The organism is Rheinheimera maricola, assembly GCF_016918075.2.
Taxonomy (GTDB): domain Bacteria; phylum Pseudomonadota; class Gammaproteobacteria; order Enterobacterales; family Alteromonadaceae; genus Alishewanella; species Alishewanella maricola_A.
On record NZ_JAERPS020000010.1, the window covers coordinates 1 to 57,671 of the forward strand.

The window sequence follows — 57,671 nt, forward strand, 5'->3', positions numbered from 1 at the left end:
AACGCTATAAACTGCTGGCGCAGTTGATGTACGGCAGTGGCTTAAGGCTGATGGAAGCAGTTAGATTGCGGGTGCATGCAATAGATTATGACTATTTGTCGGTAATGGTATGGCAAGGTAAAGGCAATAAAAACCACAGGGTAACCCTGGCAGCTGAATTATTAGTATTGCTGCGCGCTCAATCTGATTTGGTGCAGCAACACTGGCAGCGGGATCGGCAACATCACGGGTATAATGGTGTTTGGCTGCCCAATGCACTTGCGGTTAAATACCCATCTGCACCTCTTGAACTGGGTTGGCAATACTTATTCCCTTCTGCAGTGCTTAGCATTGATCCAGAATCTAAAGCAGTTCGGCGTCATCACATTGATGAAACCACCGTCAGAAAAGCCATTAAACACGCAGCTAAACTGGCCAGAATTTCAAAACTCGTGACTTGCCACACGCTAAGACACAGCTTCGCTACCCATTTGTTAGAGGCCGGCGCGGATATCCGCACCGTGCAAGAGCAATTAGGCCATACCGATGTGCGCACTACGCAAATATACACTCACGTGCTAAACCGTGGAGCGGCGGGCGTTAAAAGCCCATTGTCACATCTGCTATAAAAAAGGGCGCCGCAGCGCCCTGTTTAGCTTAACCAGCTTAGTTAGAAGCAATCGCCCGGCACGCGCACGTCCCCTTCCATCAATACCCGCGCGCTGCGGCTCATTATGGCTTTGGTTACTGTCCATTGGCCGTTAACCTGCGTAGCGGCTGCCCCTACCCGTAAGGTGCCGGATGGATGACCAAAGCGCACGGCTTCGCGCGCGACGCCACCGGCAGCCAGGTTCACTAGAGTACCGGGAATGGCTGCAGCGGTACCAATGGCGACCGCAGCGGTGCCCATCATGGCGTGGTGCAATTTGCCCATCGACAATGCCCGAACTAGCAGGTCGATATCACTGGCATTGACCTGCTTGCCACTGGATGACACATAGCTTTGCGGTGGTGCGACAAAGGCGATTTTAGGTGTATGCGCCCGTGCGGCGGCTTCGCTGATATCGCTAATCAGGCCCATTTTTAGCGCACCATAGGCGCGAATGGTTTCAAAGCGGCTAAGTGCCGTGGTATCGCCATTTATGGCCTCTTGCAGCTCAGTACCGCTATAACCGATATCGGCGGCGTTAACAAAAATGGTTGGAATGCCGGCGTTTATCAGCGTCGCGCTAAAGCTGCCAATACCGGGTACGTCGAGCACATCAACCTGGTTGCCGGTGGGGAACATTGCGCCACCGCCGTCCCCTTCATCGGCGGCCGGGTCTAAAAACTCAATCTGCACTTCTGCCGCCGGAAACGTGACGCCATCCAGTTCAAAGTCGCCGGTTTCCTGCACTTCGCCGTTGGCCATCGGTACATGGGCAATAATGGTTTTGTTGATATTGGCCTGCCAGATGCGCACGGTACAAATGCCATTTTGCGGGATACGCTCTTTAGCCACCAAGCCATTGCTGATGGCAAAAGAGCCGACAGCGGCGGTTAGGTTGCCGCAGTTGCCGCTCCAGTCGATAAACGGCTTATCTATTGCCACCTGACCAAACAGGTAGTCGACATCGTGATCTGCCTTACTGCTTTTGCTTAACATCACCGTTTTGCTGGTACTAGAGGTGGCGCCGCCCATGCCGTCGGTGTGCTTGCCGTATGGGTCCGGGCTGCCAATAACCCTAAGCAGCAGGTTGTCGCGCGCTTTACCCGGCGTTTGTGCGGCTTGGGGTAAGTCATCCAGTTTAAAAAATACGCCTTTACTGGTACCACCACGCATGTAGGTGGCGGGGATTTTTATTTGAGGAGCCGCCATTACACTGCTCCTTGCAAAAAGTCCTGCGCAAAACGCTGCAGTACGCCGCCGGCTTCGTAGATAGACACCTCTTCAGCGGTATCTAAGCGACAGGTTACCGGCACGTTTAACACTTCGCCGTTAGTGCGGTGAATCACCAGCGTTAACGTCGCCCGCGGTGTGCGCTCGCCTACTACATCGTAAGTTTCAGTGCCATCCAGGCCCAGCGTAATACGGGTGGTACCGGCGTTAAACTCCAGCGGCAGCACACCCATACCAATTAAGTTGGTACGGTGAATACGCTCAAAACCTTCGGCGGCAATAGCCTCGACCCCGGCTAAACGTACGCCTTTGGCGGCCCAGTCACGCGATGAACCCTGGCCGTAATCAGCGCCGGCAACAATAATCAACGGCTGCTTGCGCTGCATATAGGTTTCTATTGCTTCCCACATGCGCATCACTTTGCCTTCCGGTTCAACCCGCGCCAGTGAACCTGGCTTAACTTTACCGTCTACCACGGCCATTTCATTAACCAGTTTAGGGTTGGCAAAAGTGGCGCGCTGCGCGGTTAAATGGTCGCCGCGGTGCGTAGCGTAAGAGTTGAAATCTTCCTCTGGCAGGCCCATTTTGTGCAGGTACTCACCGGCGGCGCTGTCCAGCATAATGGCGTTAGACGGCGACAAATGGTCGGTAGTAATGTTATCTGGCAACAACGCCAGCGGGCGCATACCTTTTAAGCTGCGCTCGCCTGCCAACGCGCCTTCCCAATAGGGCGGGCGGCGGATGTAAGTACTTTGCGGCCGCCAGTCATACAGCGGCGCCACCTTATCACCGTAGTCAACTTCAACCGCAAACATCGGCTCGTACACTTTACGGAACTGCTCTGGCTTCACGCTGGCTTTTACTACCGCATCAATTTCAGCGTCACTTGGCCAGATATCTTTTAGCGTTATCGCTTTGCCGTCACAGTAACCCAGCACGTCTTTTTCAATATCAAAGCGGATAGTTCCGGCAATGGCATAGGCCACCACTAAGGCAGGAGAGGCCAAAAACGCCTGCTTGGCGTAAGGGTGAATACGCCCATCAAAGTTACGGTTACCGGATAACACTGCTGTGGCGTATAAATCCCGTTCTACCACTTCTTTTTGAATAATCGGGTCCAGTGCGCCGCTCATGCCGTTACAGGTGGTACAGGCAAAACCGACAATACCAAAACCTAATTGCTCTAATTCCGGCAGTAACGCGCCCTCTTCTAAATACAGTTGTACCGCTTTAGACCCAGGTGCCAGTGAGGTTTTCACCCAAGGCTTACGACTTAAACCCAGTTTATTGGCATTACGCGCCAACAAGCCGGCAGCAATTACGTTACGCGGGTTACTGGTATTGGTGCAGCTGGTAATGGCGGCAATGATTACTGCGCCATCGGGCATTTTGCCCTCTTCAATTTCATACTTACCCGCAATGCCTTTGGCGGTTAAGTCACTGGTAGACAAACGCGCATGCGGGTTAGACGGCCCAGCCATGGTGCGGCCAACACTGGATAAATCAAACTTCAATACACGCTCGTACTCAGCGGTTTTTAAGCTTTCGCTCCAAAGGCCCGCCGTTTTAGCGTAGGTTTCAACCAGTTTTACCTGCTCGGGTTCGCGGCCGGTCAGCGTTAAATAGTCCAGCGTTTGCTGATCGATGCTAAACATTGCGGCGGTAGCACCGTATTCCGGCGTCATATTCGATATCGTTGCCCTATCACCCAAACTTAAGCTGTCGGCGCCTTCACCATAAAACTCTAAATAACTTGATACCACTTTTTGTTTGCGTAAAAACTCGGTTAACGCCAGCACAATATCGGTGGCCATAATGCCTGGCTGTGCTTTGCCGCTAAGCTCTACGCCAATGATATCCGGCAGGCGCATCCAGCTGGCACGGCCCAGCATCACGCTTTCGGCCTCTAAGCCACCGACACCAATGGCAATAACGCCCAACGCATCAACGTGCGGTGTGTGACTGTCGGTGCCTACTAAGGTATCAGGAAAGGCCACACCGTCTTTGGCGTGAATAACTGGTGACATCCGCTCCAAATTAATTTGATGCATAATGCCGTTGCCGGGCGGGATCACATCGACATTTTTAAAGGCTTTTTTCGTCCAGTTAATAAAGTGGAAGCGATCGTCATTGCGCCTATCTTCAATGGCGCGGTTTTTATCAAATGCATCGGCTTCAAAGCCGGCGTGTTCTACCGCTAATGAATGGTCAACAATCAGCTGAGTGGGTACCACCGGGTTTACTTTGGCAGGATCGCCGCCTTTTTCAGCAATGGCATCTCTAAGGCCTGCTAAGTCGACCAATGCGGTTTGGCCTAAAATGTCGTGGCATACCACACGGGCCGGAAACCAGGGAAAGTCTAAATCGCGCTTGCGATAAATAAACTGTTTTAGTGCCTCGGTTAGCATGGCCGGATCGCAGCGGCGCACTAAGTTTTCAGCATGCACGCGCGAGGTATACGGCAGTTTGGCATAAGCGCCGGGTTCTACGGCATCTACCGCGGCCTGGGTGTCAAAATAATCCAGGTTGGTGCCGGGCAGTTTTTTACGGTATTGGCTGTTCATTGTAATTACCTGTTTGTCTTGGTTATAACCAGACTGAGGTTTAACGCACAAACCGGCTTGACCACGCCAACACGCCGTAAACCCATCCTTGGGGGCTCGTCTCAGCCCGTCCGGGGCTTCAACGGTTGGCTTAGATCAAGCCGATTTGGCTTTATCACCTTAAGCTGAACTGTCTATTTTCCTGCAGCAATGTGAGGTTGGAACCCCGCTAGCGCAGCCACAGAGTGTCTGAGTCCTGCCGCAGGCATAAGGACGAGTTGCTGTGGCGAGCATGGCGGGTGTTGCAACCGAACAGTTGCTATTCCCCTCAACGCTGCTGTTCTGTTAACCGCGAGCGGCAATCGGCTTCACACTACGTGGCTCTACGCCAACGTAGTCCGCACTTGGCCGGATAATACGGTTATCGGCGCGTTGCTCCATCACATGTGCGGCCCAGCCGGTTAAGCGGCTGCAGACAAAAATAGGCGTAAACAGCTTGGTCGGAATGCCCATGTAGTTGTAAGCCGACGCGTGGAAGAAATCGGCGTTACAAAACAGCTTCTTCTCACGCCACATTACCGCTTCACAGCGCACAGACACGTCATACAGCTTAGTATCGCCATTGGCGTTGGCCAGCTTCTCAGACCACTCTTTGATCACCGCATTACGTGGGTCAGAATCTGAATACACCGCATGGCCAAAGCCCATAATTTTTTCTTTACGTGCCAGCATACCCAGCAGTTTTTGCTCGGCATCATCGGCGTTATGCATGTTTTCAATCAGCTCCATTGCCGCTTCATTGGCACCACCGTGCAGCGGGCCGCGCAGTGAACCAATAGCACCGGTAATGCAAGAATGCATATCGCTTAGGGTTGAGGCACACACGCGGGCGGTAAAAGTAGAAGCATTGAACTCATGCTCTGCATACAAAATTAGCGACGCTTGCATCACATCAACATGCAATGGCGTGGGTTTCTCACCGTGTAAGGTCCACAAAAATTGCTCGGCAACAGAGTCGGCATCAGTTTCTACGGTAATTCGTTTGCCATGGTGGCTAAAGTTGTACCAGTAGTTTACTAAGCCAGGGAAAATCGCCAGCATGCGATCAGTCGCGTGTTGTTGCTGATCAAAGCTAGCTTCAGTTTCCAGGTTACCCAGCATAGAGCATCCGGTGCGCATCACGTCCATCGGATGGGCTGATGCCGGAATACGCTCTAATACATCTTTTAAGGCCTGTGGCAGGCTGCGCAGGCTTTTTAACTTAACTTTATAAGCCGCAAGCTCTGCTGCAGTTGGCAGCTCACCTTTTAAAATTAAGTAAGCGACTTCTTCAAAGCTGCAATTAGCGGCTAAATCTTTAACATCATAACCACGGTAGGTTAAGCCAGAGCCCGTTTTACCGACGGTAGACAGTGCCGTTTTACCTGCCACCTGACCGCGCAAGCCCGCGCCTGAAAGTACTTTACCTGTTGACATGGTGTTCTCCCCGTTGTCTTTAAATTAAAAGCGCAATATTCAAAACTAACAATTAAGATTTTTTGCTGCTAAACAGCTGATCGAGCTTTTCTTCAAAGCTGTGGTAGTTTAAAAAGTCATACAGCTCAGCACGGGTTTGCATGCTGTCTACCACGGCTTTCTGATCGCCATTGGCTAAAATAGATTGGTATACATTCAACGCCGCTTTGTTCATGGCCCGAAATGCGCTAAGTGGATACAACACCATCGCCACGCCTACGCTGGCTAACTCCGCTTTGTTAAATAGCGGTGTCTGACCAAATTCAGTAATGTTCGCCAGCACCGGCACTTTTAATACCTTGGTAAAAGCGGTGTATTGCTCAAGTGTGTGCACGGCTTCTGCAAAAATAGCATCAGCACCGGCCGCTTCACAGGCTAACGCCCGTTCAATGGCTGCGTCTAAACCTTGCTGCGCAAGCGCATCAGTGCGCGCCATAATAAAAAAGCTCTCGTCTGTGCGGGCATCTACCGAAGCTTTCACGCGGTCGACCATTTCATCCAAGCTGACAATTTCTTTATTCGGCCTATGACCACAGCGCTTTTGCGCTACCTGATCTTCAATATGAAAACCCGCAGCACCGGCACGGCTCATTTCTTTTACCGTGCGGGCAATATTAAAGGCGCCGCCCCACCCCGTGTCGGCATCGACCAACAACGGCAAGCTAGTGGCCGCGGTAATGCGACGAATGTCTTCACAGACATCATTTAACGAGGTCATGCCTAAATCAGGCAAGCCAAAAGAGGCGTTAGCTACACCGGCGCCAGATAAATACAGCGCCTGGTGGCCAGTACGCTCGGCCATCATCGCCGTGTACGCATTGATAGTGCCGACAATTTGCAGCGGTGCATTTGCGTTTATCGCTGCGCGAAATTTTTGACCGGCAGTCAGTGTGCTCATATTAGTTCCCCGTTTGTTCAAGTTGTTTTTCAATATTGCGCCGTGACGCCGCGATATGGCGGCGCATCAGCAAATCGGCCAGTTCGCCATCACGGTTGGCAATGGCATTAAGAATAGCTTTATGTTCGTCAAATGCCCGTGATACCCGCGGCCCGTTCATACCCAATTGCACACGGTACATGCGCACCAGGTAATACAGCTCGTCACATAAAATATTGATTAAATACTCGTTTTTACTGCCCAAAATCACCCGGTAATGAAAGTCCAGATCGCCCGCTTCCTGATAATAACTTTCACCTTCTCGCACCCGTTGGGTACTTAAGTGCTGATCCAACAAAGCGCGCAGCTCTGCTATTTCACTGTCGGCCATATGCTCGGCCGCCAAGCGGCAAGCCATACCCTCCAAAGTTTCCCGTAACTGATAAAGCGACAACAACCCTTGTGTCGACAATTTCACCACCCGGGCACCGGCATTAGGAATACGCTCGATTAAATGACAACGCTCAAGGCGGGCTAAGGCTTCGCGCAGTGGCGCTCGGCTTAAATCAAAGCGTTTAGCCAACTCAGGCTCACTGATCTTGCTGCCTGGCGCTATATTGCCTTCAACAATGGCGCGCTGAATTTCCAGCAACACCCGGTCTGCTGCCGTAATGGGAGAGCGTAGTGATGGATGCAAGATACTCATAATTGTCGACACAAAAATAATTTAACGTAGTTTTATAGCCTTTCTAATGCGTAGTCAAGCTTAAGAATACATGTATTGTCGACAATAAGACCAAAGTCTGCTGTTATTACTTTACAGAAGTGGCTGAAATTTGTTAACTAGCAGCCATAGTTATGCTGCACATTCCAGACTTTATTTAGATTATATATTCATTAAAGCTTTGTTTATTATTCTTTTTTTAACTAAAGCGAGCCAGGGTAACCGTTGCACCCAAAACAGGTTAAACGCAGTAAGCTTGCCTTATTCACGGAATAAGCTGGGGATAAGTTGAGGATAAACTGGGTGCAAAAAAGCAAAAATCTAATGCAATTATGAATATCAACCGATGATTTATGTTAAGCAAAATATGCTGCGTTAACTACACTATTTCTTACCTTCTATGGATCAGCAGTATGTAACGCTAGCGCACGGCTCATTCCCTATGAGCCATTCCCCTAGGCCCGGAACAATGCGGATTGGTTCCGGGCTTCTTTTATCTAAAACATTGTAACTAGACAGCTTTTTTAATTAACCGAAATAGATTATAGAAGTTTTCTGTGGTTATTTCTGCTAGTTGGCTAACGCTAACCTGTTTCACGGCAGCTACAGCCTCAGCCACTGCGGTAACGTAAGCTGGTTGATTGGTTTTACCACGATAGGGTACCGGTGCCAGATAAGGTGAATCAGTTTCTATTAACAAGCGGTCCAGTGGCAATTTCTGTACCACAGATCGCAGTTCATCGGCATTACGAAACGTCATAATACCGGAGATAGAAATATAAAACCCCAGATCCAGTGCCGCTTTGGCCATGTCATAATTTTCAGTAAAGCAATGCAGCACACCACCGGCTTTGTCCGCTTGATGGCTACGCATTAATGCTAAAGTATCAGCTCGGGCATCACGGGTATGGATAATAAGCGGCTTATTTACCTGGTTAGCCACCTGAATATGGCTGACAAAAGCGTCCTGTTGTGTTTGCTTGGTTTGCGCGGCATAAAAATAATCCAGTCCGGTCTCACCCACCGCCACCACCGCATCCTGACGGCATTTTTGCAGCAATAACTCGGTATCTATTTTATCTTGTTGGTGCAGCGGATGTTCGCCGCAAGATACCGATACCATGGGATATGCGGCAACCTGCGCTAACATTTGCTCAAACTCTGCCAAGCTGACACAAACACATAGCATATGCTCTACTTGCTGCGCCTGTGCTGCTGCAATAACTTCTGGCAGGGTTAAACCAAGCTTGTCTAGCTCAAGCCGGTCAAGGTGACAGTGAGAATCTATAAACAAAACAACTTCCTGCAATAATAGTCAGTACAAAACCAGCCTAAATAGTGTGGGTAGGATCCGATGAACCCAGCATACCGCCGAGTAATTTTTCAATCTGGGCGCCAAGCTGAGCTTTATCGTCAATAAAGGTAATACCAATACCAGCCGGGCTGGAGCTTTGTGAGCCTGGCGGTGTGATCCAAGCAATCTTACCTGAAACCATAAGCGGCTCGAGGGCATCGGGTAAAGTAACCGTTAACGCAATTGACTGGCCCATCTTATATTGTCGCGAAGTACGGATAAACAACCCACCGGTTTTTAAAAAAGGCATATAACTGCGATATAAATCTTTAACATCGCTAAATCCTATCGACAGCTCTTCCATCAGCGTGCTCCTTAACTATGTAAGCGTTTTAGTTCGCACAGAAATGCACTCAACGCTAATGCTTTATTCTGCCCTAAAATTTGTGATTCGTCACGACTGAAGCGGCCGTATAGCTGCTGCAGGGCCAACTGTTTTTCTGGCTGGCGCCCGATCATAGCGGGCAGTACGTGCTGGCGTAAAAACCAACCAAACAATCTTGCCAAAGACGATGTAAAATCCAGCTGCTTTATTGTCTGCTCTAAGCTCTGCTGACCGGCCACAAACTGCGCTAAGCCATATAACGCTGCCTGAATGTTATCCGCCTCGCCAGACTCCAGCATAGCCAGGGCTTGCAAAGGTCCACCACCACAATAGGGCAATAAGAATTCTGCTACTGGCCGGTTACTTTGCGCGGCTAGCCACTGCTGTGCTTCAGTACCAAACTGAGCAGCGAGTTGCCATTGCTGGCAACGACTAAGCAAGGTCGCCGGCAACGCGCTGCTGGCTTGTGTTAGTAGCAACAAAAAGCTGTTTTCAGGTGGCTCTTCCAGGGTTTTTAACAGCGCGTTGGCTGCAGCTTCGGTAAGTTTTTCTGCCTGGGTTAACAATACCACTTTGTGTTGCTGTTGCTGTGCACGCCCCTGCATAAACACACTAAGCTGGCGCACTGCATCAACACCAATGCTGCTACCACTGCTATCGATTACCAGAAAATCAGCGTGACTACCCGCCTGGCGCAGTAAGCAACTTTTACACCCCCCACAGGGCTTTTGCGTATTAGTACAAAGCAAAGCCGCGCTAAGCCAGTTTGCTAACTCCGTTTTGCCAATTCCGGCCGGGCCAATAAATAGTAACCCGTGTGCCAATCTGGCACTGTGTAATAATTGTTGCAGTTGCTGCTGATATTGCACAAGCCAGGGCTGCACTTAAAACCCCAGTGCCTGGTTTAATGCTGTTGTTAACTGTTGCTGTACCTGCAACAGTGGCTGGCTAGCGTCAATAACGGCAATGTTTGGTTCGGTTGCCGCTATTTGTAAGTACTTTTGTCGGGTACGCTGAAAAAAAGCCAATTGCTCTTGTTCAATGCGATCCAGCTCGCCGCGCTGGCGTGCCCGCTCCAGGCCAATGGCAGGGTCAATATCCAGATACAAGGTTAAATCAGGCTTCAACTCGCCTAACACTGCCTGTCGAAGCTGCTGAATAAACTGCTCGTCAAGCTGGCGCCCGCCCCCCTGATAAGCACGGGATGACATATCGTGGCGGTCAGCTAACACCCAACTGCCTGCTGTCAGCGCTGGCAAAATAACGTTTGTTAGCAACTGCATCCGGGCGGCATACATTAATAACAATTCGGTTTGTGGTGCCACCTGCTCATTGCTGTGCAGCTGCTTTACCAAATCACGTAGTGCCTCTGCCAGCGGTGTACCACCGGGCTCCCTTGTACACTTAGGCTCAATACCATGCTGGTGCAGGTAGTGTTTAATATGAGCTATAGCGGTACTTTTACCGGCTCCTTCCAGCCCCTCAACTACAATAAATTTACCTGAATGTGTCATGGCTTGGATCCCAGAATATATTTTTCAACCGCCGCATTGTGCTGTTGTAGTGTCGATGAAAACTGATGCGTACCATCACCCTTGCTGACGAAATAGTACAAATCTGTTTCTGCTGGCTGAGCCGCAGCCATTAGTGCCGCGCGACCTACCAGACTAATGGGGCCCGGTGGCAGGCCGTGATGACGATAGGTGTTATAGCGATGGGGGTTATTTAAATCGGCCCGGGTAATATCACCGTTAAAATTCTCTAAGCCATAAATGACGGTGGGGTCTGTTTGCAAGCGCATGTTTTTACGCAGTCGGTTAACAAATACCGATGCTACCAAGGTTTTTTCTGGTGCGTAACTGCTCTCTTTTTCGATAATTGATGCCAGTGTCAACAACTGATAGCGGTTTTGCAGTGGTAAATCGCCATGCCGTTGCTGCCAGGCATGGTCTAGCTCAGTCAGCAATGCTTGTTGAGCGCGTTTTATCAAGGCACTGGCCATACTATTTGCCGTGTAATAATAGGTGTCAGGAAATAGCAATGCTTCTGCATTGGATGGTGGCTCGGCCCACTCCTGCGGCCATAACATCAGCTGCAGCACCTGCTCAGCACTGCTGATATCCTGCTGCAAATGCGTAGCCTGCGAGATGCGCTGCAGGCTTTGCTGTAATGTTTCACCTTCAATCAAAGTTAAAGCAAACTGTGCTTCACGACCACTGCGAAACAGCGCTAAAACGTCCAGCAATGTCTGCTCGTCATTCACGCGATACACACCTTGCTGCACAGCGGCTTCCGCGGGGTGTAACTTCAGGTACAGCCGTAACAGCAGGCAGTCCGTTTGTTGTATTAATTGTTGCTGCTGCCAAAGCCGGCATAACTGTGCGGCCGAACTACCCGGTGCCACCGTGTGAATACCGGCAGCCAACTGCAAGGGAATATGCTGCACGTAACGAACACCAGCGTAGTAAGCAACCGCAAGCATAACACCCAGCAACATGAAAATTCTTAATGGTTTTAACATATAACCTGCTTTGCAAACTCTTGCACTAAACTGACAGACAAGGGCCGGCTTTGCAGATGACTTACCGGTACTATTGCCATTAGGGCGTTACATATAAACAACGCATCTACGTTAGCCAGCTCAGGTAACAGCCAGTCAACTAAATGGATGTCTGCTTGTTGCATAATATGTTGGCGCATAACACCAGCCACACCGGCCCGTGCCAGCGTTGGCGTATGCCAGCGGCCATCACGATACATAAACACATTCGCCGCGCTAGCTTCTGTAACAAAACCATGTTGATCAAGAACGAGTAATTCGTCAGCATCGCTGTTTGCCAGTTCTTGCTTTAACAGCACCTGCTCTAGCCGGCTGGTGTGTTTTAAACCGGCTAACAAAGGTTGAACTGCCAGCTGTAATTTGGCTACCTGCAGACAAACACCTTGTTGCTGCATGCGCTTATAATCAGGCATAGCGCTAACACTGATATAAATGTGCGGAGCGCTAATACCATCACAACCATAGCCGCGGCCACCCTCGCCACGTGATATCAATATTTTAATTACCTGCTCCGGCTGATTAACCGCTGCTAGTGCCTGTTGTTGCAACAGCAGCCAGTCTATATCAGTAAAGCCTAATTGCCGGGCACTCGCTTGTAAGCGTTGCAAATGCAGTGGCCACAACTGAATTTCACCAGCACGTACCTGCATCGTGGTAAAAATACCATCACCGTAATTAAAACTGCGATCTTTTATGCCGATACTCTGTGAGCGTATAACTGAGGACACACCATTTTCCGCAGAAGCCAATTTAGCGGCAGTATGCCTTAAAATGCAGATAAAACAAAGGCTGCATCAGGCAGCCATTGTTTGTTAATACCGCAGATTATGCATGTTAAAACAGCACATTAAATGCGTTTGAACAAGATAGAACCATTGGTACCGCCAAAGCCAAACGAGTTACACAAAGCGTACTCCATACTAACCTGACGCCCTTGATGTGGTACATAGTCAAGGTCACAACCGTCATCCGGTTCATCCAGGTTAATCGTCGGCGTTACCAACTGATCTTGTAACGAGAGCACGGTAATAATTGATTCTACCGAACCTGCAGCCCCCAACAAATGGCCAATCATCGACTTAGATGAGCTTACCATCAGCTTATCCAGGTTATTAGCAAAAACCGATTTTATGGCCATCGTTTCGGCAATATCACCGGCAGAAGTGGATGTACCGTGAGCATTAATATAGGCCACTTGTTGCGGATTAACCTGAGCATCATTAAGCGCATTTTTCATCGCTAAGGCTGCACCAGCGCCGTTTTCTGGCGGTGATGTCATATGGTAGGCATCGCCACTCATACCAAACCCGACTAGTTCAGCATAAATCTTAGCGCCACGGGCTTTGGCATGTTCGTACTCTTCCAGCACCATCACCCCTGCACCGTCACCCAATACAAAACCATCACGCCCTTTATCCCAGGGACGGCTGGCTTGCTGTGGAGCATCGTTACGGGTGGACAGTGCCCGTGCCGCGCCGAAACCGCCCATGCCTAACGGCGTGGAAGCTTTTTCAGCGCCACCGGCTACCATCACATCAGCATCACCGTAGCTTATCATCCGTGCGGCATGACCAATATTGTGCACACCTGTGGTACAAGCGGTAACAATACTGATATTTGGCCCCTGCAGACCTAATAAGATAGACAGCTGACCGGCAATCATATTAATAATGGTAGACGGCACAAAAAACGGTGATAACCGTTTAGGCCCGCTATTAATGAGTTTGGTATGATTTTCTTCAATTAAGCCCAGGCCACCAATACCGGACCCTATGGCAGCACCAATGCGCGGCGCATTTTGTTCAGTAATTTCAATACCTGAATCTCGAAATGCCTGAATGCCAGCTGCGACACCGTACTGAATAAACAGATCCATTTTCTTAGCATCTTTTGCAGAGAAAAATGGCTCTACATCAAAATTTTTAATCAAACCAGCAAATTTAGTGGTATAGGCACTGGTATCGAAATGCTCGATCAACGAAATACCGCTTTTACCTTGCTGTAAGCCTTGCCAGCTTGAGGCAACATCATTACCCAGCGGCGTTAGCATGCCTAAACCGGTAACTACTACACGACGTTTTGCCACAAAACCCTCCGCCATGAAAATTTTCATCTAGCCTAAAACGAAAACGGGTAGCTTAGCTACCCGTTCTGCACGCCACTTATTTACTCAGCATGCGCTTTTACGTAGTCAATCGCAGATTGGACTGTTGTAATTTTCTCAGCTTCTTCGTCTGGGATTTCAGTATCGAATTCTTCTTCTAACGCCATTACCAGCTCAACGGTGTCCAGAGAGTCAGCACCCAGGTCGTCAACGAAAGAGGCTTCGTTCTTTACTTCGTCTTCTTTAACGCCCAGTTGTTCAATAATGATTTTCTTAACGCGTTCTTCGATGTTGCTCATCTTTTCTTCCTTTTTCTCATATAAATCGCAACAGTTCGTGCAATTTTGTGTGGCGCTAGTTTATGCGTAAGCTAACAGGGTTGCAAGCTTGGCGATCAGCATTTTCTGCTGGTCAAACCTGCTTTATTTCCCGCTATTTACACCATATACATACCGCCGTTAACGTGAATTGTTTCACCGGTAATATAGGCCGCTTGATTAGACGCTAAGAACGCTACTGTCGCAGCAATTTCTTCTGGTTGCCCCAGCCGGTTGGCTGGCACCTGAGCAAAAATAGCCTCTTTTTGCTCATCTGACAGCTCTTTAGTCATGTCGGTATCAATAAAACCGGGCGCTATTGCATTAACAGTAATACCGCGTGACGCGACTTCACGCGCCAAAGATTTGGTAAAACCCAGTACACCGGCTTTTGCTGCCGCATAGTTTGTTTGGCCAGCGTTGCCCATTGAGCCTACCACTGAACCAATACTGATAATACGGCCAAAACGCTTCTTCATCATAGTGCGCATTACAGCCTTACTTAACCGGTATACCGAGGTTAAGTTGGTTTGCAGTATGTCAAACCACTCATCATCTTTCATCCGCATCAACAAATTGTCACGGGTAATGCCTGCATTATTAACTAAAATATCAATATCACCAAACTGGTTTTTAATCTGTGACAAACATTGCTCAATCGACACTGTGTCGGCCACATTTAACACCAGACCACAGCCGTTGTCACCTAAATAACTACTGATAGCCTCGGCGCCTTTTTCAGAGGTTGCCGTACCCACGACTTTCGCGCCCAGCGCAGCCAATTGCTCGGCAATTGCCCGGCCAATACCGCGGCTTGCGCCCGTAACCAGTGCAACTTTACCTTCCAGAGAAATAAAACTTGTCATGTTCAATCCTTATTCTGCTGTCAGAGCAGCGTGCAGTGACGCGACATCACCAACGGAGGCGGTAGTCACGTTTTTGTCTATGCGTTTAATCAGACCACTAAGTACTTTACCCGCACCAAGCTCAAGTACATTAGTTACGCCTTGTGCTGCCAGCCACTCAATACTTTCGGTCCAACGCACCGGGCTATAAAGTTGCCGTACTAACGCATCTTTTACGGCTGCAGCATCAGCAGCAATTGCCACATCGACGTTATTAATTACCGGTATGACAGCGCTATTAAAATTAAGTGCAGCCAGATCGGTGGCCAATTGTTCTGCCGCCGGTCGCATTAACGCACAGTGAGATGGCACGCTGACCGGCAAAGGCAAGGCGCGTTTAGCACCTGCAGCTTTACATAGTTCGCCGGCACGTTCTACTGCCGCTTTATGGCCCGCGATAACGACCTGGCCCGGCGAGTTATAATTTACCGGCGATACCACTTCACCTTGCGCCGCATCGGCACAGGCTTTTGCAATTGCAGCATCGTCCAGACCGATAATAGCCGACATGCCACCGACACCCGCAGGCACCGCCAATTGCATATAGTTTCCGCGCTTTTCCACTAATTTGACTGCATCAGCCAGTGACAGTACACCGGCACAAACCAGTGCGGAATACTCACCTAACGAGTGACCGGCGAAATACGCTGGTGTAGCACCGCCCTGCTGTTGCCACAAGCGCCATACGGCGACAGAAGCCGTCAACAGCGCAGGCTGAGTACGATGTGTTGCATTTAAGTCTGCCTCAGGGCCTGAAGAGACTAGCGACCATAAGTCGTATCCAAGCGCTGCTGACGCTTCAGCAAAGGTTTGCTGAACTATATCAAATTGTGCATATAAATCGGCCAGCATGCCGACAGATTGTGAGCCCTGTCCAGGGAATACAATTGCAAGTTTGGTTGTCATTGTTAATCCTGCAAATTAAAAAACGAAGAATTAGTCACGCTGTATTCTAGTAGCGAACCAAAGCTGAGGCCCAGGCAAAACCACCACCGAAGGCCTCCAACAGCAGCGTTTGACCGCGCTGAATACGCCCATCGCGAATCGCTTCGTCCAGCGCTGTAGGTACCGTTGCCGCTGAGGTATTGCCATAACGGTCCAGGTTAATCACCACCTGCTCCATCGACATATCCAACTTACGTGCTACCGCGGAGATAATGCGCAGATTCGCCTGATGCGGTACCAGCCAATCAATTTGTGATTTATCCAGATTATTGGCTGCTAAGGTCTGCTCTACCACTTCTGATAATTTCGTTACAGCAACTTTAAATACATCATTGCCTTTCATTGAGCCCCAAGACTGATGCACAGACTGTTCGTCACCGCGTATAGGGTTATCGACGTACAATAATTCTGAGTATTTGCCATCGGCATGAATATGGGTAGATAAAATGCCCGGCTGTTCTGACGCTTCCAGAATGACCGCACCGGCGGCATCACCAAACAGAATGACCATGCTTCTGTCCTCCGGCGACACCAGCCTGGACAAACAGTCAGAACCGATAACCAGAATGCGCTTGGCAATGCCGGTTTTAATATATTGATCGGCCACACTTAAGCCATAACAAAAACCGGCACAAGCCGCGGCGATGTCAAAGGCAGGAATAGCGGGTATGGCCAGTTCACGCTGAATCTCACAGGCCGCACTTGGCAGTGCACGTGACGCACTGGTGGTAGCACAAATAATCATATCGATGCTGTTTTTATCAATGTCGGCGGCTTCGATAGCCTGTAGTGCCGCCTGAGCTCCCATGGTGGCAACAGACTCGTCATCACCAATAATGCGACGCTCTTTAATGCCGGTACGCTCTATAATCCATTCGTCTGTAGTTTCTACCATCGACTCTAGATCTGCGTTACTGCGAACTTGCGCCGGAAAATAACTTCCGGTACCTATAATGCGTGAATACATGAGAACCTACGCTTTATCAATTAATACGTGTTCCAGCCGGTCTTTAATTTTTGCGGGTACCTGACGTTCAACCTCACGTACTGCTTGCCGGATGGCACTGAGAAATGCATCTTTAGTCGCATTTCCATGACTTTTGACTACAATTCCGCGCAATCCTATCAGACTTGCGCCATTGTAGTGGTCGGGGTTCACGCCCTGATAAAGGTTTTTTATAAAAGGTTTGATTAACCAGCCGAACAATTGCGCAGCAACTTTATCTTTTATGCTCGACTCAAAACGACGCAAAATCAATTTTGCTACACCCTCACAGGTCTTTAGCGCTACGTTGCCAACAAAACCATCGCAAACAATGACATCGGCTTTGCCGGTAAAAATATCATTACCTTCAATATAGCCAATGTAGTTAATTTCGTTGCAATCTGACAACAATATCGATGCCCGCTTTATCTGGTCTGAGCCTTTGATTTCCTCTTCACCCATATTCAGCAGCGCGACTTTAGGCTGGCTGATGCCAATCACTTCCTCGGCCATAACCGCTCCCATGACGGCAAACTGGAATAAGGTATCCGCGTCGCAGTTTACTGTAGCGCCAAGGTCTAGCATATATACCGGGTTGCCTTCAATAGCCGGTAGCGCACTAACTAGTGCAGGTCTATCAACGCCATTGAGCATTTTCAATACAAAGTGCGCCATAGCAATTAAGGCGCCCGTATTACCGGCACTGACACAGGCTTGCACCTCGCCTTTATCAACTAAATCCAACGCGACACGCATGGAGGAGTCGCGTTTAGAACGCAGTGCAACAGACGGCTTATCTGCCATCGACACGACCTGGCTGCTATGGCGAATACTAAGTTGCGGATGCGGAAAAACGCCGTGCAGTTTCAATTGCTCGGTTAAGTTGGCTTCATCGCCACACAGAATAAGGTGTAGTTCAGGAAATTCGCAAATCGCTGCCAAGGCGGCAGGTATAGTAGAATGGGGGCCGTGATCGCCCCCCATCATGTCTAATGCAAGTGTCAGCTTAACTGGCTGCACCCGATGCACTCAGACTTATTTTACTTTACGGCCTTTGTAGTAACCATCGGCAGTAATGTGGTGACGACGGTGTGTTTCGCCAGTAGTAGAATCAACTGACAGCGTTGGGCCAGTTAATGCATCGTGTGAGCGACGCATATCGCGACGAGCACGTGATTTTTTGTTTTGCTGAACAGCCATGGTATTTCTCCTAAACTCACTTTTTCTTTAATTCTGCCAGTACAGCGAAAGGATTGGGTTTTTCTGGTTCTGGGCCTATATCACCAAAGCTCATCAATGCCGCACTAACGGCGCAAACCGCTTCGTCGTGCATTGGGAACAGTGGCAAAGCCAGAATCAGCTCATCTTCCACTAACTGTCGTAAATTTATTTCGCCGTGTTCGTCTTTTTCGATCACGTCGTAACGCTCAGGAATTAATTCCAAAGCAGCGTCATCACCCGGTTTAACCGGAGTGTATGCAAAATTGCAGTCCAGCGATACCGTCATGCTTTCGCTACAACGTTCGCAGGTTACACTCACTTCACAAGAAGCGCTACCCTGTATTACAGTCAGGCCTTGCTGGTCAGTACCGCATTCAACTCGCACCGTCACTTCGCCCTGCGGATTAAGCAGGCTTTCGGCTAACCGGGTTAAATTTACTACTGGCACAAAGCCTTCGTAATCTGAGCGTTTTTGCGCTGCTTTAACCGGATCTATAGTAACGGGTATTTTTACTTTTTGCATAAGGCGCGCATCATATAGAAGCAACCCTTTACTGTCAAAGGGATCTGGCAGATATTTGTGGTTTTTATAGCGCTATTTTTTCATTCTGTTTATAGTGCGACAAATTTTGTATAAAAAGACTATTTATCAATGGCTGAGTCGGCATTACCAGCGCTATATCTGGCCTCAACGTCAAAGTACCGCCAACAACTATTGGCTAAGCTGACTACACGGTTTCACACCGCTAAACCAAACGTTGATGAGGCGCCATTAACTAACGAAAGCGCAGAGCTACTGGTGCGCCGTTTGGCCATCGCCAAGGCCCAAGCTATTGCCGTGGGCTTAGACACGGGGTTGGTAATTGGCTCAGATCAGGTGGCACAGTTTAACGGCAATATTATCGGTAAACCCCACACGGCACAAAACGCGCTGGCGCAATTACGTAGTTTCAGCGGTAACACGGTAACGTTTCTTACCGGGCTGGCTCTGGTTAATGCGCACAGCGGCAATATACAGGCCATCGTTGAGCCATTTAACGTTAGCTTTCGCACCTTAACAGATAGCGAAATTATTGCCTACATCGACAAAGAGCAGCCGCTGGACTGTGCCGGCAGCTTTAAAAGCGAAGGCCTGGGGATTAGTCTGTTTAGCAAACTCAGTGGTGACGATCCCAACAGCCTGATTGGCCTGCCACTTATTCAGCTAAACCAGATGCTGTTAAATGAAGGCGTTAATGTGCTGCTTAAATAACCTGCAATAATTCCGGTATCGAATCGATAATGGCTTTGGGTGCAAACTGGCTCAATACATCGCGGCCATGCACACCGTGGGTTACGCCTACACGCGGCATCGCAATCGCTTGCGCCATCTTCATATCATGGCTGGTATCACCCACCATTATTGCTTGTTCAGCGCTGACATCCAGCTCACGTAAAATCTGCTGTAGCATATCTGGGTGCGGTTTAGATTGAGCTTCATCCGCGCAGCGGCTGGTATCAAAATATTTCTCTAGGCCAGTTTCGGCAAACATGCGCGCCAGGCCTTTGCGCTGTTTGCCGGTTGCCACCGCCAGTTTAATATTATTGTCTTTTAGCTGACGCAGCACCTGCTCAACACCGGCAAACAAGGGTGTTGGCGTGTTATCGTGCAGCATGTATTGCTCGCGATAATGCTGAAACATTAACTGACGTTTATTATCAGTCATGCCAGGAAACAGAATATCAAAAGCGGGTTCCAGGCTGAGCCCAATAATCTGCTTTGCCTCATGCTCTGTCGGTATCACCAGCTCACTTATTCTGGCTGCTGAGCGTAGCGACGAGACGATACGATCGATAGAGTCCATTACTGTGCCGTCCCAATCAAACACTACCAGGGACACGGTATCTGCTAATGCGTTTTGCATGGAATTATTTTCTCGTTAATTTTGTCAGCGCTTGCTCTAAAACCGGGTCCAATGGCGCCTCTACCCGCAGGGTGGTTTCGGTCATCGGGTGAACAAAACTCAGGGTCTTGGCATGCAAAAATAAGCGGTTTAAACCAATTTCTTGCATCTGCGCAGTAAAAGCATTGTCACCGTATTTATCATCACAGGCGATGGGGTGCCCTGTACACGCCGTATGCACGCGAATTTGATGAGTGCGTCCGGTTACCGGAAAGGCTTCAACCAAGGTACCTTGCTGGTAGCGTTGCAAAATACGAAACCGGGTTTCTGAGGGCTTACCTTCCCTTTCGTCTACCCGTACTACCCGCTCACCAGATTGCAGCGTATTCTTTTTTAGCGGCTCGGTAACTTTACGTACCTTGTTGTCCCAATCACCCGCTACCAACGCCCAGTATTTTTTCTCTACCGTCTTGTTACGCAGTTGCTCGTGCAGATGGGTTAATACCGAACGCTTTTTTGCAATTAGCAAACAGCCAGACGTATCGCGGTCCAGCCGGTGCACTAATTCCAGGTGTTTTGCCAGTGGCCGCAAAGCCCGCAGCGCTTCGATAACGCCGAACTGTAAACCACTACCACCGTGCACGGCCATACCAGAAGGTTTATTAAGCACAATCAAATCGTTATCTTCAAATAAAATATGTTGTTCAAGATTTTTTACCATTGATAACTTTACTGATACTGGCTCGCCCTCTGCCGCCACCGTTAACGGCGGTATGCGTACCACGTCATCTTGCTGCAGTTTATATTCGGGTTTGATGCGTTTTTTGTTCACTCGCACCTCTCCCTTTCTTAAAACCCGATAAATAACACTTTTTGGTACGCCTTTGAGCCGTGCTAATAAGAAATTGTCTATGCGCTGACCAATAAAATCAGGTTCTATTTCAATTAATTGCACAGGTAACTTGATTTCATCGCTCATGGGTTTTGAATACTCTGCTAATATTAGATTTCAGTTGCTATCGGCTACGCATTAGTGGGATAATCCCCCCGCTAATTATGCCAAAAACTGGCAATTAGGGCGCTCAAAGTGACGTAAGAGAATTTGTGCGGCAGCGCTTGGGGGAGTGATCATACCGAAATCGTGGTGAAAACCAACGTTTTTTATACCCCCGACGTAAACCAAACGCCATTTGTCTGAGATAATGTTGCGTAATCTATTATCAACAATGACAAAACATGAATTCCGGTCAACCAGAGCATAAAAAATATTGCTATAACGCAGCGCCGCAAGGCGGTGTGTTTCAGATCCAAAACGAAAACAGCATAAACTGCAAAGCCATCACAAAAGCTGCTGCAGCGACAATTTGGTTTCTTCAGACATTCCAGTCGTGAGACTGCATTTATTAGTGTTTGATAACGTCTGAACACGCAGGTGCCCATAGGGCTGCGTTGTGGCTGCAAAATGCGAGTCACTAACGATGAAAAGAATGTTAATTAACGCCACGCAGGAAGAAGAAATCCGCGTAGCACTGGTCGATGGCCAGAAGTTGTACGACCTGGATATTGAAAGTCCGGGCCATGAACAGAAGAAAGCCAATATTTACAAAGGTAAAATAACCCGGGTTGAACCCAGCTTAGAGGCCGCTTTTGTTGATTACGGCGCTGACCGTCACGGCTTTTTACCTTTAAAAGAAATTTCCCGCGATTACTTCCCCTCTGGTTACAGCTTCGATGGTCGTCCAAATATTAAAGAAGTGGTAAAAGAAGGCCAGGAAGTTATTATCCAAATTGATAAAGAAGAACGTGGCCAAAAAGGCGCTGCGTTAACCACCTTTATCAGCCTGGCAGGTTCATACTTAGTTTTAATGCCAAATAACCCGCGTGCCGGTGGCATTTCCCGCCGCATTGAAGGCGACGAGCGTCAGGAATTAAAAGATTCTTTAGGTCAGTTAGAAATGCCGGATGGCATGGGCTTAATCGTGCGCACTGCCGGTGTCGGAAAGTCTTATGAAGAGCTGGATTACGACTTAAAAGCGCTATTAAAACACTGGGCGGCTATTACAGAAGAGGCACAAAAACGCCCTTCACCGTTTTTAATCCATCAAGAAAGTAATGTTGTTTTCCGCGCTATTCGCGATTACCTGCGCCGCGATGTTGGTGAAATTCTGATCGACAACCCGCGCATTTTCGAAGAAGCCAAAGTATATATTCAACAATTCCGCCCAGATTTCGCCCATCGCGTTAAGCTGTATCAGGGCGAAGTGCCGCTGTTTATGCACTTCCAGATTGAAACCCAGATTGAATCGGCGTTTCGCCGCGAAGTGCGCTTGCCTTCAGGCGGCTCTATCGTCATCGATAGCACTGAAGCATTAACCGCTGTTGACATCAACTCTTCAAAAGCCACCAAAGGCGGTGATATTGAAGAAACCGCGTTTAACACTAACTTAGAAGCGGCTGATGAAATTGCCCGTCAACTGCGTTTGCGTGACCTGGGTGGCTTAATCGTTATCGACTTTATTGACATGACGCCAGTACGGCATCAGCGCGAAGTGGAAAACCGTTTAAAAGATGCCGTTAAACACGACCGTGCCCGGGTGCAAATTGGTCGCATCTCACGTTTTGGCTTGCTGGAAATGTCGCGTCAACGCCTGCGGCCATCGCTGGGTGAATCGGCAACGCATGTGTGCCCTCGCTGTCACGGCCGCGGTACCATTCGCAGCACCGAGTCGTCTGCGCTGTCTATCCTGCGTTTAATTGAAGAAGAGTCAATTAAAGATAACACCAGTCAAATTCATGCGCAGGTACCGGTATCAGTTGCTACCTATCTGATGAATGAAAAACGTGAAGCGATACGCCGTATCGAAAAACGTCATGGGATCAGAGTATTTGTTATTCCAAATGAACACCTGGAAACGCCTAATCACGAGGTGATCCGCATCCGCATTGACGAAGAAATAGATGACGTTAGTTACAACATGGTAAAAGCGCCGGAAGCGACTACCACCTTGTATCAACCCGCATCAGATGCGGTAAAAGAAAAACCAGCTATTTCTGCTATAAACATTGCCGATGCCACAGCACCACGTCCAGCGGCTAAAGCAGTTGAATCAGCACCTGTCGAGTCAACTGGCGGTTTGTTTAAAGCTATAAGCAACTGGTTTGGTAAAGTATTTGCACCGGCCGAACAGCAGACTGAAGCGAAGCCTGTAGCTAAAACCACTGAACGTACAGGCCAGCGTCACAGCAGTCGTGATAATGGTCGGGATACAAATCGCGATAACAGCCGCGATAGTAACCGTGATGCAAACCGCGATAACAATCGTCGCCGCAACAAACCACGTCGTCGTAATGAAGGCGAAGAAAGAGGCGCGACAAGCCCCACTGTGAAAGACGATGTTGGGCAGAACAGAACGGAACGCCAACCGCGCCCGGCGCAAGAACCGCGTTCGCCACGGCCGCCACAAGAAAGCAGAAAACCGCTGGATAAACCCGTAGCAGCACCCGTTGTGCGAGAGCATGATGACGAAGACAGCGCGCCACAACGTGTTGCTGAGCGTCGTCAGCGCCGTAATGTGCGTAAATCAGTAAGGATGGAAAAAGCTGAGGCAGCCGTAGTGACAACTTCAGTAGTAACTGCTCCAGTAGTTACTGCACCTGAAAGTGTTTCTAGTGTACAAACCGCAATTCCGGCAGAGCCTGTTGTAGCAAAGGCACTAACCGCTGAGCAGGCTGATATCGCAACCACCGATACTGCAGCTGTTACTGTGGCACCAACCAGTGCAGTACAAGCTGAAGTAGCCGCTGAAACAGTTGTTGATACAACAAGTACTACTGCGGTTAAAGAAGATGTTGCAACGGATGAAGCGTCAGAGCCGCGCAGCCGTAATCGGCGCTCCCCACGCCACTTACGTGCAGCCGGTCAAAAACGTAAAAAAGATCAAGAGCAAACAGAAGCCGCTATCGATGCTCCAGATGAAACCATCACTGTCGGAGCAGCAGACGTGGTTAGCGAACCACAGGCAGCACCAAGTAGTTTAACTATAGAAGTAGACAGTGCGAATGCAGAAACAAACAATACTGCTGTTGAAGACAACAATGCTGGTGTTGAAGACAGTAAAGTTGACGCGGCTGTGGCAACAGATGCAGTTGATACTGACACGAATGCAGAGAAACCAAAACCGCGCAGCCGACGCAAACCTGCAGCCAAAAAAGTTGACAAGGCTGCGATAGAGCCATCCGTTTCAGCTGCGACCGAATCGGAAGTAACAGCAACTGAAACAGTTGTTGTAGCAGAGCCTGTAGCACCGGCTAAGGTTGAAGTGGTTGCACCAAAAGCCGACACTGCTGCGCCAGTTGTTGCTGCTAACGTAGCAAAGCCAGCAACTAAAGCTGCAGGAAGTCGCTATGCTCAGATGGTCGTTGCGACAATGACAAAGCCTGATACCGTAGAGAGTAATGACACAGCAAGCCCCGCGCCCGAAGCGGCTGCACCGGCTGCGGTTAGACCTGCAGTTGCCAGCTCTGATCGTCCTGCGGGTTCCGCTTTTGCGCGTCAGTCTGTTACAGCCCCCATGACAAAGCCTAAGTCAGATGAGTAATCTGGCTTAACCGCACAGTATTGCGCGGTAAAAAAAGGGCGCTTAAAGGCGCCCTTTTTCTTTATCTGCTACTGCCATGCCATCAGCTGGTGTTATGTTGTACCACTAATCAATAAGCAGTTGCGTACTCAGGTTTAGCCTTTTTCTTCCCGGACAAAAGCAATATCAGCAAAACCCATACGGGCAAACTCTTGTTGACGGTAATTTTTCACCGCTGCACCACGTTTAGCTGTCATCGCCACTTGTTGCTCCATCGCCAGAAAGCGGGTTAAATCGATACCTTCTGCGGCGGCAACAGCCTCATACATATCTCGATACTTGTCGTAACTGAAATTAATCACTTTTTGCTGCTTATTGAAGGTGTAACTAATTTGTCTGGCCATTTGCCACTCCAGGTTTAGCTGAGTTGCGCACCGGCTTACACAACATACAGGATAAAAGTAACAGTAATGAGCCTGCGCTGAGGCTGAGTAAATTTTCGTCGCGGTTCCACAGCACAAGATTGACGACTAAACCTGCCGGGATAAGCATATTGTTCATCACCGCCAGCATACCACTGCTAACCATTGTTGCGCCTTTATTCCACCAGAAATAGCCACCACCTGAGGCAATCAAGCCTAACCACAATAATACCCCCCAGTGCAGAGCGGTTTGTGGATATTGTGCCTTGCCAAGCAATATCCAGGCAGGTAGCGCAACCAAAGCGGCACCGATATAAAACCAACCAAATAACTGGTACTGCGGCACGGCAATCGTCTGGCGCGCCATAAGTACTTTATAGCCAACCTGGCCCAGTGCGAAACACAAATTGGCGCCCTGTACTACAGCAAAACCTAACCAGTAGTCCGTGCTTAATTCTTCATAGCGCATAATGGCAGCTGCCAATACAGCAACTAACGCAGCGAGCATGTAGCGGTACTGAAAACGTCGTTGTAACAGGTCGTACAGCACGGTGATGTACACTGGTGTAAAAATAGTAAAAACAAGTACTTCAGGCACGGTAAGTAACAAAAATGACTGATAGTAAAATAGATACATCAGCCCTAGTTGCACTGCACCTAACGCCAACAGCTTACCGATCAGCGCCATAGGTTGCGGCCGCAAAAATGGCAAAAACACCAGCAGCGCCAATAACACCCGCAGCAACACCGCAAAGTAAGCATCAACCTGGCCAGCAAGATAAACACCAATCAAGCTAAAAGAGAACGCCCAAAGCAGGGTGACGCCAATTAGATATTGCAATCAGCGCCGTCCTGCTGTGCCGGTAACTGTTTAATTAGCGGTGCAGCATATAGCTTATTTAGCAGGGGTATCGCTGCAGTGGGTAACTGCTGCAAGCGCTGTTGCCACAGCTCAGCAACCGCTTCATCGACGCAATGGCTTTGCTGGCCAGCCGCCAGGTAGTTTACCGGATAGAGTCGGTATTGCTGCCAAATGTGTTGATCAATCAAGGCCGCCAATTTCTCTGGCTCGGCTGGTATGTCTGTTAAAGGAGGAGCAAATGCCACATGCACCCGGCCTTTATAACCAACAATACCTTTAATAATAGTGTCGATGTCCTCAAACTCGCTTTTTTGATACGAACCCTGGGTTTGCTTTTGCCACAATTCGTTAATTTTATCGATGTCGCAAGGATCGTATTCATAGGATAGACACACTGGCACAATATTTAAACCTGCCATATAGCTGGCAAAATCTTCACCACGTTTTTTGCCTTCCATAAAAAACATTTTCAGAATTGCCGGATCAGTCTGGTCATTACCATCTTTAGCACGGCCTTCTTTTTGCGCTATCCAGATTGAATGTTGCTCAGACAAAGAGTGCTTAATGTAACCCGATAACTGAGAAAAGTTTTTTAGCATTTCGCGCGGCCCTTTAGCACCGCGCTTAACAATAAAACTTTTATTCAACTTCATTAATTCGGTCGCGCAAGGCTTGCGCAGCAGGTTATCGCCAATCGCAATACGCACGGTATCAAAGCCATGATGGTGCAAACACCAATTAACCAATGCCGGATCCATGGCAATATCGCGGTGATTCGACACAAATAAATAGGCTTTACCCGGCGCTAAGTGCTCAAGCCCCGACATGGTGATGTTGTCTGTGGTGCTGTCTATCATCCGGTCCATAAAACCGGCAACCTGTTTTTGTACTGCCAACACCGTATTGAGCTTGGCCAGGCGACGTTTCAGGGCTAATTTTACCAACGGCGCTAACATCCAGCCCAAACGGCCAGACAGTTGCGCGAAGCGATGATGCAAAATCGCTTTAATAAATTCATCATCAGCAATCAGACGAGCAATTGCCGGGGCCACTTCGTTATCGTTATAAGGCCGGATATCGGCGTAAATATCTTGGTCTGACACAAAAATCACTATGTAGGCTTATTTAGAGAGCTGACTATTTTACTGAGTTAACAAAATTTCACCAGCCCCTTAGCAAGTTAAGCCCACATTACCGCTATAGCGGCTAGGACAATTAACGCCAAGCCCCAACGATCAGTATTTTGTAGTTTTTCTTTAAACACAAAAGCAGAAATCAGCAACATAAACAGCACCTCGACCTGGCCCAAGGTTTTTACTAACGCTACCGACTCCAGGCTCATCGCGGTAAACCAACCAATTGAACCAAAACAGCTGCATACACTAACCAACAATGTCAATTTTGGCCGCCGCCACAATGCTGTTAACGTCGGTTTATCTTTCAGGCTTAACCACAACAGCAAGATAGCGGTTTGCAGCAGTATCACCAGCAGCAATACCCAGGCCGCGCCATGCGGAAACGGCAAACCCAGTTCCAAACTTGCCTGGCGCACCCACAAGGATGTCAGTGCGAACGCCAAGCCGCTGCCCAGCCCCAGCAACATCACCGGCACTGACATCTGACGTAAACTGGCACCACTGAGTAAAAACACCGCGCAACCACCTAAGCCTACACCTACCCAGCCCAGTGCAGACAAAGACTCACTAAAAAACGCTACCCCCATCACCGCAGCAAGCACTGCTTCGCTTTTAGCCAGCCCTGCGCCAATAGCGTAGTTTCTCAATTTAAACAGCTTTACCATCAATGCCGTGGCCAGTATTTGCGCCAATGCTGCGGCAACAATAAAACCGCCAAAGCCGAAGCTAAATTCCGGAAGATGCGCCGGTTGCCAATGGTTCAAGCCCAGCAAGTACAAGGCGGCCAGCGGCGATGCCCAGATAAATCGCGCCAGCGTGACTCCGGCCACACCGACATCTTTGCTTAATTTTTTTTGAAACGCATTACGCCAGGCCTGCATAAATGCAGCCAGCAAGGTAAACGGGATCCACAGCACAGCACTGCACCTTAAAGACGTCAAGATGGCTATATTAACAAGGTCGAAAAAATTTAGATAGCGGGCCAACACGATAGCCGCTATTCAACTGACTGATATATAAAACCAAGGGATTGGCGAAAATAGCGACAGTCAACCAATGCAGCATTGCATTCTGATGGATTATCATTATGATACGCCCTACGTCGGTACGTAGCGCAGCTTGGTAGCGCACTTCGCTGGGGGTGAAGGGGTCGGAGGTTCGAATCCTCTCGTACCGACCATTAAATTCCTCAAAACAAAGCCCCGCTTATGCGGGGCTTTGTTGTTTCTGCAGGACATATTTAGCCTTATTGGCTTACTAACTGCCTCATCTGCGCTTGTAATTGCCCGCCACTCGGGTTAGAACGAGGACTACATGGTTCAGGAGGCGCTCATGCCATATCAAAAAGTTTTCGTATTAGTGTTAATACTGCTGTCATTCACCACAGTTGCTGCAGAAAAACTTAATGCAACGGCAGCTGTCGCGTCTCCCGATCAATATGGTGCCACGACAGCAGAGCAGATCTTACGCCAGGGTGGCAACGCGGTTGACGCCGCAGTGGCAATGGCCTTTACCTTGGCGGTAACTTACCCGGAAGCCGGAAATATAGGTGGCGGCGGCTTTATGACACTGTGGTTTGACGGCAAAGCCTACTTTTTAGATTATCGTGAAACAGCACCTGCCGCTGCACACCGCGATATGTATTTAGACGCAGAAAAACAAGTTATTGAAAATTTGAGTTTAATTGGCCATCAAGCCAGCGGTGTACCCGGCACTGTGATGGGGCTATGGCAAGTGCATCAGCGCTTTGGCCGTTTACCCTGGGCTGAGTTGGTAAAACCGGCCATACACTATGCACAAAGCGGCTTTACGGTAGCCGAGAACCAATATCAGTATCGCGCGGACTTACTCAGCCAACTGCAAGGTAAAACAAACTTTGCTGATTACTTTGGCGCGATGCAAGCTGGCAAAAACTTTCGCCAACCAGAGCTAGCCAATACGCTTAGCCGTATTGCCGAACATGGCCCGACTGATTTTTATCAGGGTGAAACGGCTAAGCTGCTAGTGGCACAAATGCAGCGCGGTGGCGGCTTGATAAGCATGGCGGATTTAGCGAGTTACAAAGCCGGTTGGCGTGAACCGGTAATAACACCCTGGCACGATTTTCAGCTGGTAACGACTGCCCCACCCAGCTCTGGTGGCATCGCCCTTAGCCAGTTGCTAAGCCTAAAACAACGACGCGCGGCGGATTTTGTCGATGTAGCGCTAAACAGTGCTCAATATGTACATTTAATGGCTGAGATAGCCAAACGGGTTTACGCCGATCGCGCCGATTACCTCGGCGATCCCGATTTTACTAACGTACCGCAACAACAGCTACTGGATAGCGCTTACTTAGATAAACGGGCGGCTGAAATAAACAACAAAGCCATTTCAGCCACTTCCGCAGTAAAACCCGGATTGGAGGGATACCACACTACACATTTTTCCGTGCTGGATAAGCATGGCAACGCGGTATCAAACACTTATACGCTGAATCTGGATTTTGGCAGCGGCGTGGTAGTAGAAGGTGCCGGTTTTCTGCTGAACAACGAGATGGATGATTTCTCTGCCAAGGCTGGAGTACCAAATGCCTTTGGTGTGGTGGGCAGCGATGCTAACGCTATTGCGCCAGGCAAACGTATGCTGTCATCCATGGCGCCCAGCTTGTTGGTAAAAGATGATAAAGTAGAGTTGGTTATCGGAACGCCGGGTGGTTCAACTATCTTTACCTCTATTTTTCAGGTGATGACCAATCTTTATGATTATGGTATGCCGCTATCAGAGGCAGTCGCGGCACCGCGTTTTCACCATCAGTTATTGCCCCAAGATCAGATCACCATGGAGCCCTATGCTCCGCTGGCGGCAAACGTGCAGACCGAGCTTACGACACGTGGCTATAACCTGGTTACGCAAAGCTGGAATCTCGGAGATATTCAGGCGATACAAAGTACTAACAGTACAGTGACGGCCGTAGCGGATCCGCGCTCACGCGGCGTAGCAAAAGTATTTAGCTATTAGTGCGTAGTAATAGGATTGATTATGCCGGCTGTTAAATTAACACTGTATTTGGTTTTAGCCATATTTTGTGCTGCCGTGCGCACCGATGTCCTGCTTACTAATGGCAGCCAGAATATTGCTCAGCTGGTTACATTGCGTTTTTGTTATGAAGATAAACAGCTATTGCCCTATTATGCAGGCAATGCCCAGCAGATCCCCGATATGCCGGGTGCGACCATAGAGCATCTGCGCCTGGCAGCAACAACAGTGGGTATAACGCTGCAACTTGTGCGATTACCCTGGTTGCGCTGCTTGCAGCAGCTCGAGGACAATAGTGTCGACGCGCTGGTCGCAGCGTATGACCAAGACCGGGAGCATTATACGTTATACCCAAAGCGTCAGGATGGCAGCCCTGACCCAGCTAAAGCAATTAATCAGCTTGGGCTATGTCTGGCGCACCGCTACGACAATTCACTACCTGACAATATTAACCATCAAACCAACAAAATTACTGTATCCCGACCATTAGGCTATAAGCCCATTCCGTTTCCGCACAACACTCTGCTGGTTGCAGCAAACTCGCCACAACATGCTTTGGAACTGGTTGTATCTGGTAGAGTGGATGCGACAACCGTCCTATGTGAATTAAACGGCATCAAAGCAAAAGAGCAGCATTTGGACCAACTCCCGGTGCTATTACTCTACCCTGCATTGCATAAAAGTGATGGTTACTTGATGCTGAGCAAGGATTTTTATCGACGCTATCCCAAACTGTCAGAGCAACTTTGGCAATCGCTGCCGGAAACATTGAACAAACAACGCTACCTGCATTATATGACACTATCTTTAGACTAACGACTTTCTGGTTTTTTATGCTCTTTGTGCAATAACCAATAAGTAACGCCCAGCGCAAGCACAGTAAAGGCGATAGCGAAAATATAATCCGGGGTCATTTTTTCAACATCCAACACGATGACTTTTCTGGCTATTGCCATTAAGGCAGTTGCCACCACTAATTTTACCGGGAAATCGTTAGATTCCAGATATAAACGGATATTGATAAAAATCTCTATGGCAATCAAAACCGCCATAAAAGCACCGAAAGTGTAAAATATGTCGTTTATATTAAGTAAAAACATAGGCGGCGTAATCAGCCGTTGGTATAGCACATAAAGTACATCGCCAATTCCCCAGATAATTACCGCTACCATCAGCACAGCTAATACCCGCACACATTGTCGGATCACGGTGTGCAGGTGTTTAATTAACGGATCTATGTGCTCCTCCGGTAACTCCTTGTGTTGTCCGTTGTTAGCATCAGTCACTACTGCCTCATCATATTCGTCTTGCTGCTACAGATAACAGCCTGTACTAAAGCCTTATTGTAGCAAGGGTAATAATTTGTCATGGTATACAACAGTATTATCTTTCTCAGGAATTGTCATGCGCCCATCTATGCTAGTTTGTCTGTCGGCTACAATGCTCAGCCTGCCAGTTTATACCGCAGAGCTACCCTCACTTGAGCTTCAAGCCAATATCACCCTGTCCGGCTTATCCAGCGGCGCTTATATGGCAGCACAATATCATCTGGCTTTTGCAGAGCACGTCGATGGAGTTGCCTTGTTAGCAGCAGGTCCGGTATATTGTGCGCAAAATAGCCTGGGTCTGGCATTGGAACATTGCTTTAACAAAGTGACCAGCGCACCTGATATGGCCAATATTAATCAGTATATTAAAACACAGCAAAATAGCGGCATGTTGGCTTCATTGGACGCACTGGCAGATGACAAAGTGTGGATATTCCATGGCACAAAAGACAATACAGTCTATCCTGGGCTGGCGGTAACGCTGCATCAGCAGTACCAGCAATGGCTTAAACCGACCAATATCGCCCTGATAAATTACAAAGCTTTTGGCCATACGTTTCCTACTGACCGCACAGATCTAGGCAACTGTGAAGTGTCGGCAGCGCCATTTTTGGCAAGTTGTGATTATGACGCCGCCGGTGAGCTGCTGCGCCATCTTCTGGCAGCGCTGCACCCCAAAAGCAGCGTGCCTTCAGGCACACTACTGGCAATCGATCAGCACAAGTTAGCCGCTGCAGCAACAGAAACGCTGGCGCAAACCGGCTATTTATATGTGCCACAAAGCTGTGCAGAGGGCCAAAGCTGCCGTTTACATGTCAGCTTTCACGGATGTAAACAGAATGCCGCCAGCATAGGTGATGCTTTTGTTACTGGTACTGGCTTGAATAATTATGCCGACACTAACCGGCTCGTGGTGCTATATCCGCAAACCACAGCCAGCAATATCAATCCGTTTAACCCCAACGCATGCTGGGATTGGTGGGGTTACACCGGGGCAGACTACGCCAATAAAGCCGGATTGCAGCTACAGGCGGTGCATCAATTAGTGCAAGCTCTACAGCGTTAACGGTTTATACCCTTCATGCCTGGCGGTAAAAGTTGATCAACGCCGCCCAAGCGCTTGGCTATGGACATAATACGCTGATGATGTTTTTCCAGCGCGGCTGTATCGTCATTGGTTAAACAACTACTCAGAGTTTGATAATACTGTTGGCCTTGTGTAATGCTGTTTTCGGTATTTTTCCGCTGTTGCGCCGGCAAAAACATCAGCGCTTGACGTGACACTTCCAGCATTGGTTGTAATTGGTTAAGCACAGGCCAGCTGAGCTTGGCACTGAGTTCAACAAACTGCACCGGTGTAAAACCGTGTTGGCTGACCAGCTGTTCAATCTTGCTTTGGTACCTGCTGTCTTGCTCTTGTGCACTAATTTCACGGTAGTGCCGCGGCCAGTCGCAATGTTGCTGTAGCTTAAACTGCTGGTTTTGCGGTCGCTGCTCCAACTGCTGCAGCTTGGGTAGCATCGCTTCAAACTGATCCAAATTTGCATCGGTAAGCAGGGTTGCTGCCATTGCAGGTAATACCAACGCACTGAGCAATATCGCCAAACCAAAACTATGTCGCGTAATCATACTATCTCCGGGAGCTATACTGGCCCATCATATGAACAAACCGTGGCTTAATGCGCGCTGAAGTGGTTCAGCCAAACAATAATACCGCTATGCCCAGTGTCAAAATAATCAGGGTGGCAATTACCAACTTGCGCGCCAGCGCACGGCCACCCAATGCATACACTAAACCACATTTTACCAGGGTATTACTCAGCGCCGCCACGGTAACAGCACCGGCGGCGACACTTAACGCCGCAGCTGACTGCCCGGCATATTGCGCCATCGATAAGGTAATGGCATCCACATCTGTCATGCCCGCTACTGCCGCTAACAAATATAAGCCCTCTGCTGCAGCGTATTGCTCATTTAACTTTACCAGAAACAGTATTACAGCAAACAAAGCGCCGAATTTGATAGCCGCTACCAAACTAAAGGGGTTGGTTACTTTTACTGTACTTTGTTGTGGCGCCTGATAGCGCCGGCTGCCATGCCAGTAATACAGTGCTGCCATTATTGCTGTAGCACCAGCCATGGCGCTAAACGGCAACAATAGATGCACCAGCAGTGGTTGATAGACAATACTGATGGTAACCAGCACACGGATAAACATCACCAACCAGGCCAGCAACACGCCACAAGCCTGATGGTCAGCTGCCAGCGGATCACTCTCTATTTTGCTGCTGCGGGCGAAGCTTAAGGTCACCGCGGTAGAAGATGCCAGACCGCCGCTAATACCGGTAACCACTGCACCATGTGCGGCTCCCAACCAACGCACCGCAACATAACCCAGCAGCGACATACTCGAAATTAAGATCACCAGTAACCAGAGCTTATACGGATTAAGCGCTTGCCAGGGGTCAATAGTCTCGTTTGGCAGCAGCGGCAATATAATAAAACTGGCGATAAGCAACTTAAGCCCGGCGTATAAATCATCGGTATCAATTTTACTTACCAGGCCGTGCAACGGTTGTTTAAAAGTCAAAATGGCCGAAGTTAGAATGCCCAGCATTACGGCCAATTCAGCATAACCAAACATAGTAGCACCACCGAGCAAACATACCGTAATGGCGCTGATTTCACTGGTTAAGCCCAGCGCTGTCGGGTTATGCCGGTTTTCCAGGATATAGGCTGTCAGCACGGCTATCGCTACCACTAACACGGTAACAACAAACAGCCAGGGCGATTGCAGATGAATAGACAACCAGGCCGATACAGCACCGGCCTGCGCAAACAAGATGTAGGTTCTCAGGCCACCAAAGCTGTTCGGATGCTCGTCCCTCCGGTGTTTTTCCCGTTCAATACCCACCAGTGCGCCTAATAACAGTGCAATTAAAAAACTCTGCACCATATCAAAATCAAACTCAGACATTTTTTGCGTTAACTCAGTTAGTTATCTGTATTTTTCACAGCATAGCGTAGTTTCCGCTATGACGGCAGCGAGCTGAGGCTTAAATAGTAAAATTGAGTGCAACAGCACTTCGCGTTACACTCGTCGCCTTTGTATTGCAAGTGAGTTGAGTCATGGCACTTAAAGCCACCGTATTTAAAGTACAGCTGCAAATTGCCGACATGGACCGGCATTATTATCAGGACCACAGCCTAACGCTGGCGCAGCATCCGTCAGAAAACGACGAGCGCATGATGGTGCGTTTGTTAGCCTTTGCTATAAATGCCAGCGACACCCTGGCTTTTACCAAAGGGTTAAGTGCTGAAGACGATGAACCGGAGCTTTGGGACAAAACCCTGAGCGGCGAAATAAATTTGTGGGTGGAATTTGGCCAAAGCGATGAAAAATGGCTGCGCAAAGCCGCCGGCCGCGCCAAGCAGGTACAACTGTTTTGCTATGGCGGGCGCAGCGTGCCGGTATGGTGGAAGAATAACCAGCAAGCGCTGCAGCGTTACCAAAACCTCAGCGTGTTAGACATAGATGAGGCTGCCGTAGCACAAATGGCCAAACTGGTAAGCCGCAATATGAACTTGCAGTGCAATATCAGCGAAAGCCAGATATGGCTGTCCGACGCTGAGCAAAGTGTCTTAATCGAGCCGGTAATACTCAAAACGGCACAATAACGCGATTAACCCAGCCGCGGATCGCTGTCAGCTACCATTGGCTTGGTTTTATTTTCCAAGCAAAATGCCAATAGCGCCGGGTAATCATCCAACTGCATCAAATCGCGGAATAAGGTCCAATCGACCAGACTATAAAGTGCCATAGCAATATAGTCCCAGTTGGCAAACTCAGCATTGGCGGCTTGTCGTTCTAATACATACAAAGATGTGGCTACCCGCTCGCGCTGCAAATTAAAAAACAGTTTATCGTCATTGGTATCAAAGCCGCTGCGGCTGCATTGCAGTAACATGACCAAGGAGTCACTTACTGCATTAATCAGCGTTAGCTGATTTTCCTTATACCAGCTAAGGGGTGCTATACCCAACTGCGGTGCCAAATAACGATATATCACGCCGGAGTCGAAAATAACCCGGCCTTTATCGTCCAGCATAGGAATACGCAGCGTTGGATTCAGCGACGCCAGGGTTTCCCTGTCAGGGCCGGCAAAAATATTCAGGTTAATAAATTCGTGTGCCGTTGCCGCCAATAACAAGCGAATGCGCCTGACATAGGGTGAGGTTTGTGAACCATACAGTTTCATATTTACTCCTTAACGGGCGCAGTAGCAGCGCGTAATGAACTCAGACTAAACCCGGTTACCAGCATGGTACCGCTAATAACAATGGCGGCCCCGGCAAGTGTATGCCAACCGATAACTTCAGCTAAAAACAAGTGGCCCCACAACACACCAAACACCGGAATTAAAAACGTTACCGTCAGGGTTGGTGTTGCGCCCAAATCCTGCACCAGACGAAAATACAACATATAAGCCACACCGGTGCACACTACTCCCAGTGCCAGCATAGCGTACAGGCTCTGCGCGGCAGGTTGTGCTACCGGCAATGGTATAAACCATAATAATGGCAATAACCACAGAGTGGCGCCCCACATATTGCCATGGGCATTGGTAAACGCCGGTACCGGTTTAGCCAACCGCGTATACCAGGTAGCAATGCCGTAACAACAGGCGGCACCCGCTGCCGCAGCTATTGCAGGTAAAGCACTGCTATCGACGGCGGTGTCAAAACCAACCAAAATCGCCACACCACAGATCCCCAGCAATAAGCCGCAGGTGATCTTCAGCGACATGGTCTGGCGAAAAAACAGCCAGCCTATTAAAGCGCCCCATAAAGGTGCTGTGGCATTGAGCACTGCCAGCAATGACGCCGTAAGCGTTTGCGCTGCATAAGCAAACAATAAAAATGGCAAGGCAGTATTAAAAAAACTTAGCAGCATAAAATGCCCGGCATAGCCGCGAATGGGCAAACTACGTTTAAACGCTACGGCAACCAATGCCAGAAACAGCGCCGCCATCAAGACGCGGCCAAACATTAGCCAAGCCGGGCCAAGTTCAGGCACGGCAATACGCATAAACAGGAAAGATGCCCCCCAGATAGCGGCCAGACTGAATAAACGAGTAATACTGCCAGCCGTCAAGGCGCTGCTCCTTAGATTAAAATCGATGTTGAACAAAATACCGTAAAAAGCAGCAACTATTTAACAGGCTGATATTGCCAAGCTATGCAGCTTTATTGCATAATCATCCCGCTTCATTTTTGCTTTATAGCTTTTGACCCACGCTTTGCGTGGGTTTTTTAATTTTACAGCACGTTAACGCAGTTCAGCCTTTATCATCATGGCTAATACGGCTGGCAACGGCACCGGTTTGCTGTTGGTATTTCGCATCCAGCCGCTTGTTGTAAGGTCTATCTGCCGGGCCAGTCATCAACTCAAAATTCAGTGCACCAATTTTCATCTGCGGCCGAAGCGCTAGCGGCAACTTACCACTGTTATAAAACTCCAGCACAATATTACCCGACCAACCCGGATCAATGCGGTGCGCAGTAACATGCACCATCAGGCCCAAACGCGCTAACGACGAGCGCCCGTCCAACCAACCGACGATATCATCCGGTAAGGTTACCGATTCCAGCGTCATCGCCAGTGCCAGCTCGCCCGGGTGCAAAATAAACTTGTCGCCATCAGCAATGTAAATCTCGTCGCTCATAACACTGTTCAGCGCTTTGTCTACTTCGCCGCGCGGGCCGCTTAAATCAATATAAGCAGCAGTATGCGCCACAAAGACGCGAAACTTATTACCCAAACGAATATCGACACTGACACCGCTTATCATGTCGGCATCGGGCAGCGGTGTAATGCTAATTTTACCTTCGGCTAAATAGCGTTCTATATCGCGGTCACACAGTCTCATCTTAATCGTCCGTTATTATAATTTCAGGTTGGCTTAGTTGCTGCGCAGCGGCTTGCCAATGCAATGCCAGCATTAATTGCCGGCTGATTGTACGGTAAATTTGTGCCACTGGCTGCTGTTTCAGTACCGCCGGCACCCCGGCATCGGCTTGCTCGCGGATATGCTTTTGCAGCGGTAATTGCCCCAGCACCGGCACCTGGTAACGCTCTGCCAGCAGCACGCCGCCCTCGGTGCCAAAAATATCATCCCGCGTACCGCAGTGGCTGCACTGATAAAAACTCATATTTTCAATCAGGCCAAGTAGCGGAATATTCACCTGACGAAACATACTGATGGCTTTTTCTGCATCCGACAGCGCCACGTCCTGCGGCGTAGTCACCACCACAGCACCGGTTACCGGCAGCTTTTGCGCCATAGTCAGCTGAATATCACCGGTGCCCGGTGGCATATCAACAATCAGATAATCCAGCTCTGGCCACAGGGTTTCGTTCAGCAGTTGCAGCAATGCCTGGCTGGCCATCGGGCCTCGCCACACGGAGGCTTGCTGTGGGTCGACCAGAAAGCCGATAGACTGCAAATACACACCATGGGCAAATTTAGGCTGCATCAGTTTATTATCCGGCGAGCTGATTTTCTCGCCGTTAAGCCCGAGCATAGTGGGAATTGACGGGCCATAGATATCAGCGTCTAACAAGCCGACTTTGGCGCCTTCCAGTGCCAGTGCTGCCGCCAGATTAACGGCCGTGGTAGATTTGCCAACCCCGCCCTTACCGGACGCAACTAGGATAATCTGCTTAATTTGTTTAAATACCGGCGCCGTAGTCAACTGATAATCTAAAGCCAGCTTATAGCTAAAACCGGCATCGGCCAGTGCTTGCTGCAACGGCTCCGCTATAGACAACAGCGGCAGTTTTAAACGGATGCTCAGGCTGTTTTTGTTAAGGCTCACACTATCGAGCAACACGGCTAATGGCGCGCCGCTGTCAGGCAGTTGCCAATGTTGCAGCAGCTGCTGCGCCGCCTCGGGTAAAGCTTCGGTTTTGGCAGATTTAAACCAGTTAAACATCAGTAAGTTCCAAATTCGGGCTTTCATACGTTTTTTTAGCAGATCCGTGCCGTGGCGGGTGCGGATCGATGGCGGCTAGTGTATCATTTAGTGAAATTTTTTCAGTTATTTATGCAAAAGAGCACCGCTTAATGTCGACACGCAAAATACTTGTTACTAGCGCTTTACCCTATGCCAACGGCCCTATTCATTTAGGCCACTTATTGGAATACATTCAAACCGATATCTGGGCCAGGTTTCAAAAAGGGCGCGGCCATGAATGTTATTACGTTTGCGCCGACGATGCGCACGGCACGCCTATTATGCTTAAAGCGCAGGAACAAGGCATTACGCCAGAGCAAATGATTGCCAAAACCAATATTGAACACCAGGCTGACTTTGCCGGTTTCGGCATTGGCTTTGACAATTATCACTCGACCCACAGTGAAGAAAATCGCGAATTTGCCAGCCAGATATACAACAAACTCAACGATGGCGGCTATATCAAGCGCAAAACCATCAGCCAGCTGTTCGATCCGGAAAAACAGATGTTTCTGCCCGATCGCTTTGTTAAAGGTGACTGTCCTAAATGTGGTGCCCTCGATCAAAACGGCGACAGCTGCGATGTCTGCGGTGCTACTTACAGCCCGACCGAAGTAAAAAATGCCCGCTCTGTGGTATCCGGCGCTACCCCGGTGTTAAAAGACTCTGAGCATTATTTCTTTGACTTGCCTGCCTTTAGCCAGATGTTACAAGACTGGACACGCAGCGGCAGCTTGCAGGATGAAATGGCCAATAAGCTGCAAGAATGGTTTAAAGACGGCCTGCAAATGTGGGATATCAGCCGTGATGCGCCCTACTTTGGCTTTGAAATACCGGGCGCGCCAGGTAAATTCTTCTACGTCTGGTTAGATGCGCCTATCGGCTATCTGGCAAGCTTTAAAAACCTGTGCGATAAAACCGGTATCGACTTTGACAGCTTCTGGCAGCTGGATTCCGCTGCCGAGGTGTATCACTTTATCGGTAAAGATATTATTTATTTTCACAGCCTGTTTTGGCCGGCCATGCTGCACGGTGCCGGTATGCGCAAACCCAATGCCATTTTCGCCCACGGTTTTGTTACGGTAAACGGCGCCAAGATGTCCAAGTCACGCGGCACCTTTATTAAAGCCCGCACTTACCTGGATCATTTAAACCCGGAATACCTGCGTTATTACTTTGCTTCTAAGCTAAGCAGCAGCATTATTGACCTGGACTTAAACCTGGATGATTTCAGCCAAAAAGTTAATGCCGACTTAGTTGGTAAAGTGGTGAATATTGCCAGCCGCTGTGCCAGCTTTATAACCAAGCGCTATGACAGCAAATTATCGGCTACGGTGGCTGAACCTGCACTGTTGGCAGAATTTACCGCCATGGGCGAAACTATTGCAGACAGCTTTGAGAAGCGCGAGTTTGCCCGTGCTATCCGCGATATTATGGCGCTGGCCGATAAAGCCAACCAGTACATTGACGCTAAAGCGCCCTGGGTGCTGGTAAAAGATGATGCCAAGCAGCAAGAGGCACATGATGTCTGCTCAATGGGCATCAATCTGTTTCGGGTATTAATGCATTATTTAAAACCGGTATTACCGCTAATGGCAGCAGAAACCGAAGCGTTTTTAAATAGCGAACTGAACTGGCAAAATTATCAGCAGCCGTTAACCAGCCATGCCATTAACCCGTTTAAAGCGCTGATGCAACGGGTTGACCCGGTAAAAGTGGCGGCAATGCTGGATGCCTCAAAAGACAACCTGCAGCCACAAACAGCGGCGCCGGTTAAAGCAGATAAAGCCAAAAAGGCCGTCAGTACAGAGCGCGAGCCAATCAGCGATACCATCAGCATTGATGATTTTGCCAAGATTGACTTGCGCGTAGCCAAAATTATCAAAGCCAGCGCGGTAGAAGGCGCCGATAAACTGGTGCAACTACAACTGGATATTGGTGGCGGTGAAGTACGCCAGGTATTCGCCGGTATTAAATCGGCTTACAGCCCAGAGCAGCTGGAAGGCCGTTTAACGGTAATGGTGGCGAACCTGGCACCGCGCAAAATGCGTTTTGGCTTATCAGAAGGTATGGTACTGGCAGCAGGCCCGGGCGGCAGCGATTTATTTATTTTGTCGCCGGATGAGGGCGCCCAGCCAGGTATGCGGGTGAAGTAACGCTTTCAGGCAGCGTTTGGCTGCCTGTATTTTTTAAGGCAACGGATGTCCAGTAAACACCCTTATCGCAGCTTTACTGCTTTATTTCTTACCACCTTGCTGATGCTGGTGGCACAGGGTTCGTTATCAACTTACCTTGGCTTATCGCTGGCGCAGCAAAATGTCGATTCAATCTGGATCGGCGCCTTGATGTCCTGTTATTACCTCGGGCTGGTACTGGGCTCTAAGCTGGGCCATAAAGTAATAGCACGGGTCGGTCATATCCGCGCCTTTGTCGCCAGCGCCGCTATTGTCAGTGCCTGCGCCATGACACACGTATTAACCTCGCAGTTAGAAGTGTGGCTAGTGATGCGGGTTATCGTCGGCATGGGCATGATGTGCCAGTATATGGTGCTGGAAAGCTGGCTGAACGAGCAAACGGAAAGCTCGCAGCGCGGCACGGTGTTTGCTTTTTATATGATCACCTCTTACCTTGGCATGATTGGCGGCCAGGCTATGCTGAGCCAATTTCCCGAGCTTGGCACGTCGCCGCTGCTAATCATCAGCATGTGTTACTCATTGTGCATAGTACCTATTGCGTTAACTAAACGTATTCACCCGGCACCGTTACAACCGGCGCCGCTGCAAATTATGGCGTTTTGGAAGCTGGTGCCGCAATCGCTTACCGCCGTCAGTGTCGCTGGTATGATGGCAGGCTCATTTTACGGCCTGGCGCCGGCGTATGCCGCCGCCAAAGGCATGAGCACGGAACAGGTTACCCTGTTTATGTCAGTGACTATATTCGCTGGCTTATTGGCACAATGGCCGATGGGTAAAATTTCTGACCGTATTCCACGTAGCCGTATTCTGCGCTTCAACGCGGCCGTGCTGACAATTCTTACCTTGTTAATTGCCCTGCTACCGCTAAGCGGTGCTCTGCTGTTAGTCGCGACCTTTTGTTATGGCGTGCTGGCCTTTACGCTGTATCCCATCGCGTCTGCATTTGCTAATCAAAACGTAGAGCAAAACGATCGGGTGGCGTTGTCGGCGACTATTCTGCTTACCTTTGGTTTAGGCGCTTGTTTTGGCCCATTGCTGGCGTCGGCATTAATGCAACTGATTGGCCCGGCTATGCTGTATGCCTTTATCAGTTGTTGTGCTTTTACGCTGTTTTTACGCTTGTTGCGGGTAAATTACACGCAAAAACAAGTACAACGTATGTTGGACGAGCAACAAAATGCCCAATTTAAAATGGGCTCCGGCGATTTGGTATCCTCACCTCTGGCGGCGGCACTTGACCCCCGTGTAGATGAAGAAACTGTGTTAACGCAGATGCGGGATGAAGAGTTTCAGGCAGCAAGACAGCAAGTGCCTGCCGGCTACGATGAAGATATTGAAATTGTGCCAGTGACTGACAGCTTTGATACTATTGCTGCAGAATTGGAACCTAAATCATTGGACGACAAATAGCTTGCAGTGCCAAAGCAAGCTTTAGTTGTTTTGCATTATGACTTTGTTCCACAGATTTTGATTTTTAATAAAGGAAAAATACTCATCCGGATGCCAGCACTTGGGCAGCAATGGCATATTTTTCCTTTCCTCAAAATTAGACACCAGTTTACTTAATATTTCCAACAACCGATCTTCACTTATGCGCTCCAGCTTCTTGCGCGCTTGTGGGTAATACAGATTGTTTTCCACACTGATAATACAACCTTGTGCCGAGACATTATAAGTAAGGTTTCGCGTTACCATACGGCAAACTGGCTGGCGAATATCATCAGGATACAATCCGGCAACGATAGCGTATTCGTAGCGGTCCATATCTTGTCTGTCTGAATCTTTTGGAATATATGTCACACCAAAGCCCTGCGGAAATACCCCGGTAATACTGATTAACGCATCCACTGCGACCTTGCTGTATACGCCTTTTTCGACACCCTTCTCCAATACCAAAGCCACTTTGGGCAATGTGTCATAGGCAAAATTGCTTTTGGTCGACAATACAACAGACGTGTAAATTTGTGGGATCTTTAACAAGTTGCCAATGCCGTGCTCAGGTTTAATCGCGTTCCTTAACAAAATAAGCAGCATATTTTGCCGCTCCGTTTCTAACTTAATAAAGGTATCGCGCTCTTCTTTTAAATTCCCAGTATATTTATCCAGGCCCAGCCCTTGAGTTACATATTTCAAACTTTCCCGATAACTGATTTGTAGCAAGGCAACACGCTCATCATTGTCCAAAACACGGAACTCATCAGCCTTGCCATCAGCCCCTTTTAAAATTAATTGTGCTTCGGGGTGGCAGCTACCAATATCTTGTAATATTGCGGCCATTAGTAAGGGTATTTGTACATCATCACGGAAAGGATCGTATTGATCTTTATTGAAATTTTTAGCTTTGCTGGCGTTTAGTCTCTGCTGCATGTAGGCATTATTCAGCTCATCATCAAATAACAGCTTATCCAGCAAACGCAGTGATAACACTGCTTTGTACAAATGTTTACTTTTCTGATTATTCGCCGCAATATTTTTACCGCTAGTTGGCGACAGAAGCTGCACTGTACCTAACAATTTAGCACTGAGCAGGTGCGTTTCATCGATAGACTCCCCCTGACACAAGTCAAGAATATCGCGACATACACGTTTTAAAAATGCCATCCTTACATTAGCTTCATCATCGCGCGCCTGCTGAAAACTTTGCAACTCTGCTTGAGCTTGTTTCAGGCTACGGTCTACTAATGCCATGTCACGCTGACTAACTTGTTGCTGACGGTTTTGGTATAACATGACCTGCTGAGCTAACTCAGTTTTCTGCCCTTGCTGCGCTTCCGCTTGTTGAAAATACGCTATAGCGTGCTCAAACACTGAGTCACCCACCGCAGTGACGTCATAAATTCGGTTGATCAGTACTGATACGGCTTTGCTGTAAGTCGATTTTCCAATGCTACCTAGAGTCATTCGGGGCTGTTATCCAAAAAAGTGTAATGCCAGATCAGGTTTATAACTAGTTTACCCAAGCCAATTAGTTTTACCAGTAAATCAGAATGTTAGCACAAGCTTACCCACTGTAGCATTGGTTATCATCAATTGATGCGCCTGCTCAGCGTGCAACCAACTAAATTGTTGCTGCAATATTGGTTGCAGTTTACGCTGGCCTAAAGCCTGTGAAAAAGTATGATTAAAACCTTGTGTCAGATTCGTTTTGTATTTATTACTACGATTACGTAGCGTCGTACAAATCAACTGCGCTCGGCGTTTAAAAAGCGTAGCTAAATCTAACTGCGGTACCTCACGTCCCCCCATCATGGCATAGACCACAATTTTTCCGTCCAGCGCAAGTAGTGGTATCTCGCGGCTGATATAGTCTCCCGCAACCGGATCTAAAATTAAATTAACCCCCTCAGGCCATTGCTGCGCTAAGACCTGTTCAAAAGTACTCTTTTGGTAATTAAGCGTAACGTCAGCACCTAATTCACGGCATGCCTGCAGCTTTTCGTCGCTGCTTGCTGTTACCGCCACGCTGGCTCCCAACGCTTTGGCCAGCTGAATTGCCGCCGTACCAACACCACTGGCGCCAGCATGGATTAGCACCCGTTGGCCAGTTTGCACATTTCCAATAGCACAAAGTAGTTGGTAAGCGGTTAAAAATACCTCTGCAGTAGCACCCGCTTCTGCCATCGAATAACCATTAGGTACCGCCATGGCATGGCCAGCTTGCATCAGGGCATATTCAGCGTAGCCACCACCTGGTACTAAGCCAAATACCGCTTTACCCAGCCAGCTTTTATGCTGCGGGCCTGCTGCTACAACTATACCAGCCGCTTCAAGCCCGAGCACATCACTATCACCTGCTGGCGGCGGATACAGGCCGCAGCGCTGCATTAGATCGGCCCGATTAATACCTGCTGCAGCCACTTTAATTAACAGCTGTTCCGCATTAGGCTGCGGCACTGCGCGTTGCTCTACTTGCAACTGACTGTCTTTACCGGGTTCCTTGACTACTATTGCCTGCATCATGGTCGGAATGGTTGCCACGGTTGGCTCCTTTTAAAATGGTAATGCTTAACAAAGTACGGAAAGACAGAAATTCTGCTTTAGCTTTGTGCAGCGCTTCTCTACAATGCGGCCTTTAGTCTAGCACAGTGTTAAAATGCTCATGAACCAGTCTGATACCAATCAATCTTTGCCTACACTTACGCTGCAGGACAGTCGTGAAAAATCATTAAAACGACTACACCCCTGGGTATTCTCTAAAGCAATTAAGCATGTCAGTGGCAAGCCATCAAACGGCCAGACCGTGTCTATTGTTAGTAGCAAAGGAGAATGGCTATGCTATGCCGCTTATTCAGCAGAGTCGCAAATTCGAGCCCGTGCCTGGAGCTTTGACAAGAATGAGCTAATAGATGCCGCATTTTTCCAGCGTCGCATTGCGCGCGCCTGGCAGCTACGTAGCGAGTTGTTTGATCTTGAACAAACTACAGGTCTACGGGTGGTTGCAGCAGAGTCTGACGGCTTGCCTGGCGTTACAGTAGACAAATACGACAATGTGCTGGTGTGTCAGTTGTTATCTGCAGGTGCTGATAGCTGGCGTAATGAAATCGTCAGTGCATTGACAGCCTTGTTCCCTGAGCACAGTATTTACGAGCGCTCTGATGTAGATGTGCGTAAAAAAGAAGGCTTGAAGCCGGTAACCGGCTGGCTGCATCTGCCGCGCGACAATGGCGAAGTGATTATAAAAGAACATGGTATGCAGTTACTGGTCGATGTAATGCAAGGCCACAAAACTGGCTTTTATCTGGATCAGCGCGCCAGCCGGGCTGCTGCTAAACGTTATGCCAACGCTAAAACCGTTTTGAATTGCTTTAGCTACACCGGAACCTTTGGCGTCGCCGCGCTACAAGGTGGTGCTGAATCGGTAACTAATGCCGACTTATCTGAACTGGCATTGAGTACGGCGTTAAAAAATGCCGAACTTAACCAACTAGATCTATCCAAGATCGAAAACATCAAATTCGACGCATTCAAACTGTTACGCCAATACCGCGAGCAAGGTAAGCAATTTGATATGGTGATACTCGACCCGCCAAAATTTGCCGAAAGCAAAGCACAGTTGATGGGCGCCTGCCGCGGCTACAAAGACATTAATATGGTTGCGATGCAAATTGTAAAACCAGGCGGCTTACTGCTGACGTTTTCCTGCTCTGGCCTGATGGAAGACAGCTTGTTTCAGAAAATTGTCGCCGATGCAGCACTAGATTCTAAACGCGATTGCCTGTTTATTGAAAAACTGAGCCAGGATAGTGACCATCCGGTAGCCAGTTTTTATCCGGAAGGCAGTTATCTGAAAGGTTTGGTATGCAAAATTTACTAAAGGATTAAATTTGGCCCGCACGTTGCCTTAGGGTATGCTAAGGCAACATGCTAACTAACGGAGAAATAACGTGAAAGTATTCGCTTTGGCACTGGCCTTAACCAGCACGCTGGCTTCAGCAGCTAACTGGCAGCTAGATAATAGTCAGTCAAGTTTGCATTTTGTGTCAGTAAAAAATGATGTTGTGGCAGAAACTCATCAGTTTAAGCAGTTATCCGGCAACTGGGACGGCAACAACGTCGTTATCAGCATTGCTATTAACAGCCTCGAAACCAACATTCCCATTCGCAACGAGCGCATTTGGCAATACGTACTACATGCAGAGAAATTCGCGGCGATTAGCGTATCAGCCGCTCTGGCTGAAGCAGAAACCGCAAAACTGGCAACCGGTCAGTCCGTAGTAATGACTATGCCGCTGAACGTGACTATCGGCTCCGAAACATCTGAGCTAAGTGCTGCGGTACGTCTGACGAAACTGAGCAACACCAGTATCGCTGCCAGCAGTGAGACGCCGTTAATGTTAAACACTAACAGCTTTAAACTTACTGCCGGCGTTGCTAAGCTGCAAGAATTGGCTGGCTTAAAACGCATAGACCCCTTACTACCGGTTAGCTTTAGTGTGCAATTTACCCAGCAATAAATGCTATTCAGCACTGTCAGTAATAAAAAAGCAGCCAAGGCTGCTTTTTTTATTACTTTAACCAGTTAATTCAGCTCCATAAACGCCAAACCCAACTGATAAATATCTTCACTTTCCTGGGCACAGCGCATCACTTTAGCGCTGGCATCCAGTGGTGGCACACTGGCATTGGCAGAATCAAGCCTGACGCGGATCAATGTGCCCATCTCCAGCGGCTCGTCAACTTCAACCGACATGCCGGTTGCACTTAAGTCGCGGCAAATACCATCTATTGTACGCCCGGCTTCAGGATCGTTAATCATCAGCTTCACATCTGCGTTAACCATCATTCTGAAATAGTGCCGGTTATCTCCTTTTGTTAACATAACGCCTCCCCCAGCTACATCAGCGCTTAGTTATAGAACGTTCCGCTGTTGCTGTAAAGCCTGCAATAAACTGTCAGGCCGCTTTTAACCGCTTCTACACTTTAATTTCCTGTACCGCATGCAATACCCGTTTAACTGATATCGGATACGGCGTGCCCAGTTGCTGGGCATGTAAGGATACTTTCAGCTCCTGCAGCATCCAATAAATTGCCTGTACGGGCTCGGGTAGCACTTTAGCACCGGCAAATTTACCCAGCAGGTTGTTATAAGCATCAAAGGCTTTTTGATACTCGTGCATCAATAAACGATCGCGCTGCGGATCAACCGGCAACTTTTCCAGCCGCTTTTGCATCGCCTGCAAGTAGCGCAGTATATCATCCAGCCGTGCGGCGCCATGCTCACTGACAAAGCCTTTAAAGATCAGCTCGTTCAGTTGTTGTTTAATATCGCCCTGCGACTGCACATGGGCTAGATCGACTTTACCCTTTAAACGCTTTTGCATGTCATGGCACAGCGTTAAAATTTGTTCTACTTTAAGCGCTATGGCCAGTACCGTGTCGCCAAGCTCTGCTCGAACTTTTTCTTTTAGTGCAACAAATTGCGACTCGTTTTGCGGCAAAGCGTCATTATCAATAAATGCATCCACGCCGGCGGCGATACAGTCATCTATCAGCTCTAACACCCGCCCAAACGGATTAAAATACAGCCCCAGCTTGGCTTTATTCGGCAATGATTCCTGCAGGTATTTAACCGGCGACGGAATATTCAGTAGTAATAGCCGCCGTAAGCCACGCCGGGTACTCTCTAATGCCTGCTGCGGGTTATCCAGTAATTTTATCGCTACCGAGTTACGCTCATCAACCAGAGCCGGAAAGGCTTTAATTTCATAACCGGCTTGCAACTTTACGTATTCGCGCGGCAAGGTGCCAAAGCTCCACAGCGTTAAACTGTCTTGCTCTATACCCTGCTCCGCAACCTCACTTAAGCTTTGCTGCACTTCGCCCTGCAGGCCTTGCTTGAGCAGGCTGAGCGAGCGGCCCTGACGCAACGTTGTGCCTTTATCATCCACTACTTTAAAATTTATTTTTAAATGCAGTGGCAAGCCGGTTAAATCCCAGGCATCTTCAGGAATAGTAACACCAGACATACGCTTTAACCGCTGCGTTATAACATCAAGCAACTTGCCCTCGTCCGGGTTCAGCGTTTGCATTAACGCATCAGCATAATTTGGTGCCGGCACAAAGTTACGCCGGTATTGCTTGGGCAGGGATTTTATCAGCGCCACCAGCAATTCATGACGCAGCGCCGGGATCAACCAATCAAAACCACTGTCGTTCAGTTGATTTAACAGCGCCAGCGGAATAATCACGCTGACACCATCGTCTACCTCGCCGGGCGCAAAATGGTATTCCAACGGCAGGGTTAAATTGCCCTGGCGCCAGCTTTCGGGGAATTTATCAGCGGTAATATCGCTGGCATCGCGATTAAGCAAGCTGTCGGGATCAAAATTCAGAAAGCTCGCATCTTCACTGCGTTTTTTCTTCCACCATTTAGCAAAATCGATGCGGTTGTTAGCCCACTGGGGCACCCGCTCGCTATAAAACGCCGCCAGCGTATCTTCATCCACCAGAATGTCGCGCCGGCGTGACTTTTCTTCCAGCGCAGTAACATCATCAATTAAACGTTGGTTATGCTGCAAAAAGCTGTCGTTAGTGCCCAGTTCCTGATTAACCAGCGCTTCGCGGACAAACAGCGTATGGCACACAGCCGGGTCTATCTTGCTGTAAAGTACAGCGCGTTTAGGCACAATAACCAAGCCGTACAAGCTGACTTGCTCATAAGCGATAACGGCGCCGCGCTTTTTCTCCCAATGCGGTTCGCTGTAGCTGCGGGTAACCAAATGCTCGGCCAGGGGCTCTATCCACTCCGGCTCTATTTTGGCTAGAGTACGGGCATAAAGCTTACTGGTTTCTACCCACTCAGCAGCGGCTACCCATTTGGGTTTGCGTTTAAATAAATGGCTGCCGGGAAACACGTAAAAGCGAGTTTGGCGCGGGCCTAAATAATCCGCTTCTGTGTCTTTAAAACCAACCTGACCCAGCAAACCGCTTAACACCGCCTGATGAATGGCCTGATATCCGGCCGGTTGCGGGTTAAGTGTATAGCTTTGCTCCTGCATTAGCTGGGTAAGCTGACCGGTAAGGTCTTGCCACTCACGTACACGCAGATAATTTAAAAACTCCTGCCGACACAGACGGCGAAATTGGTTGTTACTTAACTGTTCTTGCTGCTCTTGCAAGTACTGCCACAGCTTCAGCCAACTAGCAAAGTCGGAATCCGGATCAGCAAAACGCGCATGGAACTGATCGGCTTTTTGTTGTTTATCTAACGGCCGTTCACGCGGATCCTGAATTGATAACGCTGCAGCAAGTACCAAAAGCTCGTTTAAACCGCCGCTGTCAGCGGCAAACAGCACCATCCGCGCCAAACGCGGATCTATTGGCAACCGGGCTAGTTTATTACCCAAATCTGTTAGTTTAATGCCAGCTTTATCGCGCTTTAGCGGTATAGCGCCGAGTTCTTCCAGCAGTTTAATACCGTCATTAACAAAGCGGCTGTCCGGCTTTTGTAAAAATGGGAAGGCTTCAATATCGCCCAGGCCCAGCGCCAGCATTTGCATGATCACCGAGGCCAAATTAGTGCGCAGTATTTCCGGATCGGTAAACTCAGGCCGGCCGTTAAAATCCTCTTCGCTGTATAGGCGGATACAAATACCAGCAGCAACACGGCCACAACGGCCTTTACGCTGATTGGCACTGGCCTGGCTGATGGCTTCTATTGGCAGTTGCTGCACCTTAGAGCGGTAACTGTAGCGCGATAAGCGTGCTGTGCCGGGGTCGATAACGTAGCGAATACCGGGCACCGTTAGCGAGGTTTCTGCCACGTTAGTGGCCAGCACAATTCGCCGGCCGGTATGGCTTTGGAATATACGGTTTTGCTCAGCCGCACTTAAGCGGGCATACAGCGGTAATACTTCGGTATGCGGTAGTTTAAGCTTTTCCAAGGCATCGGCGGTATCGCGAATTTCACGCTCGCCGTTTAAAAAAATTAAAATATCGCCTGGCGGCTCACAGTACAGCTCGTCTACTGCGTTAAAAATGCCCTGCAGTTGGTCGGCATCTTTATCATCCTGTTCACTTACCGGCCGGTAACGGGTTTCAACCGGAAAGGTGCGGCCAGATACTTCAATCACAGGAGCATTGAAAAAGTGTTTGGAGAAGCGCTGCGGATCGATGGTAGCCGAGGTAATAATCAGCTTTAAATCCGGTCGTTTTGGCAGCAACTGTTTTAAATAACCCAGCAAAAAGTCGATATTCAGGCTGCGCTCGTGCGCCTCATCGATAATTAGCGTGTCGTACTGGTTTAAAAACCGGTCTTGTTGAATTTCTGCCAGTAAAATGCCGTCAGTCATCAGCTTAACAAAGGTATTGTCGCTGGTGTGATCGCCAAAGCGGATTTTATAGCCGACCTGATTACCCACCTGACATTGCAGCTCTTCTGCTATGCGGTCACAAACACTGCGCGCAGCCAAACGCCGCGGCTGGGTATGGCCTATCATGCCAGCGACACCACGGCCAAGCTCAAGACAGATTTTCGGAATTTGCGTGGTTTTACCCGAACCGGTTTCACCGGCAATAATCACCACCTGATTGGCAGCAATAGCGGCTTTAATATCTTCTTTCTTTTCAGACACCGGCAGCTGTGGCGGATAACTGACTTTGGGCAACGCCTGCGCCCGGCCAGCGCGCAATGCTTCTGAGCGGCCAATTTCGGCAGCGATGCGCTGCAATTGCGTGTTTCTAGCCTCATCAGCCAAGTTCCTGCAATTTTGTAAGCGCCGGCGCAAGCGAAACTGGTCTTTTAATAGACAGTGCGCAATACGGGAAATTAGAATGGGTACGGAGATAACAGCTTCAGACAAAACAACGCCCTCGTTAACAGAGGGCGCCATGCTACCAAGAGCAGGAGGTAAAAATCCAGCGCTAACGCTAACCGACTTTACCGTAATGTGAATGAAGCTCTTTATCTATTGCACGCAGGACGTCTGAGCGGGTAATAATACCGAGCAAATAACCATCGTCATCAACCACCGGGTATAGCTTTGGCTTGGCTTTCAACATAATTTGCGCCAGGTCGATAATGCCATCGTAATCTTTTACCGTTAGCACGGCCGTGTTCATCACATCGGCAACTCTGGCAGCCTGCTGATCGTGGTAGGTTGACATTAACATGCGCTGCAAACAGTCTTGCTCAGAAATAAAGCCGATTATTTTTCTATGTTCATCTATAACCGGGCCACCGGTTTGCCGGCCTTTGATTAGCCGGTCAACAGCCATTTCCACCGGCATCTCTGCGGTAAAGGTTACCGGATGCCGATGCATATAATCTGCAACTTTAAGTAAATCCATGCTTCCCCCTGCACTGTAGTACTGAGCATCAGGCTCTTGTTAAGGTTAGCCGACTTTAGCCGCTTTGCAGTATATTCAGCTTTTAGTTGCAAAGATTTCGCTTTGCACTTCACCGCCTTCAGTTTTTAACGCGCGGTACATACCTTCGGTGTTAAACACCCAACTAAGTTGGCCTTTGTTATCAACAACAATAACGCCGCCGTCTCCCCCAACCTGCTTTAGCTCAGCCAGCACCTGTTTGGCGGCAACTGCGGCAGGAATTTTCTGATATTTAACCCGGGCACAAATATCACTGGCAACCTGATAACGGATAAAAAACTCACCATGACCGGTAGCAGACACTGCACAACTACTATTATCGGCAAAATTTCCGGCACCAATCACCGGCGCATCACCAATGCGTCCATAACGCTTGGCGGTCATACCGCCAGTAGAAGTAGCCGCAGCCAGGTTGCCTTTTTTATCTATCGCTACCGCACCAACGGTGCCCATCTTCCAGGCTGGATCGTAAGGCACCGCAGCCTGATGTGGCTGTGGTACTAACGCTTGCTTTGCCCGTTTGAGCGCTTCATAGCGAAATTCGGTATTAAAATAGCTGTTATCTACCAACTCAAGTTGCTGCTCTTTGGCAAACTGCTCGGCGCCCTTTCCAGCTAGCATCACATGTACCGATTTCTCCATTATCGCCCGCGCCAAAAGTATCGGATTCTTTACATTAGTTACCGCTGCGACAGCACCGGCATTGCGACTTTCTCCGTCCATAATTGATGCGTCCAATTCATGGCGTTCATCAAAAGTGTATACCGCACCCTTACCCGCATTAAACAACGGTGAATCCTCCAGTATAGTTACCGCAGCAGTCACCGCATCAACACTACTTCCACCTCGTTCTAATACAGAATAACCTTGGCTCACAGCGTGGGTCAGCATGGCATGGTAAGCCTGCTCTTGCGCCGCAGTCATGGTGTCACGACTGATGGTGCCAGCACCGCCATGGATCACAATTCCAATAGGTGTTTTCGCCAACGCCAAAGTAAAAAACGTATTTAATACAACAGTACAAAGTAAAACGGACATTATTATTGTTTTCATCATCGGTTCCCGTGCTAGCTGATACTTATTTGTACTTGATCTAACACAAATTCACAACCGGCTGTCACATTAGCAATATTCAAGCCCACCCTATCTGTTTATAACCTGTGGTTTCAAACTTACTACACTATAATAAAATATAACCTGCGCAGAGAGAGCGTTGTATGAGCAGATTTAAACGAGTTGTCACTGCAGCAAGCCTGATAGCATTGTGTTCATGCCAATCGTTGTCGCCAGGCCAGCGTGTATCATCAGAGCATTTATTCGTTGACCTGCAATTAGCGGGTGAAACAACGCAACCTGAAACGGCCGAGCAAATCTTCGCATTGCCGCCACAAACCAAAGTGCAACTCAATGAGCTACTGAGCTCAAACCAATCCGTAGAACAGCGAACCAAAGCCGTACTTAAATTAATATTTTCTTATGCTCAAGATGGTTTGTTGTATGACAACGAAGCTACAAAAACAGCCGGCGAGACTATCGCGTCGGGTAAGGCGAATTGTCTGAGTCTATCGATATTAACTTATAGCATGGCAAAAGAGCTGGGAATGGTGCCGGTATTTCAGGATGTGAAAATCCCTGAGTATTGGACCAGTATGCTGCGACAAACTTGGCTAAACGGTCATGTTAATGTTCGTTTAAAACAGAACCGAAATCTTGAAGGCGTAGCCGGATTTGTGTTGTTAGGCAATGACATTGTTGTCGACTTCGACCCTTACAGTCTAAAACAAAAGTTTCCGGAGAAAACTATTAGTCAGCAACGGATAGTGGCAATGTTTCACAACAACAAGGCTGCGGTTGCGTATGCGCAGGGCAACATGGCAAAAGCATACACCTATTATCAAGCTGCCGCTGCAGCAGATCCTGACTTTGCGGTCACTTGGTCAAACCTCGGTGTGTTATACCGTCAGCACGGCTTGCCTGATCTAGCAGAAAAAAGTTATCGACACAGCTTAGCATTAGATCCTTACTCGACTAATGCACTTGCCAATCTGGCATTTCTGTATCGCCAACAGGGCGACATAGAACGTGCCACCCCAATTGAGCAAAAAGTGATGCTAAAACGGCGCAGTAATCCTTACTATCATCTGATGTTAGGCAACGAAGCATTCATTCGCAACGAGCACGAAAACGCAATATCTCATTTTAAAAAAGGCATTTCGTTGGATCAAAATAACCACGAGTCATATTTTGGTTTAGCCAAAAGTTTTTACGCATTAAACGACGACAAGTTGGCAGAATATTATTTAGAAAAAGCACATCATTATGCCCTGTCAAAAGATGATCAACAAAGATATAAAAATAAATTATCTATCCTGAATCAAACAGCAAAAGCTTATTAAATTGGCCCAGCCACTGCGCCTCGCTGCTCTGGCATACCCATACTCAGTACATAAGGCTGCAGGCTTTGCTGCGCTGCCACAAAGTCTTGTTTTGAACTAAGCCCCTGCCAGCCAATCTGAATAAGACTTTGCGCCACCGCACCGCCTAAACCTGCGCCCGGGCCGAGCAAAATGATGCGCTCAGGCGCAAACTCTTTTACCGCAACCTGCAGCGCTTTACTAAAATCGTAAGCCTGACAAACCTGATTTTGCAGCGTATAGCGCTGCAACGCGGCTAAATCACTGCCAAAATTCGGCCAAATCTGGCCACGACCATCAATTAACGGCAACTGCGGCTGGTTAAACCTCGCTGCCGGCCAAAGCGCCAGGGCTTTATCTGACGCTGCCTGCATAAAACCGCTGTGAAATGCAGCATGGCCAGGTAGTAACAGCGGAAAACGTTCATCACACGGCGGTAATGCGGCCATCGCCGCTTTTACTGCCGCTTCACTGCCTGCCAGCACGGCATAACCGCCATACACGATGGACATAAATAGCTCACCTTGGTGCAGCGCTAGTTGCTGTTGTACTAAAGCGTAGCGCTGCGCATCAGTTTGCCAGTTGTCATTAATAACCGGGTAAATAAACTGCGCGCCGGCACCATCTGCGGTTAATTGCGCCATGTCGGTGACCAGTTGCATGCCGTTATCGGGCGCCAGCACACTGGCACAGCCCAGCGCGGTATACCAGCCCATTGAATTGCCGGTTACGGCCACCACCTCAAACTGTTCAGGGTCAATACTGCGATAATCCGCCATGCCGGCGGCAAAAATCAGCGCGGCAGCGTTTTCAGCTTTTAAATGCATGCTGCGGCTAAATACAGACTGTTGATCAAGCTCACTTACGCTAGCTAAACCGACAGCGGAGCGCACCGCATCAAACTGGGTCAGCAACGCTTTGTCAGCGCAGTTGTTGCTGATATAGCCCAGCTCTGCTTTGTTGTATGTGCCGCGGCCCGGACAAACCACTAATGCGGTTTTTTTCATAACATCACCTGTTCAGTGCTCACGCTTAGCATCGTTAACGCTTGTTGTACTATTTGCTGTTTCGACGGCAATACCGCATAAGCAGCGGCGCCCAGCGGAATAAAGCTATCTTCAGCACACAAACGCTGCACACTGAAATGGCTGGGTTTAGCTTCATGCAAAGCAGTAAACAGCTCTTCACTAAGTGAACCTCGCCGACGGCATTCATCGACAATCAGCACTTTTCTGCAGCCTGCTAATGCTTTAATAACAAGTTCAGTGTGCAGTGGTACCAAAGTACGTAAATCCAGCAGCCGAATACGATAGCCTTGCGCGGCCAGCTCTATTTCAGCCTGACGGCTTAAGTAATAACCATTGCCGTAACTGATAATAGCCAGTTCATCACCATCGCCGTATACCGCCGGCGCCCCCAGCTCGGGCAATGGCGTGTCCGGTAACGGGTAATCGTTTAGCCATAAGCCATCGCCGGCAGTGGCCAGATCGCGGGTCATATACAGTGCAATCGGCTCGAGGAAAATGACCAAACGCTTTTGCTGATGGGCCAACTGCACTGCCTGCCGCAGCAACAATGCAGCGTCATAACCATTTGACGGGCAGAACAAAATAACGCCGGGAATATCACGGAATACGGCAAAGGAGTTGTCGTTATGAAAATGGCCACCAAAGCCGCGCTGGTAAGCCAGGCCAGCAATGCGAATAACCATGGCATTGTGGTACTGACCATTAGAGAAAAACGGCAAGGTGGCAGCTTCACCACGAATTTGATCTTCGGCATTGTGCACATAGGCCAGAAACTGAATTTCCGGTATTGAGATAAAACCCTGCTGCGACAGGCCAATCGCCATGCCCAGAATGCTTTGCTCATCCAGCAAGGTGTTAATCACCCGGTTGCTGCCAAAAGCATGCACTAAATGTTGGGTAACTCCGTAAACGCCGCCCTTTTTACCGACATCTTCGCCAAAAACCACGGTGTTGTTGTACTGTGCCAGCACATCGTGCAGCGCCCAGTTCAGTAATTTTGCCAGGTGCTGCTTCTTGCCCATATTATGCTGATCAAAGGCGAACAATTGTTGCCGCGCTTCAGCAGCTGGTATTTTTGGCGCCGGCAAGGCCGCACGCTTCGGCGCGATAGACGCCATAACCTGAGCTGCAGTGGTTAGCTTAGGCTGGTCACTGGCAATAGCTGCTACCCGGGCAACTTGTGCGACCAACGCATTTAACTGTGCCAATAACTGCTCTGCGGTAATGTCGCCGCTGGTAAGCAATGCGGCCGTACTGCTAAGCAAGGGATCCAGCTCCAGCTCAGCTTCAATTTGCGCTTTGGTGCGATACGCCGCTTCGGCATCGGCACCGGCATGGCCAAACAAGCGTACAGTAGATAAATGCAGCACTGCAGGTTTACGTTTGCTACGCACATAATCAGCGGCACGGCGGGCGACATGATAGGTTTGGGCTAAATCGCGGCTGTCAGCGGCAAAATACTTCAGTGCCGGCCGCTCAGCTAAATCCTGCTCTATCCAACCACTGGGGGTCGGGGTAGAGATACCCAGGCCGTTATCTTCACAAACAAACAACACCGGCAACGGCACTTGTTGATACGCTGCCCAACAGGTCGAGTTAATTGCGCCCTGAGCGGTAGAATGGTTGGCTGAGGCGTCGCCAAAGCTGCACAGCACTATCGCATCCTGCGGCCATTGGCCATCAAGGCCAAGTCGTTTGGCTAAATCCACTGCAAAAGCCGCACCCACCGCTTTGGGCAACTGCGAGGCAATAGTGCTGGTTTGCGGCGGTATATTCAGCGCTAAGCTGCCCAGCACCTTATGCCGGCCGCCGGAGATTGGGTCATCACTGCTGGCACAAAACGACAGCAACATATCGTATAACGGTGTGCTGCCGGGCAACTGTTTACTACGTTCGATAAAAAACGCGCCGCTGCGGTAATGCAAAAATGCCGGATCGGTTAGCCGCAGCGCGGCAGCGACAGCCGCGTTACCCTCATGGCCGGCACTGCCGATGGTATAAAAACTCTGACCTTTGGCTTGCAACAAACGCGATTGCAGATCCAGCAAACGGCTGCATAACTGACTGTGCCACAACTGATATAAGGTACTGAATTCAATACTGTGACTACTGCTGTGCGGCGGTAGTTTGCCGCTTTTTAAACGCTCACGGTATTCATTAACCCAGGGATGTACGGCTTCTGACATAAGGCTTACTCCGCTGCAACTGCCGGGCTTAAACGCCGCTAAACGCCTGTAAACCGGTTTGTGCCCGGCCTAAAATCAGCGCATGCACATCGTGCGTACCCTCGTAGGTGTTTACCGCTTCCAGGTTCATCACATGGCGGATAACATGGTACTCGTCAGCAATACCGTTGCCACCATGCATATCGCGGGCAACCCGGGCGATATCCAGCGCTTTGCCACAGGAGTTGCGTTTAATTAACGAAATAGTTTCCGGTGCCAGCAAATTCTGATCCATCAAGCGACCTGCTTGTAAGCAAGACAATAAACCTATGCTGATCTCAGTTTGCATATCCGCCAGTTTTTTCTGGATCAATTGATTGGCCGCCAGTGGCCGGCCAAACTGGTGGCGGTCCAGGGTGTACTGCCGCGCAGCATGCCAGCAAAATTCGGCGGCGCCCAGCGCGCCCCAGGCAATGCCGTAACGGGCTTTATTTAAGCAGCCAAACGGGCCTTTTAAGCCACTGACATTGGGCAGCAACGCATCCTCGCCCACTTCGACGTTATCC

53 protein-coding genes and 1 tRNA gene (1 of these 54 running past the window's edge) are annotated in these 57,671 nt (G+C 49.0%); 13 read left to right on the plus strand and 41 right to left on the minus strand.

What is annotated here, in order from left to right:
• Positions 1-608 (plus strand): integron integrase (locus I4W93_RS19070; protein WP_224673571.1); only part of this gene is annotated, 608 nt, incomplete at its 5' end.
• Between the two features lie 41 nt (positions 609-649).
• On the opposite strand, the gene prpF is transcribed toward I4W93_RS19070, so the two are convergent.
• The 19 genes from prpF to yceD all read right to left on the minus strand — a co-directional run bounded on the left by prpF (position 650) and on the right by yceD (position 18,756).
• The gene (gene prpF, locus I4W93_RS19075; RefSeq protein WP_205313491.1) at positions 650-1,837 is read right to left on the minus strand and encodes a 2-methylaconitate cis-trans isomerase PrpF; all 1,188 of its coding nucleotides are present in this window, start codon (positions 1,835-1,837) and stop codon (positions 650-652) included.
• Positions 1,837-4,422 (minus strand): Fe/S-dependent 2-methylisocitrate dehydratase AcnD, encoded by a 2,586-nt coding sequence (gene acnD / locus I4W93_RS19080; protein ID WP_205313490.1) that lies wholly within the window; start codon positions 4,420-4,422, stop codon positions 1,837-1,839. Before acnD ends, prpF begins: the two co-directional genes overlap by 1 nt.
• A gap of 324 nt (positions 4,423-4,746) precedes the next feature.
• Positions 4,747-5,877 (minus strand): bifunctional 2-methylcitrate synthase/citrate synthase, encoded by a 1,131-nt coding sequence (gene prpC, locus I4W93_RS19085; RefSeq protein ID WP_205313489.1) that lies wholly within the window; start codon positions 5,875-5,877, stop codon positions 4,747-4,749.
• Between the two features lie 52 nt (positions 5,878-5,929).
• A complete protein-coding gene (gene prpB, locus I4W93_RS19090; RefSeq protein ID WP_205313488.1) occupies positions 5,930-6,814 on the minus strand; it encodes a methylisocitrate lyase in 885 nt (294 codons plus the stop codon).
• Between the two features lies 1 nt (position 6,815).
• On the minus strand, positions 6,816-7,499 hold the full coding sequence (locus I4W93_RS19095) for a GntR family transcriptional regulator (RefSeq protein WP_205313487.1): 684 nt from the start codon (positions 7,497-7,499) through the stop codon (positions 6,816-6,818).
• Between the two features lie 529 nt (positions 7,500-8,028).
• On the minus strand, positions 8,029-8,811 hold the full coding sequence (locus tag I4W93_RS19100) for a TatD family hydrolase (RefSeq protein WP_205313486.1): 783 nt from the start codon (positions 8,809-8,811) through the stop codon (positions 8,029-8,031).
• 37 nt (positions 8,812-8,848) lie between these two features.
• The gene (locus I4W93_RS19105; RefSeq protein ID WP_205313485.1) at positions 8,849-9,175 is read right to left on the minus strand and encodes a PilZ domain-containing protein; all 327 of its coding nucleotides are present in this window, start codon (positions 9,173-9,175) and stop codon (positions 8,849-8,851) included.
• Between the two features lie 11 nt (positions 9,176-9,186).
• A complete protein-coding gene (gene holB, locus I4W93_RS19110) occupies positions 9,187-10,080 on the minus strand; it encodes a DNA polymerase III subunit delta' (RefSeq protein ID WP_205313484.1) in 894 nt (297 codons plus the stop codon).
• The gene (gene tmk, locus I4W93_RS19115) at positions 10,081-10,710 is read right to left on the minus strand and encodes a dTMP kinase (protein ID WP_205313483.1); all 630 of its coding nucleotides are present in this window, start codon (positions 10,708-10,710) and stop codon (positions 10,081-10,083) included.
• Entirely contained in the window at positions 10,707-11,717 is a 1,011-nt protein-coding gene (mltG, locus tag I4W93_RS19120) for an endolytic transglycosylase MltG (RefSeq protein WP_205313482.1), read from the minus strand. The genes tmk and mltG overlap by 4 nt, the downstream gene beginning before the upstream one ends.
• Positions 11,711-12,484 carry an aminodeoxychorismate lyase gene (gene pabC, locus I4W93_RS19125; RefSeq protein ID WP_224673572.1) on the minus strand — a complete coding sequence of 258 codons (774 nt, stop codon included), beginning with the start codon at positions 12,482-12,484 and terminating at the stop codon, positions 11,711-11,713. The genes mltG and pabC overlap by 7 nt, the downstream gene beginning before the upstream one ends.
• A 119-nt stretch (positions 12,485-12,603) precedes the next feature.
• The gene (gene fabF, locus I4W93_RS19130; protein WP_205313481.1) at positions 12,604-13,842 is read right to left on the minus strand and encodes a beta-ketoacyl-ACP synthase II; all 1,239 of its coding nucleotides are present in this window, start codon (positions 13,840-13,842) and stop codon (positions 12,604-12,606) included.
• 80 nt (positions 13,843-13,922) lie between these two features.
• Entirely contained in the window at positions 13,923-14,159 is a 237-nt protein-coding gene (acpP, locus tag I4W93_RS19135; RefSeq protein WP_205313480.1) for an acyl carrier protein, read from the minus strand.
• 137 nt (positions 14,160-14,296) lie between these two features.
• A complete protein-coding gene (gene fabG, locus I4W93_RS19140; protein WP_224673573.1) occupies positions 14,297-15,043 on the minus strand; it encodes a 3-oxoacyl-ACP reductase FabG in 747 nt (248 codons plus the stop codon).
• Positions 15,044-15,052: 9 nt separating this feature from the next.
• Positions 15,053-15,988 (minus strand): ACP S-malonyltransferase, encoded by a 936-nt coding sequence (fabD, locus tag I4W93_RS19145; RefSeq protein WP_205313479.1) that lies wholly within the window; start codon positions 15,986-15,988, stop codon positions 15,053-15,055.
• Between the two features lie 46 nt (positions 15,989-16,034).
• Positions 16,035-16,994: a beta-ketoacyl-ACP synthase III gene (locus tag I4W93_RS19150; RefSeq protein ID WP_205313478.1), complete on the minus strand. Its 960-nt coding sequence runs from the start codon at positions 16,992-16,994 to the stop codon at positions 16,035-16,037.
• A gap of 6 nt (positions 16,995-17,000) precedes the next feature.
• Complete coding sequence (gene plsX / locus I4W93_RS19155) at positions 17,001-18,041, minus strand: phosphate acyltransferase PlsX (protein ID WP_205313477.1); 1,041 nt, start codon at positions 18,039-18,041, stop codon at positions 17,001-17,003.
• A gap of 6 nt (positions 18,042-18,047) precedes the next feature.
• On the minus strand, positions 18,048-18,212 hold the full coding sequence (gene rpmF, locus I4W93_RS19160) for a 50S ribosomal protein L32 (RefSeq protein ID WP_008223049.1): 165 nt from the start codon (positions 18,210-18,212) through the stop codon (positions 18,048-18,050).
• A gap of 16 nt (positions 18,213-18,228) precedes the next feature.
• Positions 18,229-18,756, minus strand: coding sequence for a 23S rRNA accumulation protein YceD (yceD, locus tag I4W93_RS19165; RefSeq protein WP_205313476.1), 528 nt, complete (start codon positions 18,754-18,756; stop codon positions 18,229-18,231).
• Between the two features lie 129 nt (positions 18,757-18,885).
• Between yceD and I4W93_RS19170 the strand changes: the two genes are divergently transcribed.
• Positions 18,886-19,485, plus strand: coding sequence for a Maf family protein (locus I4W93_RS19170; protein ID WP_205313475.1), 600 nt, complete (start codon positions 18,886-18,888; stop codon positions 19,483-19,485).
• On the opposite strand, the gene I4W93_RS19175 is transcribed toward I4W93_RS19170, so the two are convergent.
• Both I4W93_RS19175 and rluC read right to left on the minus strand, forming a co-directional pair.
• Positions 19,478-20,137 (minus strand): HAD family hydrolase, encoded by a 660-nt coding sequence (locus I4W93_RS19175; RefSeq protein ID WP_205313474.1) that lies wholly within the window; start codon positions 20,135-20,137, stop codon positions 19,478-19,480. The two genes, I4W93_RS19170 and I4W93_RS19175, sit on opposite strands and share 8 nt — an antisense overlap.
• Before the next feature lie 4 nt (positions 20,138-20,141).
• Positions 20,142-21,095 carry a 23S rRNA pseudouridine(955/2504/2580) synthase RluC gene (gene rluC, locus I4W93_RS19180; RefSeq protein ID WP_205313473.1) on the minus strand — a complete coding sequence of 318 codons (954 nt, stop codon included), beginning with the start codon at positions 21,093-21,095 and terminating at the stop codon, positions 20,142-20,144.
• A gap of 499 nt (positions 21,096-21,594) precedes the next feature.
• Between rluC and rne the strand changes: the two genes are divergently transcribed.
• Positions 21,595-24,714, plus strand: a complete 3,120-nt coding sequence (gene rne / locus I4W93_RS19185; RefSeq protein WP_205313472.1) for a ribonuclease E — start codon at positions 21,595-21,597, stop codon at positions 24,712-24,714.
• Positions 24,715-24,848: 134 nt separating this feature from the next.
• Here the strand turns inward: rne and I4W93_RS19190 are convergent, their stop codons facing one another.
• The 4 genes from I4W93_RS19190 to I4W93_RS19205 all read right to left on the minus strand — a co-directional run bounded on the left by I4W93_RS19190 (position 24,849) and on the right by I4W93_RS19205 (position 28,030).
• Positions 24,849-25,097, minus strand: coding sequence for a DUF2960 domain-containing protein (locus I4W93_RS19190; RefSeq protein WP_205313471.1), 249 nt, complete (start codon positions 25,095-25,097; stop codon positions 24,849-24,851).
• Entirely contained in the window at positions 25,081-25,956 is an 876-nt protein-coding gene (locus I4W93_RS19195) for an EamA family transporter (protein ID WP_205313470.1), read from the minus strand. Before I4W93_RS19195 ends, I4W93_RS19190 begins: the two co-directional genes overlap by 17 nt.
• Complete coding sequence (locus I4W93_RS19200; RefSeq protein ID WP_224673574.1) at positions 25,944-27,080, minus strand: 1-acyl-sn-glycerol-3-phosphate acyltransferase; 1,137 nt, start codon at positions 27,078-27,080, stop codon at positions 25,944-25,946. The genes I4W93_RS19195 and I4W93_RS19200 overlap by 13 nt, the downstream gene beginning before the upstream one ends.
• A 77-nt stretch (positions 27,081-27,157) precedes the next feature.
• Positions 27,158-28,030, minus strand: coding sequence for an EamA family transporter (locus tag I4W93_RS19205; protein WP_205313469.1), 873 nt, complete (start codon positions 28,028-28,030; stop codon positions 27,158-27,160).
• Positions 28,031-28,216: 186 nt separating this feature from the next.
• Here I4W93_RS19205 and I4W93_RS19210 point away from each other — a divergent pair.
• The 3 genes from I4W93_RS19210 (at position 28,217) to I4W93_RS19220 (ending at position 30,947) form a co-directional block, all read left to right on the plus strand.
• Positions 28,217-28,293: transfer RNA gene (locus I4W93_RS19210), tRNA-Pro, on the plus strand.
• A gap of 152 nt (positions 28,294-28,445) precedes the next feature.
• Entirely contained in the window at positions 28,446-30,113 is a 1,668-nt protein-coding gene (gene ggt / locus I4W93_RS19215; RefSeq protein ID WP_205313468.1) for a gamma-glutamyltransferase, read from the plus strand.
• 21 nt (positions 30,114-30,134) lie between these two features.
• A complete protein-coding gene (locus tag I4W93_RS19220) occupies positions 30,135-30,947 on the plus strand; it encodes a type 2 periplasmic-binding domain-containing protein (RefSeq protein WP_224673575.1) in 813 nt (270 codons plus the stop codon).
• Here I4W93_RS19220 and I4W93_RS19225 read toward each other — a convergent pair.
• The gene (locus I4W93_RS19225; RefSeq protein ID WP_205313466.1) at positions 30,944-31,417 is read right to left on the minus strand and encodes a phosphate-starvation-inducible PsiE family protein; all 474 of its coding nucleotides are present in this window, start codon (positions 31,415-31,417) and stop codon (positions 30,944-30,946) included. The two genes, I4W93_RS19220 and I4W93_RS19225, sit on opposite strands and share 4 nt — an antisense overlap.
• A gap of 118 nt (positions 31,418-31,535) precedes the next feature.
• Between I4W93_RS19225 and I4W93_RS19230 the strand changes: the two genes are divergently transcribed.
• Positions 31,536-32,525, plus strand: a complete 990-nt coding sequence (locus tag I4W93_RS19230; RefSeq protein ID WP_205313465.1) for an extracellular catalytic domain type 2 short-chain-length polyhydroxyalkanoate depolymerase — start codon at positions 31,536-31,538, stop codon at positions 32,523-32,525.
• On the opposite strand, the gene I4W93_RS19235 is transcribed toward I4W93_RS19230, so the two are convergent.
• Together I4W93_RS19235 and I4W93_RS19240 are read right to left on the minus strand one after the other, a co-directional pair.
• A complete protein-coding gene (locus I4W93_RS19235; protein ID WP_205313464.1) occupies positions 32,522-33,088 on the minus strand; it encodes a hypothetical protein in 567 nt (188 codons plus the stop codon). The genes I4W93_RS19230 and I4W93_RS19235 overlap by 4 nt on opposite strands.
• A 67-nt stretch (positions 33,089-33,155) precedes the next feature.
• Entirely contained in the window at positions 33,156-34,436 is a 1,281-nt protein-coding gene (locus I4W93_RS19240; RefSeq protein ID WP_205313463.1) for an MgtC/SapB family protein, read from the minus strand.
• A gap of 152 nt (positions 34,437-34,588) precedes the next feature.
• Here I4W93_RS19240 and I4W93_RS19245 point away from each other — a divergent pair, with 152 nt between their 5' ends.
• Positions 34,589-35,137 (plus strand): YaeQ family protein, encoded by a 549-nt coding sequence (locus I4W93_RS19245; RefSeq protein ID WP_205313462.1) that lies wholly within the window; start codon positions 34,589-34,591, stop codon positions 35,135-35,137.
• Between the two features lie 5 nt (positions 35,138-35,142).
• On the opposite strand, the gene I4W93_RS19250 is transcribed toward I4W93_RS19245, so the two are convergent.
• From I4W93_RS19250 to apbC, 4 genes are all read right to left on the minus strand, one after another.
• Positions 35,143-35,718 carry a glutathione S-transferase family protein gene (locus I4W93_RS19250; protein ID WP_205313461.1) on the minus strand — a complete coding sequence of 192 codons (576 nt, stop codon included), beginning with the start codon at positions 35,716-35,718 and terminating at the stop codon, positions 35,143-35,145.
• Positions 35,719-35,720: 2 nt separating this feature from the next.
• The gene (locus I4W93_RS19255; protein WP_205313460.1) at positions 35,721-36,614 is read right to left on the minus strand and encodes a DMT family transporter; all 894 of its coding nucleotides are present in this window, start codon (positions 36,612-36,614) and stop codon (positions 35,721-35,723) included.
• Positions 36,615-36,798: 184 nt separating this feature from the next.
• Positions 36,799-37,389: a dCTP deaminase gene (dcd, locus tag I4W93_RS19260; protein WP_205313459.1), complete on the minus strand. Its 591-nt coding sequence runs from the start codon at positions 37,387-37,389 to the stop codon at positions 36,799-36,801.
• A gap of 1 nt (position 37,390) precedes the next feature.
• Positions 37,391-38,455 carry an iron-sulfur cluster carrier protein ApbC gene (gene apbC, locus I4W93_RS19265; RefSeq protein WP_205313458.1) on the minus strand — a complete coding sequence of 355 codons (1,065 nt, stop codon included), beginning with the start codon at positions 38,453-38,455 and terminating at the stop codon, positions 37,391-37,393.
• 131 nt (positions 38,456-38,586) lie between these two features.
• Here apbC and metG point away from each other — a divergent pair, with 131 nt between their 5' ends.
• Together metG and I4W93_RS19275 are read left to right on the plus strand one after the other, a co-directional pair.
• Positions 38,587-40,632 (plus strand): methionine--tRNA ligase, encoded by a 2,046-nt coding sequence (gene metG, locus I4W93_RS19270; protein ID WP_205313494.1) that lies wholly within the window; start codon positions 38,587-38,589, stop codon positions 40,630-40,632.
• Positions 40,633-40,677: 45 nt separating this feature from the next.
• A complete protein-coding gene (locus tag I4W93_RS19275) occupies positions 40,678-42,081 on the plus strand; it encodes an MFS transporter (protein WP_224673576.1) in 1,404 nt (467 codons plus the stop codon).
• 21 nt (positions 42,082-42,102) lie between these two features.
• Here I4W93_RS19275 and I4W93_RS19280 read toward each other — a convergent pair whose 3' ends face one another.
• Both I4W93_RS19280 and I4W93_RS19285 read right to left on the minus strand, forming a co-directional pair.
• Positions 42,103-43,572, minus strand: coding sequence for a hypothetical protein (locus tag I4W93_RS19280; protein WP_205313457.1), 1,470 nt, complete (start codon positions 43,570-43,572; stop codon positions 42,103-42,105).
• An 81-nt stretch (positions 43,573-43,653) separates the two neighbouring features.
• Positions 43,654-44,649: an NAD(P)H-quinone oxidoreductase gene (locus I4W93_RS19285; protein ID WP_205313456.1), complete on the minus strand. Its 996-nt coding sequence runs from the start codon at positions 44,647-44,649 to the stop codon at positions 43,654-43,656.
• Between the two features lie 121 nt (positions 44,650-44,770).
• Between I4W93_RS19285 and I4W93_RS19290 the strand changes: the two genes are divergently transcribed.
• Together I4W93_RS19290 and I4W93_RS19295 are read left to right on the plus strand one after the other, a co-directional pair.
• Positions 44,771-45,985 carry a class I SAM-dependent rRNA methyltransferase gene (locus I4W93_RS19290; RefSeq protein ID WP_205313455.1) on the plus strand — a complete coding sequence of 405 codons (1,215 nt, stop codon included), beginning with the start codon at positions 44,771-44,773 and terminating at the stop codon, positions 45,983-45,985.
• A 70-nt stretch (positions 45,986-46,055) separates the two neighbouring features.
• Positions 46,056-46,625, plus strand: coding sequence for a YceI family protein (locus I4W93_RS19295; RefSeq protein WP_205313454.1), 570 nt, complete (start codon positions 46,056-46,058; stop codon positions 46,623-46,625).
• 65 nt (positions 46,626-46,690) lie between these two features.
• On the opposite strand, the gene I4W93_RS19300 is transcribed toward I4W93_RS19295, so the two are convergent.
• From I4W93_RS19300 to I4W93_RS19315, 4 genes are all read right to left on the minus strand, one after another.
• Positions 46,691-46,990, minus strand: a complete 300-nt coding sequence (locus I4W93_RS19300; protein ID WP_205313453.1) for a PilZ domain-containing protein — start codon at positions 46,988-46,990, stop codon at positions 46,691-46,693.
• Positions 46,991-47,084: 94 nt separating this feature from the next.
• The gene (hrpA, locus tag I4W93_RS19305; protein ID WP_205313452.1) at positions 47,085-51,002 is read right to left on the minus strand and encodes an ATP-dependent RNA helicase HrpA; all 3,918 of its coding nucleotides are present in this window, start codon (positions 51,000-51,002) and stop codon (positions 47,085-47,087) included.
• A gap of 37 nt (positions 51,003-51,039) precedes the next feature.
• Positions 51,040-51,459, minus strand: coding sequence for a CBS domain-containing protein (locus tag I4W93_RS19310; RefSeq protein WP_205313451.1), 420 nt, complete (start codon positions 51,457-51,459; stop codon positions 51,040-51,042).
• Positions 51,460-51,534: 75 nt separating this feature from the next.
• Positions 51,535-52,551 (minus strand): isoaspartyl peptidase/L-asparaginase family protein, encoded by a 1,017-nt coding sequence (locus I4W93_RS19315; protein WP_224673578.1) that lies wholly within the window; start codon positions 52,549-52,551, stop codon positions 51,535-51,537.
• Between the two features lie 164 nt (positions 52,552-52,715).
• On the opposite strand from I4W93_RS19315, the gene I4W93_RS19320 reads away from it, so the two are divergent.
• On the plus strand, positions 52,716-53,894 hold the full coding sequence (locus I4W93_RS19320; RefSeq protein ID WP_205313450.1) for a tetratricopeptide repeat protein: 1,179 nt from the start codon (positions 52,716-52,718) through the stop codon (positions 53,892-53,894).
• On the opposite strand, the gene I4W93_RS19325 is transcribed toward I4W93_RS19320, so the two are convergent.
• The 3 genes in view from I4W93_RS19325 to I4W93_RS19335 are tightly spaced (at most 28 nt apart) and all read right to left on the minus strand, a layout consistent with a single transcriptional unit that may run on beyond the window.
• On the minus strand, positions 53,891-54,919 hold the full coding sequence (locus I4W93_RS19325) for an ACP S-malonyltransferase (protein WP_205313449.1): 1,029 nt from the start codon (positions 54,917-54,919) through the stop codon (positions 53,891-53,893). The genes I4W93_RS19320 and I4W93_RS19325 overlap by 4 nt on opposite strands.
• A complete protein-coding gene (locus I4W93_RS19330; RefSeq protein WP_205313448.1) occupies positions 54,916-57,126 on the minus strand; it encodes a dehydrogenase E1 component subunit alpha/beta in 2,211 nt (736 codons plus the stop codon). The genes I4W93_RS19325 and I4W93_RS19330 overlap by 4 nt, the downstream gene beginning before the upstream one ends.
• A 28-nt stretch (positions 57,127-57,154) precedes the next feature.
• Positions 57,155-57,671, minus strand: the end of a protein-coding gene (locus tag I4W93_RS19335; RefSeq protein ID WP_205313447.1) for an acyl-CoA dehydrogenase. 665 nt of this gene lie beyond the right edge of the window; 517 of the gene's 1,182 nt are visible here — the last part of the coding sequence; the start codon falls outside the window, past its right edge — the gene reads right to left on this strand; the stop codon is at positions 57,155-57,157.

Excerpts from the sequence above, each read along its gene's own strand:
- prpF (WP_205313491.1), bottom strand. The coding sequence starts at position 1,837 with ATGGCGGCTCCTCAAATAAAAATCCCCGCCACCTACATGCGTGGTGGT.
- acnD (WP_205313490.1), bottom strand. The coding sequence starts at position 4,422 with ATGAACAGCCAATACCGTAAAAAACTGCCCGGCACCAACCTGGATTAT.
- prpC (WP_205313489.1), bottom strand. The coding sequence starts at position 5,877 with ATGTCAACAGGTAAAGTACTTTCAGGCGCGGGCTTGCGCGGTCAGGTG.
- prpB (WP_205313488.1), bottom strand. The coding sequence starts at position 6,814 with ATGAGCACACTGACTGCCGGTCAAAAATTTCGCGCAGCGATAAACGCA.
- I4W93_RS19095 (WP_205313487.1), bottom strand. The coding sequence starts at position 7,499 with ATGAGTATCTTGCATCCATCACTACGCTCTCCCATTACGGCAGCAGAC.
- I4W93_RS19105 (WP_205313485.1), bottom strand. The coding sequence starts at position 9,175 with ATGGAAGAGCTGTCGATAGGATTTAGCGATGTTAAAGATTTATATCGC.
- tmk (WP_205313483.1), bottom strand. The coding sequence starts at position 10,710 with ATGACACATTCAGGTAAATTTATTGTAGTTGAGGGGCTGGAAGGAGCC.
- mltG (WP_205313482.1), bottom strand. The coding sequence starts at position 11,717 with ATGTTAAAACCATTAAGAATTTTCATGTTGCTGGGTGTTATGCTTGCG.
- acpP (WP_205313480.1), bottom strand. The coding sequence starts at position 14,159 with ATGAGCAACATCGAAGAACGCGTTAAGAAAATCATTATTGAACAACTG.
- fabG (WP_224673573.1), bottom strand. The coding sequence starts at position 15,043 with ATGACAAGTTTTATTTCTCTGGAAGGTAAAGTTGCACTGGTTACGGGC.
- fabD (WP_205313479.1), bottom strand. The coding sequence starts at position 15,988 with ATGACAACCAAACTTGCAATTGTATTCCCTGGACAGGGCTCACAATCT.
- I4W93_RS19150 (WP_205313478.1), bottom strand. The coding sequence starts at position 16,994 with ATGTATTCACGCATTATAGGTACCGGAAGTTATTTTCCGGCGCAAGTT.
- rpmF (WP_008223049.1), bottom strand. The coding sequence starts at position 18,212 with ATGGCTGTTCAGCAAAACAAAAAATCACGTGCTCGTCGCGATATGCGT.
- yceD (WP_205313476.1), bottom strand. The coding sequence starts at position 18,756 with ATGCAAAAAGTAAAAATACCCGTTACTATAGATCCGGTTAAAGCAGCG.
- I4W93_RS19170 (WP_205313475.1), top strand. The coding sequence starts at position 18,886 with ATGGCTGAGTCGGCATTACCAGCGCTATATCTGGCCTCAACGTCAAAG.
- I4W93_RS19175 (WP_205313474.1), bottom strand. The coding sequence starts at position 20,137 with ATGCAAAACGCATTAGCAGATACCGTGTCCCTGGTAGTGTTTGATTGG.
- rluC (WP_205313473.1), bottom strand. The coding sequence starts at position 21,095 with ATGAGCGATGAAATCAAGTTACCTGTGCAATTAATTGAAATAGAACCT.
- rne (WP_205313472.1), top strand. The coding sequence starts at position 21,595 with ATGAAAAGAATGTTAATTAACGCCACGCAGGAAGAAGAAATCCGCGTA.
- I4W93_RS19190 (WP_205313471.1), bottom strand. The coding sequence starts at position 25,097 with ATGGCCAGACAAATTAGTTACACCTTCAATAAGCAGCAAAAAGTGATT.
- ggt (WP_205313468.1), top strand. The coding sequence starts at position 28,446 with ATGCCATATCAAAAAGTTTTCGTATTAGTGTTAATACTGCTGTCATTC.
- I4W93_RS19220 (WP_224673575.1), top strand. The coding sequence starts at position 30,135 with ATGCCGGCTGTTAAATTAACACTGTATTTGGTTTTAGCCATATTTTGT.
- I4W93_RS19230 (WP_205313465.1), top strand. The coding sequence starts at position 31,536 with ATGCGCCCATCTATGCTAGTTTGTCTGTCGGCTACAATGCTCAGCCTG.
- I4W93_RS19235 (WP_205313464.1), bottom strand. The coding sequence starts at position 33,088 with ATGATTACGCGACATAGTTTTGGTTTGGCGATATTGCTCAGTGCGTTG.
- I4W93_RS19240 (WP_205313463.1), bottom strand. The coding sequence starts at position 34,436 with ATGTCTGAGTTTGATTTTGATATGGTGCAGAGTTTTTTAATTGCACTG.
- I4W93_RS19245 (WP_205313462.1), top strand. The coding sequence starts at position 34,589 with ATGGCACTTAAAGCCACCGTATTTAAAGTACAGCTGCAAATTGCCGAC.
- I4W93_RS19250 (WP_205313461.1), bottom strand. The coding sequence starts at position 35,718 with ATGAAACTGTATGGTTCACAAACCTCACCCTATGTCAGGCGCATTCGC.
- dcd (WP_205313459.1), bottom strand. The coding sequence starts at position 37,389 with ATGAGACTGTGTGACCGCGATATAGAACGCTATTTAGCCGAAGGTAAA.
- apbC (WP_205313458.1), bottom strand. The coding sequence starts at position 38,455 with ATGTTTAACTGGTTTAAATCTGCCAAAACCGAAGCTTTACCCGAGGCG.
- metG (WP_205313494.1), top strand. The coding sequence starts at position 38,587 with ATGTCGACACGCAAAATACTTGTTACTAGCGCTTTACCCTATGCCAAC.
- I4W93_RS19275 (WP_224673576.1), top strand. The coding sequence starts at position 40,678 with ATGTCCAGTAAACACCCTTATCGCAGCTTTACTGCTTTATTTCTTACC.
- I4W93_RS19280 (WP_205313457.1), bottom strand. The coding sequence starts at position 43,572 with ATGACTCTAGGTAGCATTGGAAAATCGACTTACAGCAAAGCCGTATCA.
- I4W93_RS19290 (WP_205313455.1), top strand. The coding sequence starts at position 44,771 with ATGAACCAGTCTGATACCAATCAATCTTTGCCTACACTTACGCTGCAG.
- I4W93_RS19300 (WP_205313453.1), bottom strand. The coding sequence starts at position 46,990 with ATGTTAACAAAAGGAGATAACCGGCACTATTTCAGAATGATGGTTAAC.
- hrpA (WP_205313452.1), bottom strand. The coding sequence starts at position 51,002 with ATGGCGCCCTCTGTTAACGAGGGCGTTGTTTTGTCTGAAGCTGTTATC.
- I4W93_RS19310 (WP_205313451.1), bottom strand. The coding sequence starts at position 51,459 with ATGGATTTACTTAAAGTTGCAGATTATATGCATCGGCATCCGGTAACC.
- I4W93_RS19315 (WP_224673578.1), bottom strand. The coding sequence starts at position 52,551 with ATGAAAACAATAATAATGTCCGTTTTACTTTGTACTGTTGTATTAAAT.
- I4W93_RS19320 (WP_205313450.1), top strand. The coding sequence starts at position 52,716 with ATGAGCAGATTTAAACGAGTTGTCACTGCAGCAAGCCTGATAGCATTG.
- I4W93_RS19325 (WP_205313449.1), bottom strand. The coding sequence starts at position 54,919 with ATGAAAAAAACCGCATTAGTGGTTTGTCCGGGCCGCGGCACATACAAC.
- I4W93_RS19330 (WP_205313448.1), bottom strand. The coding sequence starts at position 57,126 with ATGTCAGAAGCCGTACATCCCTGGGTTAATGAATACCGTGAGCGTTTA.